Annotated in this window: 43 protein-coding genes; 30 read left to right on the top strand and 13 right to left on the bottom strand. The window is 65.3% G+C overall.

The genetic code is table 11. The features are described 5' to 3' along the window. Positions 1 to 329: 329 nt before the first annotated feature. The 3 genes from ACERNI_RS13740 (at position 330) to ACERNI_RS13730 (ending at position 3,513) form a co-directional block, all read left to right on the top strand. Positions 330 to 1,610, top strand: coding sequence for an ABC transporter substrate-binding protein (locus tag ACERNI_RS13740; protein ID WP_448833852.1), 1,281 nt, complete (start codon positions 330 to 332; stop codon positions 1,608 to 1,610). 341 nt (positions 1,611 to 1,951) lie between these two features. After that, the gene (locus ACERNI_RS13735) at positions 1,952 to 2,710 is read left to right on the top strand and encodes a TetR/AcrR family transcriptional regulator (protein WP_448833851.1); all 759 of its coding nucleotides are present in this window, start codon (positions 1,952 to 1,954) and stop codon (positions 2,708 to 2,710) included. Positions 2,711 to 2,739: 29 nt separating this feature from the next. Beyond that, a complete protein-coding gene (locus ACERNI_RS13730) occupies positions 2,740 to 3,513 on the top strand; it encodes an enoyl-CoA hydratase/isomerase family protein (protein ID WP_448833850.1) in 774 nt (257 codons plus the stop codon). A 133-nt stretch (positions 3,514 to 3,646) separates the two neighbouring features. Here ACERNI_RS13730 and ACERNI_RS13725 read toward each other — a convergent pair whose 3' ends face one another. From ACERNI_RS13725 to ACERNI_RS13715, 3 genes are all read right to left on the bottom strand, one after another. Beyond that, the gene (locus ACERNI_RS13725; RefSeq protein ID WP_448833849.1) at positions 3,647 to 5,170 is read right to left on the bottom strand and encodes a class I adenylate-forming enzyme family protein; all 1,524 of its coding nucleotides are present in this window, start codon (positions 5,168 to 5,170) and stop codon (positions 3,647 to 3,649) included. Positions 5,171 to 5,432: 262 nt separating this feature from the next. Continuing rightward, entirely contained in the window at positions 5,433 to 6,974 is a 1,542-nt protein-coding gene (locus tag ACERNI_RS13720; protein ID WP_448833848.1) for a long-chain-fatty-acid--CoA ligase, read from the bottom strand. Between the two features lie 63 nt (positions 6,975 to 7,037). Then, positions 7,038 to 7,688, bottom strand: a complete 651-nt coding sequence (locus ACERNI_RS13715; RefSeq protein ID WP_448833847.1) for a TetR/AcrR family transcriptional regulator — start codon at positions 7,686 to 7,688, stop codon at positions 7,038 to 7,040. Positions 7,689 to 7,995: 307 nt separating this feature from the next. Between ACERNI_RS13715 and ACERNI_RS13710 the strand changes: the two genes are divergently transcribed. From ACERNI_RS13710 to ACERNI_RS13685, 6 genes are all read left to right on the top strand, one after another. Beyond that, complete coding sequence (locus ACERNI_RS13710; RefSeq protein WP_448833846.1) at positions 7,996 to 9,180, top strand: lipid-transfer protein; 1,185 nt, start codon at positions 7,996 to 7,998, stop codon at positions 9,178 to 9,180. A 2-nt stretch (positions 9,181 to 9,182) separates the two neighbouring features. Next, positions 9,183 to 9,671: a MaoC family dehydratase N-terminal domain-containing protein gene (locus ACERNI_RS13705; protein ID WP_448833845.1), complete on the top strand. Its 489-nt coding sequence runs from the start codon at positions 9,183 to 9,185 to the stop codon at positions 9,669 to 9,671. After that, complete coding sequence (locus tag ACERNI_RS13700; RefSeq protein ID WP_448833844.1) at positions 9,671 to 10,087, top strand: MaoC/PaaZ C-terminal domain-containing protein; 417 nt, start codon at positions 9,671 to 9,673, stop codon at positions 10,085 to 10,087. The genes ACERNI_RS13705 and ACERNI_RS13700 overlap by 1 nt, the downstream gene beginning before the upstream one ends. Before the next feature lie 328 nt (positions 10,088 to 10,415). Beyond that, positions 10,416 to 11,273: an SDR family NAD(P)-dependent oxidoreductase gene (locus tag ACERNI_RS13695; RefSeq protein ID WP_448833843.1), complete on the top strand. Its 858-nt coding sequence runs from the start codon at positions 10,416 to 10,418 to the stop codon at positions 11,271 to 11,273. 240 nt (positions 11,274 to 11,513) lie between these two features. After that, entirely contained in the window at positions 11,514 to 12,290 is a 777-nt protein-coding gene (locus ACERNI_RS13690) for an enoyl-CoA hydratase-related protein (protein WP_448833842.1), read from the top strand. A gap of 236 nt (positions 12,291 to 12,526) precedes the next feature. Further along, positions 12,527 to 13,732, top strand: coding sequence for an ABC transporter substrate-binding protein (locus ACERNI_RS13685; protein WP_448833841.1), 1,206 nt, complete (start codon positions 12,527 to 12,529; stop codon positions 13,730 to 13,732). Between the two features lie 210 nt (positions 13,733 to 13,942). Here ACERNI_RS13685 and ACERNI_RS13680 read toward each other — a convergent pair whose 3' ends face one another. The 5 genes from ACERNI_RS13680 to ACERNI_RS13660 all read right to left on the bottom strand — a co-directional run bounded on the left by ACERNI_RS13680 (position 13,943) and on the right by ACERNI_RS13660 (position 17,965). Next, complete coding sequence (locus tag ACERNI_RS13680) at positions 13,943 to 14,725, bottom strand: enoyl-CoA hydratase/isomerase family protein (protein ID WP_448833840.1); 783 nt, start codon at positions 14,723 to 14,725, stop codon at positions 13,943 to 13,945. A gap of 119 nt (positions 14,726 to 14,844) precedes the next feature. Then, entirely contained in the window at positions 14,845 to 15,354 is a 510-nt protein-coding gene (locus ACERNI_RS13675) for a hypothetical protein (protein ID WP_448833839.1), read from the bottom strand. Positions 15,355 to 15,591: 237 nt separating this feature from the next. After that, the gene (locus tag ACERNI_RS13670; protein ID WP_448833838.1) at positions 15,592 to 17,154 is read right to left on the bottom strand and encodes a class I adenylate-forming enzyme family protein; all 1,563 of its coding nucleotides are present in this window, start codon (positions 17,152 to 17,154) and stop codon (positions 15,592 to 15,594) included. Positions 17,155 to 17,256: 102 nt separating this feature from the next. Further along, positions 17,257 to 17,736 (bottom strand): YbaK/EbsC family protein, encoded by a 480-nt coding sequence (locus tag ACERNI_RS13665; RefSeq protein WP_448833837.1) that lies wholly within the window; start codon positions 17,734 to 17,736, stop codon positions 17,257 to 17,259. A 91-nt stretch (positions 17,737 to 17,827) separates the two neighbouring features. Next, positions 17,828 to 17,965 (bottom strand): hypothetical protein, encoded by a 138-nt coding sequence (locus ACERNI_RS13660; protein ID WP_448833836.1) that lies wholly within the window; start codon positions 17,963 to 17,965, stop codon positions 17,828 to 17,830. On the opposite strand from ACERNI_RS13660, the gene ACERNI_RS13655 reads away from it, so the two are divergent. Continuing rightward, entirely contained in the window at positions 17,964 to 18,899 is a 936-nt protein-coding gene (locus ACERNI_RS13655; RefSeq protein ID WP_448833835.1) for a pirin family protein, read from the top strand. The genes ACERNI_RS13660 and ACERNI_RS13655 overlap by 2 nt on opposite strands. Positions 18,900 to 19,033: 134 nt before the next feature. Beyond that, complete coding sequence (locus ACERNI_RS13650) at positions 19,034 to 19,321, top strand: GNAT family N-acetyltransferase (RefSeq protein WP_448833834.1); 288 nt, start codon at positions 19,034 to 19,036, stop codon at positions 19,319 to 19,321. Between the two features lie 9 nt (positions 19,322 to 19,330). Here the strand turns inward: ACERNI_RS13650 and ACERNI_RS13645 are convergent, their stop codons facing one another. Continuing rightward, the gene (locus tag ACERNI_RS13645) at positions 19,331 to 20,224 is read right to left on the bottom strand and encodes an MBL fold metallo-hydrolase (RefSeq protein ID WP_448833833.1); all 894 of its coding nucleotides are present in this window, start codon (positions 20,222 to 20,224) and stop codon (positions 19,331 to 19,333) included. 390 nt (positions 20,225 to 20,614) lie between these two features. Between ACERNI_RS13645 and pdxR the strand changes: the two genes are divergently transcribed. The 3 genes from pdxR to ACERNI_RS13630 all read left to right on the top strand — a co-directional run bounded on the left by pdxR (position 20,615) and on the right by ACERNI_RS13630 (position 24,112). Continuing rightward, a complete protein-coding gene (gene pdxR / locus ACERNI_RS13640) occupies positions 20,615 to 22,141 on the top strand; it encodes a MocR-like pyridoxine biosynthesis transcription factor PdxR (RefSeq protein WP_448833832.1) in 1,527 nt (508 codons plus the stop codon). A 334-nt stretch (positions 22,142 to 22,475) separates the two neighbouring features. Next, complete coding sequence (locus ACERNI_RS13635) at positions 22,476 to 23,195, top strand: glutamine amidotransferase (RefSeq protein WP_448833831.1); 720 nt, start codon at positions 22,476 to 22,478, stop codon at positions 23,193 to 23,195. Between the two features lie 122 nt (positions 23,196 to 23,317). Beyond that, positions 23,318 to 24,112 (top strand): YggS family pyridoxal phosphate-dependent enzyme, encoded by a 795-nt coding sequence (locus ACERNI_RS13630; protein WP_448833830.1) that lies wholly within the window; start codon positions 23,318 to 23,320, stop codon positions 24,110 to 24,112. On the opposite strand, the gene ACERNI_RS13625 is transcribed toward ACERNI_RS13630, so the two are convergent. After that, the gene (locus ACERNI_RS13625) at positions 24,091 to 25,146 is read right to left on the bottom strand and encodes an AraC family transcriptional regulator (protein WP_448833829.1); all 1,056 of its coding nucleotides are present in this window, start codon (positions 25,144 to 25,146) and stop codon (positions 24,091 to 24,093) included. The genes ACERNI_RS13630 and ACERNI_RS13625 overlap by 22 nt on opposite strands. Positions 25,147 to 25,271: 125 nt before the next feature. On the opposite strand from ACERNI_RS13625, the gene ACERNI_RS13620 reads away from it, so the two are divergent. From ACERNI_RS13620 to ACERNI_RS13610, 3 genes are all read left to right on the top strand, one after another. Next, entirely contained in the window at positions 25,272 to 26,774 is a 1,503-nt protein-coding gene (locus tag ACERNI_RS13620; RefSeq protein WP_448833828.1) for a flavin-containing monooxygenase, read from the top strand. A gap of 129 nt (positions 26,775 to 26,903) precedes the next feature. Beyond that, on the top strand, positions 26,904 to 27,845 hold the full coding sequence (locus ACERNI_RS13615) for an alpha/beta hydrolase (protein ID WP_448833827.1): 942 nt from the start codon (positions 26,904 to 26,906) through the stop codon (positions 27,843 to 27,845). Between the two features lie 991 nt (positions 27,846 to 28,836). Next, entirely contained in the window at positions 28,837 to 38,550 is a 9,714-nt protein-coding gene (locus tag ACERNI_RS13610; protein ID WP_448833826.1) for a hypothetical protein, read from the top strand. 321 nt (positions 38,551 to 38,871) lie between these two features. On the opposite strand, the gene ACERNI_RS13605 is transcribed toward ACERNI_RS13610, so the two are convergent. The 3 genes from ACERNI_RS13605 to ACERNI_RS13595 all read right to left on the bottom strand — a co-directional run bounded on the left by ACERNI_RS13605 (position 38,872) and on the right by ACERNI_RS13595 (position 43,730). Next, a complete protein-coding gene (locus ACERNI_RS13605; protein ID WP_448833900.1) occupies positions 38,872 to 40,743 on the bottom strand; it encodes a DEAD/DEAH box helicase in 1,872 nt (623 codons plus the stop codon). A 398-nt stretch (positions 40,744 to 41,141) separates the two neighbouring features. Then, complete coding sequence (gene phaZ / locus ACERNI_RS13600; protein ID WP_448833825.1) at positions 41,142 to 41,993, bottom strand: poly(3-hydroxyalkanoate) depolymerase; 852 nt, start codon at positions 41,991 to 41,993, stop codon at positions 41,142 to 41,144. Positions 41,994 to 42,020: 27 nt separating this feature from the next. Next, positions 42,021 to 43,730 (bottom strand): alpha/beta fold hydrolase, encoded by a 1,710-nt coding sequence (locus tag ACERNI_RS13595; protein WP_448833824.1) that lies wholly within the window; start codon positions 43,728 to 43,730, stop codon positions 42,021 to 42,023. Positions 43,731 to 43,942: 212 nt separating this feature from the next. On the opposite strand from ACERNI_RS13595, the gene ACERNI_RS13590 reads away from it, so the two are divergent. The 13 genes from ACERNI_RS13590 (at position 43,943) to ACERNI_RS13530 (ending at position 57,627) form a co-directional block, all read left to right on the top strand. Further along, complete coding sequence (locus tag ACERNI_RS13590) at positions 43,943 to 44,158, top strand: hypothetical protein (RefSeq protein ID WP_448833823.1); 216 nt, start codon at positions 43,943 to 43,945, stop codon at positions 44,156 to 44,158. Between the two features lie 158 nt (positions 44,159 to 44,316). After that, positions 44,317 to 44,766: a DUF805 domain-containing protein gene (locus ACERNI_RS13585; protein WP_448833822.1), complete on the top strand. Its 450-nt coding sequence runs from the start codon at positions 44,317 to 44,319 to the stop codon at positions 44,764 to 44,766. A gap of 614 nt (positions 44,767 to 45,380) precedes the next feature. Continuing rightward, positions 45,381 to 45,830, top strand: a complete 450-nt coding sequence (locus tag ACERNI_RS13580; protein WP_448833821.1) for a DUF805 domain-containing protein — start codon at positions 45,381 to 45,383, stop codon at positions 45,828 to 45,830. A 3-nt stretch (positions 45,831 to 45,833) separates the two neighbouring features. Next, the gene (locus tag ACERNI_RS13575; RefSeq protein ID WP_448833820.1) at positions 45,834 to 46,556 is read left to right on the top strand and encodes a hypothetical protein; all 723 of its coding nucleotides are present in this window, start codon (positions 45,834 to 45,836) and stop codon (positions 46,554 to 46,556) included. After that, entirely contained in the window at positions 46,549 to 47,841 is a 1,293-nt protein-coding gene (locus ACERNI_RS13570) for a hypothetical protein (RefSeq protein ID WP_448833819.1), read from the top strand. The genes ACERNI_RS13575 and ACERNI_RS13570 overlap by 8 nt, the downstream gene beginning before the upstream one ends. Beyond that, positions 47,831 to 48,787 (top strand): AAA family ATPase, encoded by a 957-nt coding sequence (locus ACERNI_RS13565; protein WP_448833818.1) that lies wholly within the window; start codon positions 47,831 to 47,833, stop codon positions 48,785 to 48,787. Before ACERNI_RS13570 ends, ACERNI_RS13565 begins: the two co-directional genes overlap by 11 nt. Beyond that, the gene (locus ACERNI_RS13560; protein ID WP_448833817.1) at positions 48,788 to 50,107 is read left to right on the top strand and encodes a DUF58 domain-containing protein; all 1,320 of its coding nucleotides are present in this window, start codon (positions 48,788 to 48,790) and stop codon (positions 50,105 to 50,107) included. After that, complete coding sequence (locus tag ACERNI_RS13555) at positions 50,104 to 51,192, top strand: stage II sporulation protein M (RefSeq protein ID WP_448833816.1); 1,089 nt, start codon at positions 50,104 to 50,106, stop codon at positions 51,190 to 51,192. Before ACERNI_RS13560 ends, ACERNI_RS13555 begins: the two co-directional genes overlap by 4 nt. Further along, on the top strand, positions 51,189 to 52,109 hold the full coding sequence (locus ACERNI_RS13550; protein ID WP_448833815.1) for an RDD family protein: 921 nt from the start codon (positions 51,189 to 51,191) through the stop codon (positions 52,107 to 52,109). Before ACERNI_RS13555 ends, ACERNI_RS13550 begins: the two co-directional genes overlap by 4 nt. A gap of 94 nt (positions 52,110 to 52,203) precedes the next feature. Next, positions 52,204 to 53,703: a helicase HerA domain-containing protein gene (locus ACERNI_RS13545; RefSeq protein WP_448833814.1), complete on the top strand. Its 1,500-nt coding sequence runs from the start codon at positions 52,204 to 52,206 to the stop codon at positions 53,701 to 53,703. Positions 53,704 to 54,245: 542 nt separating this feature from the next. Beyond that, complete coding sequence (locus tag ACERNI_RS13540; RefSeq protein ID WP_448833813.1) at positions 54,246 to 55,463, top strand: CaiB/BaiF CoA transferase family protein; 1,218 nt, start codon at positions 54,246 to 54,248, stop codon at positions 55,461 to 55,463. 264 nt (positions 55,464 to 55,727) lie between these two features. Further along, the gene (locus ACERNI_RS13535) at positions 55,728 to 56,402 is read left to right on the top strand and encodes a L,D-transpeptidase (protein ID WP_448833899.1); all 675 of its coding nucleotides are present in this window, start codon (positions 55,728 to 55,730) and stop codon (positions 56,400 to 56,402) included. A gap of 571 nt (positions 56,403 to 56,973) precedes the next feature. Beyond that, complete coding sequence (locus ACERNI_RS13530; RefSeq protein ID WP_448833812.1) at positions 56,974 to 57,627, top strand: DUF433 domain-containing protein; 654 nt, start codon at positions 56,974 to 56,976, stop codon at positions 57,625 to 57,627. The last annotated feature ends 44 nt before the right edge of the window (positions 57,628 to 57,671 follow it).

The raw sequence follows: 57,671 nt of genomic DNA, 5'->3' as shown, positions 1-57,671 counted from the left end.
GGCGCCGGGACGGCGGCCTGCCAAGTGAAATTTTGATTTTCGATTCGCTAGTCGATTTTAATTGACATGTCCATCAGGGCATTGAAAAAATCCCGCATACGGGCAGGATCTGACCCGTTGCGGGACCGGAAGCCGATTCCACCCGGAACAAGCAGAGAAGACGTCCGCCAATCTGGCGGCGGCGCGCAACGGATGTGGGTTGCCGCCGGAAACGTCCGGTCATTGGGACATGTCGTGGTCCGGGGCGGCGGCAAGCGTCGCGCGGAGGCGGCCAGAACAGAGCCTGACGCAAAGTGGCGCCGGGAAAGGCGCAACGGGGGGAAAAGAACATGCAGATCCTGCGCGATTTACAACGCATCTGGGCGGGGCGCGCGCTGCGTCGCCTGACGCTGGCGACGGTCGCCACCGCCGCCATCGCCGCCGCGCCCGCCATGGCGCAAGACGGCAAGCAGGCGAACGGCAAGCCGGCGGACATGCCGCCGCTGAAAATCGGCGTGCTCACCGACATGTCCGGCGTGCTGTCGTCCGGCCTCGGCGCCGGTTCGGTGGACGGCGCCCGCATGGCCATCGAGGATTTCGGCGGCAAAATGTTCGGCAAGCCGATCGAGCTGGTTTTCGCCGACCACCAGAGCAAGCCGGACATTGGCGCCGGCGTGGCGCGGCGCTGGTTTGAGCAGGACAATGTCAGCATGATTGCCGACATCGGCGCTTCCGCCGTGGCGCTCGCCGTGAAGGAACTGGTTGAGAGCCACAAGAAGATCGCCATCAACGTCGGCGCCTCCAGCTCTGACCTCACCGGCAAGGCCTGCTCGCCCAACACGGCGCAGTGGAGCCAGGACAGCTACATGTGGTCCAACTCCCTGCCCAAGCGCCTGGTCGCGGAAGGCAAGAAGAAATGGTTCCTGATCGTTCAGGACTGGGCCTTTGGCCACGCCATGCAGCGCGACCTCACGAAGGTTGTCGAAACCGGCGGCGGAACCATCGTCGGCGCCGTGCGGCATCCGCCAGGTCTCCAGGATTACTCGTCCATCCTGCTGCAGGCCCAGAATTCTGGCGCTGACGCCGTGGCGTTCCTTAACGCGGTCAGCGACCTGACCAATTCCGTCAAGCAGGCGAAAGAGTTCGGGCTGGGCGCCGACGGCAGCCAGCAGCTGGTTGCCCTCGCCTTCCTGCTCACCGACGCCCATGGCCTCGGCCCGGCCATGGCCCAGGGCATCCAGTTTTCGTCGGTCTGGTATTGGGACATGAACCCGGAGGCCCGCAAATTCTCGGAGCGCTTCATGGCCCGCAACAAGGGCATGCCGCACGAGGCCCACGCCGGCACCTACAGCGCCGTGACCCATTACCTGAAAGCGGTGCAGGCAACCGGCGGGACTGACCCTGCGAAAGTCATGGCCGAAATGCGCAAGAACCCGGTCAAGGACTTCTACATGGACGACGCCCGCCTGCGCGAGGACGGCCGCCTGCTGCGCAAGGTCTATCTGGCCAGGATGAAGACGCCCGCCGCTTCGAAGGGACCATGGGATTACTATGAGATCACCGGCGAAATCCCTGGCGAGCAGGCGTTCCGCCCGCTGTCGGACCATGCCTGCCCGCTGATCAAGCCGTAATCCGGCTGGCGCTGGCCAGCGGGAACCCGGGACATCCCCCAAGGGAAGCGTCCCGGCCGCCCTGATGGCCTGGCCCACCGCTTCGCCGCATTCTGATGCGGCGCGGCCACGTTTTGACCCATCCCGGGTTTTTACGTTAGAGCGCTTTTCGGCCAGACTGAATCGTCTGCCCGATTGGAAATCGCTCCAGAAGACAGGCAGCGGAAACGGCGGCGGCCATCCAGCCCTGAGGGGACGGGGCCGCCGGCATCGTACGAACAGCCGTTTCCGCAGCCTGCGCCATCGGGAGCGGCGCTGAACCGGCGTTCGCTCCGCACCATACAGGAAACGGACCACGCTTTATGGCGCGCTCAAAAATCCGGCTGGCTGATCCTGAAGCCGATCACGCCGCTGGCGACGCTGCCTCGCCGCAGCCGCGCAAGACCCGCAAGCCACGTCTCAGCCGTCAGGAGAAATCGGAGCGCACCCGCGCGGCCATTTGCCAGGCGGCGGCCGAAATAATTGGCGAATACGGCTACGCCAACGCGTCCATCGCCCGCATCATGGAGCGCGCCGGCCTCGGACACGGCACCTTCTACGCCTATTTTGACAGCCGGCAGGACCTGTTCGACGCGCTGTTGCCCATGAAGGGCGAGGAAGTGCTGGGTTTCGTGCAGGAGCGGGTGCGCGGCGCGCCTGACTTCATCGATATGGAGTACCGGGGGTTCCTTGGCTTCTTCGAGTATGTCCAGAAGCATCCATGGTTCTTCCGCCTGCTGCACGAAGCACAGGTGGCGGCGCCGGAGGGACATCACCGCCACATCAACAATATTCTGACCCGCTACCGCAAGGCGCTGAAGCGCGCCCACGACGCCGGCGAAATGCCTGGCTACGATGCGAGCGAGCTGGATACGCTGGCGTTCCTGCTGATGTCAGCCCGCGACTATGTCTATTCGCAGCACGTGGCCCGCAGCGACAATGCCGCGGCGACGATCCAGCAGGCCGTGAAGACCTATGCGAAATTCGTCGCCCATGGCCTGCGCGGCGCGGCGCAGCAAACAACGGCGCCCGTTCCGGAAGATGACCCGCCGGCCAAACCGCGCGGCCGGAAAAGCGCCTGAAAGTCCATAAAACAGGGGAGAGAAACAGCATGACAGGGGTGATCCGCGAACAGATCGATGGCGTTCTGCGCGTGCAGCTCAACGAGCCGGAGACCATGAACGCCCTTAGCGACGGCATTTCCGGCGGCCTGGCGGAAGCGGCGCGGTCGTTCACCACCAACCCCGAGCTGCGCTGCCTGCTCATCACCGGCTCGGGCCGGGCGTTCTGCGCCGGCGGCGACATCTCCGGCATGGGCGTGCGCCCGGCGGCCGAAATGCTGGCCCGCATGGAGGAGTTCCATCTGTGGGTGCGGCTGTTGCTGGCGGCGCAAAAACCCATCGTCATGGCGGTGAATGGCGCCGCGGTCGGCGCCGGCTTCGCATTGGCCATGATGGGCGACGTGGTGCTCGCCAGCCCGGAGGCCGTATTCCGCTGCGCCTTCGTCGGCATCGGCGCCGCGCCGGATCTGGGCCTTGCCCGCACCCTGCCGCGCGCCGTTGGCTACCAGCGCGCCAGCGATATCCTGCTGACCAACCGGGTGGTGCGCGCCGAAGAGGCGCAGCAGATCGGCATGATCTCGCGCATCGTCGCGGCGGAGGCGCTGCAGGAGGAGGCCCTGAACACGGCGCGGCAGCTCGCCGCTGGCCCGACCCGGGCGCTCAGCCTCGCCAAAACCATGATGCGCGCCGGCCAGGAAGGTTCGCTCGACTCATTCCTCGCCCATGAGGCCCAGGCCCAGGCAATTGCCTTCACCACCAGCGATTTCGTCGAAGGCGTCGCGGCGTTCCGCGAGCGTCGCGCGCCGGCGTTCAGGGGGTTCTGAGCGTTTTTCTTGCAAGACGCTGGCGGAGGGGGACACGCCGCCCCACCGCCAGCCAGCGCATTTCCGGGAAAATGCGCCAGATAAAACTGGCTCAGCGCAATCCCGTTAACGGGTAACGGGATTGCGCGTCTGCTCAGGCGAACCGCTCGACCAGCAGGAACTTCTGCACCTTGCCAGTCGGGGTGCGCGGCAGCGGCTCCGCCTGGCGGAAGATGACGCGCGGAATCTTGAACCCGGCCAGCCGCTCACGGCACCAGGCTTCCAGCTCCGCATCGCTGGCCTCGCCGCCCGCCTCGGGCACGATCAGGGCCGCAACCTTTTCCCCCCACATGTCATCCGGCAGGGCAAACACGGCGGCGTCCGCCACCCGCGGATGCGCCAGCAGGATTTCCTCGACCTCGGCCGAATGGACGTTCTGGCCGCCGGTGACGATCATCTCCTTCTTGCGGCCGCTGATGGTCAGGAAGCCCTCCGCGTCGATGAAGCCAATGTCGCCGGTATGCACCCAGCCATTGCGGAAGGTCTCGGCGGTTTTCTCCGGGTTGCCGAAATAGGCGGTGACGGCGTTCGGCGAACGGCCGATGATCTCGCCGTGGCTGCCAGCCGGCAATTGCGCGCCGCTGTCATCGACGATGCGCAGCTCCGAGAACAGCGTCTGCTTGCCCTGCGAAGCGGGATTGCGCTTGCGGTCTTCGGGCGTGCTGACAACCAGGGCGCCGGTTTCCTGCATGCCGTAGTATTCATACAGGTCCTCGCACAAATGCGCCTGGGTCTGCTCGCGCACCGGCTGCGGCAGGCTGGCGCCCGCGAAGACGATGGCGCGCAGGGCGCGGGGCTTGGCCCGGTCAGCGGTCCGCGCCTGAATCAGCATGGCGGCCATCGTCGGCACCAGGTTCAGAATGGTGACGCCTTCGCTGTCCATCAGCTCCAGCACCCGGTCCGGGGCGAAATTGGTCAGGACGTTGGGCACGCCGTACATGATGGAGCCAAGGATCCACGCCAGGCCAACGCGGCCGAACGCCGGAAACACGGTCATCGCCACATCATGGCGCGTCATGTCGAAGGCATTGAACATCGGCCCGATGGCGCTGTTGTTGAACTGGGTCAACACATAGGACTTGGGCAGGCCAGTGGTGCCGGAGGTGAGGTTGAAGTAATACGGGTCTTCTTCGCGAATGTCCCGGTCGAGCTTGCCGGTGGAGGCGGCCGCCGTCAGCGCCTCGTAGTCATGCTCGCCGGCGTCGCCGCCCGCGCCAATCCGGATGACCGTCGGCAGGATGGCCGCCGTTGGGGCCGCCAGCGCGGCGAAACGGTCCTCATAGATGATGCCTTTGGCGCCCATGGACTCGGCAAGGCTTTTGATCTCCGGCGCCGCCAGACGATAGTTCAGCGGGATGCCAACAACGCCGGTGCGCGCCAGAGCGAAGTAAATATCGACGATCTCGGCGCGATTGCTGACCAGGAACGCCAGCACGTCGCCCTTGCGGAACCCCAGGCCTTCGATGGCGTTGGCGAGCCGGTTGGCCCGCTCCTCCATCTGGGAGAAGGTGAAACGGCGTCCCGTATCGGCGCAGACAATCGCCAGCGCCTCCGGGAAGCGGGTCGCCGCTGTTTCGAGATATGAGCCAACAACCATGCGGCCAAGCGCGCGTTGCATCTGGTTTCCCCTCTTTTCTTTCACATTATATTGCGATTTTGCTGGAGCGTTTGCGGCGCCGCCCGGCGCGTCGAGGCGTCCCGTCGCGTTAACAGGCGTATTCCCGATCGGGGAACGGGTTCCCACGTTTCCCGAAAGTGTGCGGGATGGCCGCCTCCGGCCCGAGGTATGGGACCCGGCATCGTTCTGCGGCGGATGCGGCCATCCGGTTGTTGACGCCAGACGCCGTCACGCGCCATGGCGGAATGGCGTGAGGGCCGCCTCAGGCGGCGTCGAGATAACGCTGACGCAGGGTGCGCTTGAGGATCTTGCCAGCGCCCGACAGCGGCAATGGCTCCGCTGAAAGGTCAATGCTGCGCGGACATTTGTAGCCGGCGATGCGATCGCGGCAGAAGCCGATGAGCTCCTCCGGCGCGGCGTCCACCCCCGGGCGCAGCACCACCACCGCATGCACCTGCTCGCCCCAGCGTTCGCTGGGAATGCCGATGACGGCGCACTGGGCGACGGCGGGATGCTGGGCGAGCACGTTCTCCACCTCGATGGAGTAAACATTCTCGCCGCCGGAGATGATCATGTCCTTGATGCGGTCGACGATGTAGACGTAGCCGTCCGCGTCCATGTAGCCGCCGTCGCCGGTGTGCATCCAGCCATCAACGATGGCGGCGGCGGTCTCGGCCGGCCGCTCCCAATACCCCATCATCACCGTGTCGCCGCGCACGATGATCTCGCCAACCTCGCCGCGCGGCAGCGGATTGTTGTTTTCGTCGACGATGCGCAGCTCGCAGGTGGCGATGGTGCGGCCGGCGCTGCGGTGGCGGCCTCTGGCCCGGTTCTCCCCGAGGTGATCCTCCGGCCGCAGCAGGGTGGCCATGGGCGACAGCTCGGTCATGCCATAGGCCTGGACGAATTTGACGCCGGGCAGACGTTGCATGGCGCGGTCCAGCAGCGCCTCGCTGATCGGCGAGGCGCCATAGATGATCTGCTCAAGCGACGAGAGATCATGGCCATTGATGTCGGGCGAATCCACCAGCATCTGGATCATGGTGGGCACCAGCATCATGTGCGTCACCCGGTAGCGGTCGATGGCGGCGGCGACGGCCCCCGGCGTGAACGCCGGCAGCATCACATTGGAGCCGCCGAGCAGCATGTTGGCGTACATGACGCCGCCATTGCCCAGGTGGAACATCGGCGCCACATGCATGTAACGCGAGCCCTGCCCCATCAAATTGGCGCTGAGCGAATTGACGGCATTCAGCATCAGATTGTGATGGCTGAGCATCACGCCCTTGGAGCGGCCGGTGGTGCCGCCGGTGTAGAAAATGCCGGCGAGATCTGGCCCCTGACGCATGGCGTCGTCCACGGGCGCGGCGCCGGCGATCAGTTGCTCATAATCGACGAAACCAGCTGGCGCTGACTGTTCGCCCATGTAGACCAGCGGCAGATTGCCGATCGCGGCGGAAAGCGCCTGCGCCATGACGGCAAAGGCGTCGTCAGCCAGCAGCAGGCTGGCGCGGCAGTCGCGCAGGGCGTCCTCGTTCTCCGCCTGGCTCCAGCGCACGTTGAGCGGCACGATGACGGCGCCGGCCCAGGCCACCGCCAGATAGATCTCGAAATATTTGTCGTTATTCAGCGACATCACCGCGACCCGGTCGTCGGGCCTGACGCCCAGCCCATGCAGGGCCCCGGCGAAGCGCTGCACCCGGTCGCCAATCTCGGCCCAGGTGCGCTGGCGATCGCCGAACATGGTGGCGATGCCATCGGGATTGTCGTCAAGAAACTTCCGCAGCCCAAGCGTCGTGTTCATCGTGATCCTCCCATTGGCAAAACATCGGTCTCGCGCTTGTTGCGCTTGTGTGGACCGACGCCGCTATTCTGATACGACTGGCGCACTCCCTTCCAGCCCCGCCGTCAGCCGGAGCGCAAAGTCTTCACCGATGTCTTCCGGCGTCATCGGACCGTCGGCGCGATGCCAGTGGCCAATCCAGTTCAGGGCGCCGGCGATAGCAAACGCCGTCATGCGCGGGTCCGTCGGCCGGATGGAGCCATCCGCGATCCCCTCGGCGATCAGCGCCCGGAACACGCCGTCCAGATCCCGCTTGCGCGCCAGGATCGTGCGCCGGTTCATGTCGTCCATATCCCGCTCGTCCAGCAGCACCAGACTTTTGCCGTAGGTTGTGGTCATGGTTTCAGCATAGATGCGGACCAGCCGGCGCAGGCGGGAAAGGCCGGTTCCACCCGCGCCCAGCTCCGCGTCGATGCGCTGCTGCAACCGCTCGTGCCCGGACATCCAGCAGGAATACAGAATGTCTTCCTTGCTTCTGAAGTAAGTATAGAGCGCCGGCTTGGTGACATTCAGCCGCTCGGCCACCGCGTTCATGGTGACATGGTGGTAGCCCTGTTCGATGAACAGGGTGAGCGCCATGTCCTGAACCGCTTCCATTTTCTGGTCGCGCGCCTTCTCCCGGTCTTCGGCCGGCAGCCACGGGGAGGCATTTTCGTTGGCGGCGGAGCGGGTCAAAAAAACGTCCCTCCCAAAATGTCGTGTCCCAAAATGTTGCGTCCAAAGTTCCGATGCAGAATCGACCCTGGGCCAAGCTGAAAACAGGCGCGAGGCTGAAAACCGCCGCCTGAACGGGAGCGGCCCGCCCATCATGGGCCAATCCCATGAAACGGCAACACCCGCTCCTCGGCTCCCGCCGGCATTGCGGCCGTCAGAAGGATGGCGCATTGACAGGCGTCTAATCACTGGTATGGGTATTACCCATGGGTAATCAAAAGTCCAGCGGGATTGTGCATGGCTGACGCCGCTGGCCAAGGAGGAAACCATGACCCGTCCGGTTCATGTCGCTGGCGTTGGAATGATCCCGTTTTCGAAGCCGGGAGCCAGCGAGCCGTATCATGTGATGGGCGCTGAAGCGGCGCGTCTGGCGCTGGCTGACGCCGGCGTCGATTTCTCGCAGGTGCAGCAGGCCTATGTCGGCTACGTCTATGGCGATTCCACCTGCGGCCAGCGGGCGCTCTACCAGGTCGGCATGTCCGGCATCCCGGTGGTGAACGTCAACAACAACTGCTCCACCGGCTCGTCGGCGCTGTTTCTTGCCCGCCAGGCCATTGAGGCTGGCATCGCCGACTGTGTGATCGCCCTTGGCTTCGAGCAGATGAAGCCAGGCGCCCTCGGCTCCGTGTTCACTGACCGCCCCGGCCCGATGGAACTGTTCGACGGCCTCGCCGACGATCTGATCGACGCGCGCGGCATCCCCGCCGCCCTGCGCCTGTTCGGCGGCGCCGGCCTCAGCCACATGAAGAAGCACGGCACGCCGCTGGCCTCCTTCGCCAAGATCCGCGCCAAGGCCAGCCGCCACGCCGCGAAGAACCCGCTGGCGATCTTCCGCAAGGAAGTCACGGCCGACGACGTGCTGAACGACACGCCGATCTGGCCGGGCGTGATGACCCGCCTGATGGCCTGCCCGCCCACCTGCGGCGGAGCCGCCGCCATCCTGGTTTCGGAAGAGTTCGCCCGCCGCCACGGCCTGCGCACCGACGTGCGCATCGCCGCCCAGGCCATGACCACCGACACGCCCTCGACCTTCGAGGCGCGCGACATGATGCAGCTCGTCGGCTACGACATGAGCAAGGCCGCCGCCGACCAGGTCTACGCGAAGGCCGGCGTGTCGCCGAAGGACATCAACGTGGTCGAGCTGCATGACTGCTTCGCCCACAACGAGCTGATCACCTATGAGGCGCTCGGCCTGTGCCCGGAGGGCGGCGCCGAGAAGTTCATCGACGATGGCGACAACACCTATGGCGGCCGCGTCGTCACCAACCCGTCAGGCGGCCTGCTGTCCAAGGGGCACCCGCTTGGCGCCACCGGCCTCGCCCAGTGCTATGAGCTGACCCGCCAGTTGCGCGGAACCGCCGCCTCGACCCAGGTCGACGGCGCCCGTCTGGCGCTGCAGCACAATCTGGGCCTCGGCGGCGCCTGCGTCGTCACCCTCTACGAAAAGGTGTGACCATGGGAGCGCCCAAATTCGCGGTTGATCCGCAGACCCTCGTTGGCATGGAGCTGCCCCAGCAACGCGCCTTCGTGGAGCCGCGCCGGCTGAAATACTTCCTCGACACCATCGGCGAAAAGGATCCGGTTTATCTGGATCCCACCGCCGCCCGGGCCGCCGGCTTTCGCGACATCCCGATCCCGCCGACCTACATGTTCTGCCTGCAGTCGCTCGACAATCCGGGCCCCAACCGGATCCTGGACCTGCTGGGCGTCGACATCGGCCGCATCCTCCATGGCGAGCAGAAGTTCGTCTATCACAAGGCGGCATGCGTCGGCGACGAACTGGTCTTCCAGTCCCGCATTGGCGCGATCGTCGACAAGAAAGGCGGGGCGCTGACCATGGTCGCCCAGGACATCCGGGTGGAGAACGGTCAGGGCGAGCACATCGCCGACATTACCAACACCCTCGTGATCCGTAATCCGCAGGACGAAAAGGGAGCCGCCTGATGAGCACGACCAATGCGGCCCTGAAAGTCGGCGATACGCCCGTCAGCCGCAGCTACGGCCCGATCACCCGGCATGAGCTGGCGTTGTATTGCGGCGCCTCGGGCGACCACAACCCGATCCACGTCGACAGCGACTTCGCCAAAGCCTCCGGCTTCCCGGACGTGTTCACCCACGGCATGTTCGTGATGGCGCGGCTCGGCATGGCGTTGAACGCCGTATTCCCCACCGCCGCCATTCGCGAATATGGCGTGCGCTTCGCCTCCATCACCCAGGTCGGCGCCGAGATCACCTGCGAGGGCAAGGTTATTGCCATCGAGGAGGTTGGCGGCGAGCGCCGGGCCCGTCTCGAACTGACGGCGCGCGACCAGAAGAATGATGTGAAGCTGAAGGGCGAAGCCGTGGTGGCGCTGGCCTGAAGCATTCCCGGGAAAGGTAATTTGACTTTCCCGGGAACTTTTAAGCCAGGTCACAAGATCTGGCGCCGCTGCGCCCTGGCTGTCACCGGGGATGTGCTGGCGAAATGAAGCCGACATCTATATCTGGCCGCGCCTGACTCTGGCGGAAGCCTCGCAGGCAGCAACTGCGTCGGCGCCGTTGCGGCGCCTGGCGTCATGAACGCATCCGGCGGCAGACTGCTTGCGGAACAACGCACGGCTGCTTTCCCGAACCAGATACGCGTCAATTCGACATATTCGGGCAGAAGTCCGCCGGACAGGAACGGTCTCTGCCCCAGGGAGACAAGGTATGAGTGAACCCGCGCTGAAGATCTACGCCGAGGGCCGCGTGGCCGGCAAGGTCGCGCTTGTCACCGGCTCCGGCCGGGGCATCGGCCGCGCCATCGCCCACAAGCTCGCGGCGGAAGGCGCGAAAGTCGTGGTCAACGATCTTGATCCGCCAACCGGCGACGCCGTCGCGGCCGAGATCGTCGCCGCCGGCGGCCAGGCCATCGCCGTCAATGGCAGCGTGACGGAAGCCGGGTTCGCGGAGCGGTTCGTGCAGGCCGCCATGGACCAGTTCGGCGGCATCGACATCATCGTCAACAACGCCGGCTACACCTGGGACGCCACGATCAGCAACATGACTGACGAGATGTTCCAGGCGATGATGGACGTGCATCTGGTCGCGCCGTTCCGCATCCTGCGGGCCGCTTCGGAGCCGATCCGCATCATGGCCAAGAAGGAGGCCCAGGAGGGGCGCGAGGTGTTCCGCAAGGTCGTGAACATTTCCTCGATCGCCGGCCTGTTCGGCAATGCTGGCCAGGCCAGCTACTCCTCCGCCAAGGCGTCGCTGCTCGGCCTGACGCGGACGATGTGCAAGGAGTGGGGCCGCTACAAGGTCAATGTCAATTGCGTTGCCTTTGGCCTGATTGAAACCCGCCTGACCCAGGCCATCGAAACCGACCAGAAGACCGTCGACATCGAAGGCAAGAAGATCAAGGTCGGCGTGCAGCCAGCCCTGCTCGACACCATGGCGAAGATGATTCCGCTCGGCCGCGCCGGCAAGCCCGAAGAGGCCGCCAACGCCGTCTACATGTTCTGCTCGCCCGAGTCTGATTATGTCAGCGGACAGATGCTGGTCTGCGGCGGCGGCATCCTGATGTGACGGGCTTTGCGCGCGGCATGGTTCGCGCGCAGAGGTTCGCGCCGCGCGCGCCCCCCATTTCCGCGCGCTGGCGCGGGCATTCCCCTGCCCGGCCGGACAGATGTCCGGCCGGGCGCTCCGGCCCCGGTGATCGCCCACGCTTCGCCGGAGGCGGAGGCGCACACCGCGTTCTGACCCTTGCGGGTCAGGGCGCCCTGCGACCGGCCTGAAGGCTGGCGCAATTACATGGGAGGAAACCACATGCCCGCAGCGCTGCTGGAGCGTCGCGACGGCGTCGCCGTCATCACGCTCAACAACCCCGAGCAGTACAACGCGCTTTCGTTCGAAGTCATGCGCGATCTGGATCAGGCGACGGCGGAGGCCTTTGCCGACGACAGCATCCGCGCCGTTCTGCTGACCGGCTCCGGCAAGGGATTTTGCGCGGGCGCCCAGTTCGGCGGCGACGTCTTTGAAACCGGCGCGGCCATCGGCGCGCGCATGCGCCAGCACCTGCATCCCATCATCGAGCGACTGCGCGGCGGGCGGCTGCCGGTTATCGTCGCGGTCAATGGTCCGGCCGCCGGCGCCGGCGTCGGTCTGGCGCTGGCTGGCGATATCGTGCTGGCCGCCCGGTCCGCCCGCTTCATCCTGAGCTTCGCCCGCCTTGGCGCCGCGCTCGACGCGGGGACGTCGCTATTCCTGCAGCGCTCCATTGGCGTGGCCCGCGCCCGGGCGCTTGCCCTCATGGCCGAGCCGCTGCCGGCTGAAACCGCGGCCGAATGGGGCCTGATCTGGCGCTGTGTCGACGATGGCGCACTGGCCGATGAAGCCTGGCGGCTGGCCCGTCATTTCGCAGAAGGACCGGCCATCAGCATCGGCCTGATCAAGGCCCAGCTTGAAGCGGCCTGGAGCGCGCCGCTGCCCGCGACGCTGGACCATGAAGCCGACATGCAGACCCTGGCTTTCGTTTCTGAGGATCTGAAAGAGGGCGCGCGCGCGTTCGTGGAAAAACGTGCGCCTGTCTTCAAGGGACGGTAACATTTACAAATAGAGCCGGCTGCATTCTTCCGCATGACCATGTTTTGTTGTCTGCGCGCCGCATCAAACGAGACCGATGGTGAAGCAACGGGATCATAATAACAGAACATGGAGCCTGCTTTTGGGCCTGGCCTGAAAGCGTTTCTCCACCCGCATCTCACCTTCGATAGCAGCGTGGACCATGCGGCTCCACGCTGAATAGCATTCCGGTTGCCGGAATAACGGGAGGGGTGTCAATGAAACGGTTACTTAACGGCGCCGCGGCTTTCGCCGTCGCGGGGGCGACATTCGCTGCATTTTCCGCCGTGGCGGCGGACAAGCCGGCCTACAGTCCGGGCGCATCCGAAAAGGAAATCCGCCTTGGCAGCACCACGGCCTACAGCGGCCCGGTTTCCGCATTTGGCGTCGGCGGGCGCACGTCCAAGGCGTTCTGGGAGATGATCAACGCCAAAGGCGGCATTAACGGCCGCAAGGTCACCTACATCAGCCTCGACGACGCCTACAGCCCGCCCAAGGCGCTGGAGCAGACACGCAAGCTGGTGGAAAGCGACAACGTGCTGCTGATTTATGGCGTCTCCGGCACGCCCACCAACACCGCGACGCAGAAATACCTGAACAGCAAACAGGTGCCGCAGGTGCTGATCGCCACCGGCGCCGGCAAATTCAACGATCCAAAGACCAATCCCTGGACCATGCCGTTCTGGCCGTCCTACGCCATTGAGCAAAAGACCTACGTCGATTACATCCTGAAGCACAAGCCGGACGCGAAGATCGGCGTGCTCTACGCCAACGACGACTATGGCAAGGATCACCTGCACGGCGTCCGCACGGCGCTTGAGGCGCACGGCAAGTCAAATATGCTGGTCAGCGCCCAGGCCTATGAGACATCCGACCCGGTCGTCGATTCGCAGATGCTAAACCTGAAGAACTCCGGCGCCAACGTGTTCATCAGCGCCACCACGCCGAAATTCGCCGCTCAGGCAATGCGCAAGGCGCACGAGATCGGCTGGAAGCCCCTGCAATTCGTCGCCAATGCCTCTGCCTCCGTCAGCCACGTGCTGGTCCCGGCGGGCGTCGAGGCGTCCACCGGGGTCATCACCGCGAACTATGCCAAGGCGCCCGATGATCCGGACCTGGCCAACGACCCCGAGGTCAAGGATTACGTTGCGTTCATGACGAAATGGAACGCGCAGGAAAATCCAAACGACTTCTACGCCCTGTCGTCCTACATCATCAGCAACATGATGAAGACCATTCTCGAGCGCGCCGGCGATAACCTGACCCGCGAGAACATCATGAAGCTGGTGGGCAGCATCAACAATGAACGCATGCCCATGCAGCAGAAGAAGATCGTGCTGCGCACCACGCCGGACAATTTCTCCGCTTACCAGTCGCTGCAATTGCAGAAGTTCGACGGCAAGAAGTGGGTGAACATGGACTGAGATCAGGATTGCGCAAGCGAAGGCCGGCTGGATCACATCCAGCCGGCCTTTTGTATGTGAAACGCCTGCCGACTGGTTTACCCGGCGCGCCTGATCTGGAGCTGTTTTCGATCAATCTGGATCGCAAACAGCTCCAGCTCCCCCTGTTTTGAGCGAATTCTGATCGATCAGCCCATGTCGGCTGACCGGAACGCGCTTCAATGGCCAGATTTACCTGCCAAGAAAATTCGCCGGCCGCCGTTCCGCCGTCGAGCGGACGCCTTCGGCAAAATCAGCGGTCTGGCGCAGGCGCTGCTGCTCGGCCAGCTCATGCCGGGTCGCGGCGTGCACCCTGTCGGCCAGGTCGCCGCGCAGGGTCGCCCGGGTCGACAGCAGTCCCAGCGGCGAACATTCAGCAATCTCGGCGGCCAGCGCATGGGCGGCTTCGCGCAGCTTTTCCCGCGTGGTCAGCACATTGGCGAGGCCCATGCGATAGGCCTCCTCTCCGGTGACGCGGCGGCTGGTATAGAACATCAGTTCGGCGTTGTTCTTGCCGATGACCTCCGGCAACGTCGCGGTCAGGCCGAAACCGGGGTGGAAGCCGAGCCGGGTGAAGTTGGCCGCGAACCGCGCTTCCGGGCAGGCGACGCGAAAATCGGCGGCGAGGGCAAGGCCAAGCCCGCCGCCGATGGCCGCGCCCTGCACCGCGGCGACAATCGGCTTCTTGCAACGGAAAATCCGCACCGCCTCCAGATAGAGATGGTCCGTGGTGTCGAGCAGGTCGGTTTCAGCGGGCGTGGCGTTGTCCGGCGACGAGAAGTCGGCGCCAGCGCAGAACGCCTTGCCTTCGGCGCACAGCACCACGGCGCGGATCTCTGGCTCCGCGTCGAACCCCTCAAGCGCGCTGGCAATGGCGCGGATCAGCGTCAGATCGAAAAAATTGAGCGGCGGGCGGCGAATTTCGATGGTCGCGACGTTGCCGTTGCGGCTCACCGCAATGTCTTGTGCCGTCATGGGCGTTCTGCTCCCGTGTGCAATTGTTGATATTGTTGCGCTGGACTGCGCGCCCGCCAGGCCAGACTATCCTGGCGGCATGAAATTGACAGGCGCGATCACCGGCCTGAGCCCGCCAGTCATTCCAGCCGGCACAGGGCGCGGAAACGGTCGACGCGGGGACGTTCGGCGGCCAGGCCGAACCGGACCCCCTTGCCGGCGCCATCGTCCAGATTGATCACCTCGCTGCGCAGCGCCCTGGCAAACAGGCGCACGGCCCGCTCGCCGCCGAGGATGAGAAATCTGTCGGTGGAAGCCAGACGCTCGTTCAGTTGACCATCCGGATTTTCCAGCCGGAGCGTCACGGCGCGTCCTTCAATCGGCGGCGCCGCGCCGCCCAGATCGAGGGCGGCGCCAAACACCGCCGGATCGCTCACCCCGCACGACAGGGCCAGCATGACCTCCCTGCCATCCGGCGCGCGCACCGTCAGCGCCAGCCGGTGACGGTTGGCGCCGGCCCGGCCGGGAACATCAACCTGCAGGATCACCGTCGTCCGCTCGCGGGGCGTCGCATCGGCAACCGTCGCCGCGGCGAGCGTCAAAATGGCCGCGCCGCCAGCAACACAGGCCAATCGCCGCACCAGATTCATGGCCCCCTCCCGTAACAGCGCGCGCCGCAGCAAAACCCGGGCAAGGCCTGCGCGCATGCCAGACATGAGCGGGAGAGTCGACGTTTCGCGCGCGGGCGCCAAATCATTTATGAGCGACCGGCCGTCGCCCGGCCGGGATGCGTCTGAACAAAACCGCATCGCCGCCCGCATGCCCTGGCTTCGCATGTTTTTTCGCGGACAAGCGGCATCCACCTGCCCGCATCACGTTCCAGGCGTTTATCCAGCGGCTTCGGCGCGCAAGACATCTTCCAGTTCGTGGCGTTTGATCTTGCCGGTCGTGCTGCGCGGCAGTTCGGCGTCAGAAACAAAGCGCACCCGCTTGGGCAGCTTGTAGCCGGCGATCTTGCCCCGGCACATGGCGATGACCTCCTCGCCGGTAAGGGACTGGTCGTTGGCGACGACGAAGGCCACGGGAACCTCGCCCCAGCGCGCATCGGCCTGGCGCACCACCACCGCCTCGGCGATGCGCGGCGAGGCCAGCAACACCCGCTCGATTTCCGCCGGATAGATGTTCTCGCCGCCGGACTTGATCAGATATTTGCGGCGGTCGACGAATTCGAGGCCGCCGTCCGGGTTGCGCACGAAGACGTCGCCCATGTGAAACCAGCCGCCATGGAAGTCCTTCTCCTCCGGCACGCGCCAGTAGCCGCTGAACAGCGTCGGGCCGCGGAAGGCCAGTTCGCCCGGCTCGCCGTCGGCAACATCCTGGTCGTCCGGGTCGACCAGACGGATGCGGCAGAGTGAATTCTGCAGTTTGGGCAGGCGGGCGGGCGCATGGCCCGGCGGCAGCAGGTTGCGGCTGGCCGGCGGGCTGCCCGTTTCAGTGGAGCCGAAACTGTTGATGTAAGGCGCCTGCAACAGGTCGGTGAGCTCGGCGATCTGCTGGCGCGGCACCAGATCGGCCATGCAGCCGACGCTGCCAAGCCGCGCCGGGCGCAAGCCCGTGGTTTTCAGCTCGGAGAGCATCTGCTCCACCGTCCCCGGCATCACCTGGAGCCAGCCGATGTTCTCGCCCGCCGCAGCGGCGACGATGGCGTCCGGCTGGAAGCCGTCGATCACCACCACCTTGCCGCCGGTCATCAGCGTCGCCAGCATGTTGTCGGTGGACACCATGTGGAACATGGGCGCCCAGGCAATGAACGTGGCGCCGGGAATGAAGGTGCTGTCGATCTGGCCGATGAGCGAACGGGCGATCATGGCCCTCTGGCTGATGACGGCGCCCTTCGGCAGGCCGGTTGTGCCGCTGGTGTAGAGGATCACCAGGCCGTCTTCCGGCGCGGCCACGTCGGCGGGCGGTTCATGATCCAGATGGGCGTCCAGCAGCCGCTCATAGGCTTCGCCAAAAACCAGAACCTTGCCGGGATCGCAGTTGAGCCCCTGCAACATGGCGGCGTGCCGTTCCGACACGAAGGTGAGGCGCGGCGCGACCAGCGACAGGCAATGCTCCAGCTCTTCCTGGGCCAGGCGCCAGTTCTGGCAGGCGACGATCAGCCCCAGCTTGGCCGCCGCCAGTTGCAACTCCACATATTCAGGGCGATTTTCGGCGAAGATGGCGACGCGGTCGCCGCGCACGCAATCATGGGCCGCGAGCGCCGCCGCCAGCCGGTTGACCCGCGCATTGAGGGCCCCATAGCTCAGAATGCGGCCTTCATGCTGCAGGGCCGGCCGCTCCGGTCCCCGCCCCGCTTCGGCGGCGAACAGGCCGCCGACCGTCAGGCCCGACGCCGCCAGCGCCAAAACTCCGCCATAAGCCGGCGCGGCTCCACTGTGCGCGTTCATTGTTTCCTCCTTGCCGGCCGCGACGGCAGGAGCGCCGCGCGCCTTTTTTGTATTTGTTATTTCGGTAGCAAAGGCGGCGCGGCCTGTCACCCGCCTGCCCCCTCAGGCGGCGGCTTCCTGAATCTCCTGGCAGACGTCCACCCAGGCGGCGCCGGTCAGATCGGCCAGCCGCCCGGGGCTGAGGCGCACGGCGCTGTCGATGGAGCCGGCGGCGGGGGCCACCTCGTCAAAATCCTTCAGCGAGACGTCGCAATACACCATGAGGGGTTGCGCCAGCCCGAAGGGGCAGACGCCGCCGACAGGGTGGCCGGTCAGCGCTTCGACCTCGGCCAGGTCCAGCATCCGCACCTTGCCGCCAAAGGCCTCGCGGGCCTTGCGATTGTCGAGGCGCGCGTCGCCGCGCACGACCACCAGAAACACGGCGTCGCCCTTGCGCAGGGACAGCGTCTTGGCGATGCGCGCCGGCGGCAGGCCAAGCACGGCGGCGGCCTCCGCCACAGTGGCGGTGCGTTGTCCGGTCTCGATGACGGCCAGATCGGGAGCCCGCTCGGCCAGAAATGCCTTGACGCTCTCCAGACTCATGATGGACTCCTTGCAATCAGGAAAAGCTCCGGTTCGGGGGACCGGTCCGGCGCCATGAGCCGCGCCTTGCGGCGGCCTGTCAACTACAGGATCACCGGCGCAGAAACACCCGCACAGGGAGCGCCCGCCACCCGGACGCCCGCCGCGCGGCAATGTTGACCTGCCGGAGGCGCAGCGCCCGCTTCCAGCCGGCATCGATCCGGACGGAACTGTTCAGGGAGATCATCATGAGCTGGAATCCGGGCCTGACGCCAGGCTGCCCCGACGCCGTTGGCGTCGACAGCATCGAAACGCTGATTATCCCCCGCGCCCGCGATCTGGGCGGTTTTGAAGTGCGGCGCGCCTTGCCGGCGCCGCGCCGGCAGATGGTCGGCCCATTCATTTTCTTCGACCAGATGGGCCCGGCGGAATTCCTCACCGGCGGGGGCATCGACGTTCGCCCGCATCCGCACATCGGTCTTGGCACGGTCACCTATCTGTATCGCGGCCAGTTCCACCACCGCGACAGCCTGGGCAGCGAGCAACCGATCAAACCTGGCGAAGTCAACTGGATGGTGGCCGGCAAGGGCGTCACCCATTCCGAGCGCACCGACGCGGAAACCCGCGCTAACCCGCACGCGCTGTTCGGCGTGCAGACCTGGGTGGCGCTGCCGGATGAAGCCGAGGACGTGGCGCCGGCGTTCGAGCATTTTGGCAAGGACCGGCTGCCGGTGTTCGAGGATGGCGGCGTGAAGGCGCGGCTGGTGCTGGGCTCGGCCTATGGCGCCGCGGCGCCGGCGACGCTGTATTCCGAGACGTTCTATCTCGATGTCGCGCTGGCGCCCAACGCGCTGTTCCCCCTGCCCGATGAGCACGAGGACCGGGGCCTCTATATCATGGAGGGTTCAGTGACCATCGCCGGGCAGGATTTCGAAGCCGGCCGGATGATGGTGTTCCGCCCCGGCGACTTCATCACCGTGGCGGCTGGCCCGCAAGGCGCGCGCCTGATGGCGCTGGGCGGGGCGACGCTGCGCGGCCCGCGCTATGTGTGGTGGAATTTTGTCGCCTCGAGCCAGGAGCGGATCGAGCGCGCCAAGGCGGAATGGCGCGCCGGCAAATGGGGCCAGGGACAGTTCGACCTGCCGCCCAGCGACCGCGCCGAATACATTCCGCTGCCGGACTGACGCCAAACCCCGGTGGATGCGCATCAGCGGAATTTGGCAAAACCCGTGCGGCGGCGCACAGCCGCCGCGGCGCCAGTCGGCATGATGGCGGGATGGCCGCACATACATCGGCCCGCTTCAGAAAGGACCCAGCCATGAGCCAGCCGCGCTCCGACATCCGCGACAACGCCGCGACCGGCAGGTTTGAAATGCAAACCGGCGCGGGGCTGGCCTTCATCAGCTATCGCCAGGCCGGTGATTTGGTCAGCCTTGATCACGCAGAAGTTCCGCCGGCCCTGCGCGGCTCCGGCGTCGCCAGCCAGCTGGTGCTTGGCGTTTTCGACATGCTCCGCGCCAGCGGCCGCCGCATGGTTCCACGCTGCGGCTATGTGCGCGCCGTCGCCAGCCGCCACCCGGAATATGACGATCTGCGCGCTGGCTGATCGACGCGCTCAGGCCAGCCGGTAGCGTCCGTCGGCATCGCGGGCGACGCGACCCTTGCCCATCAGTTCATCCAGATGCATGGCGATGGAGCGCGCCTCGACGCCGTCGACCCATGATTCATTGAAATGCGCCGGGTACAGCAGGCGTCGCCGCGCCAGTTGCTCCAGGGTTTGCGGCTCCGGCCGCAGCATCTCGGCAAGGCGCGCGTCGCGCTCGTCAAAGCGCGCCTCATAGGCGGAAAGATCATCCAGAAAACGCTGGCGATCGGTGTAGACGCCCTTGTGATGGAAGGTGACCCACACCTTCGCCGGCAAATCCCGCACCTTGCGCAAGGTTTCGCGGAAATCGTGCATGCTGGAATTGGCGTCGCCGTAATAGGGGCCGAAGGTGCTCAGATCGATATCGCCGATAAAGGCGAGGCCGTATGGCTCCACCAGCAGGGCGCAATGGCCGGGGGTGTGGCCAGGCATGTGCACGGCGCGCACGGTGACGCCGCCGAGGTCCCATGTGGCGCCGTCCTTGTAAGCGATGGCGTCGGGCGTCTCGTCGTAGTGAAAATCCTGCGCGAAGCGGGCGCGGGCGGCAGCCCGCTCCTCCACGCCCTCATAACCGAACACATCGGCCAGCGCCTCCCAGGAGCGCGCCGCGGCGACGTCGGCCTCGTGGGCGTAAACCGGCTTGCCCTTCAGCAGGTGCAACCCGGCCATGTGATCTTCGTGAACGTGGCCGAGGATGCACAGGTCGGCGTTGGTGAAATCGGGACCGATGGCATTTGCGCTGATGGGCGAATCGAACACCGCGACGGAATCCGAACCCCGGACGATCACCTGGTTGCCATCAGGATATTTGCCGTTCCTGTCGCCGAAACAGACCGTGACCGGGCCGAATTCCGCCCGCGTCATTCCGTGCTGCTCCCGCGCTGTCGTCGCGCCGCCCATCTGATCCTCCACGCCATGCGCAACCGCTCGGAACAAGGCGGCGGCTGCTTCATGCAGGCTCATTCCATGACCGATGCTGGCAGGGGATGCAACCCGACGCGGCAAAAACCACCCCACGGCCGCGGATCGGCCCCCCGGGCGCGACGTTCGGCGGCCGCTTCCGCAATGGCGGAAGCCCCCAGGCGGAGGGGCCGCAAAAAGGGGCAGCAAAAAGGGGCGGGCAAAGGAAAGGGAAACATCGTCGCTGCAGGCGCCAGAATCGCTGCCCGATCGTCCAGCCTGAAGAATGGCTTGACATGGCGACGCCGATTGGTCCGATGATGCAAGCCATTTCCCGTTACAGGACCAGACCAGTTGTTCAGAAGCGCGCAACTGGAATCCGTCAAGGCCTGGATCGCCCATCCCGCCCACGCGGCCATGCCGCTGCATGCGCGCATCCAGCGGGCGATCCGGCAGCTCATCCTTGACGGCGCGCTTGGCCCCGGCAAGCCCCTGCCCGCTTCGCGCGCGCTGGCAAGCTCATTGGGCGTATCGCGCGACACCATTGAAACCGCCTACGCCCAGCTCCACGCCGAGGGCTTTATCGACCGGCGCGTGGGCAGCGGCAGCTTCGTGGCGGACATGGCGGGCCTCTGGCCAGGTCGGGGACGCGGCGCCCAGGGACAAGGTGCTCCAGAACGGGAGGTCGCCGGACGCGGCGGCGATCGTTCTCCGAGGGCGCCCAATCTCAGCAGGCGCGGCGACGCCATGTTTCGCGGCGGCGGCGTGCAAGCTGCGCTTGCTCCCCGGCCCTTTGTTCATGGCGTCCCCGAGACGCGGAGTTTCCCTGTGGCGCTGTGGGAGCGCCTGGAGCGACAGGTCCTGAAGGAGGCCGGCCCGCGCGCGCTGCTGCATGGCGACCCGCAAGGCGTTGCGCCGCTGCGCCGCGCGATCGCTGACCATGTGAATCTCGAGCGCGGCGCGCGCGCCACGGCCGACCGGGTGCTCGTCCTGACCAGTTCCCAGCAGGCGCTGACTTTATGCGCCCACATGCTGCTCGACCCCGGCGATCGCATCTTTGTCGAGGACCCCGCCTACCATGGCGCGCGCAAGGCGTTCGGAGCGGCCGGGCTTGACTGCGTCCCGGTCCGCGTCGACAGGCAGGGCGTCATGGCCGGCGAGATCATCGATGACCCCCGTCCGGCCAGAGCGGTTTTTCTCACCCCATCGCACCAGTTCCCGACGGGAGCCACATTGACGCTCGACCGGCGGCTGGCGCTGATCGAATGGGCGGCGCGACGCGACGCCTGGATCATCGAAGACGATTACGACAGCGAGTTTCATTACGCCGGCAAGCCGACAGCCTGCGTGCAGGGGCTCGATCCCCATGACCGGACCATCTACATCGGCACCTTCACCAAGTCGTTGTTTCCCAGTCTGCGCATTGGCTATGTCGTGCTGCCGCCGCAACTGGTGCAGCCCATGACGACCGCGCGCACGCTGCTTGACGGCCACACTGCCTCCATCGCCCAGCTCACCCTGGCCAGGTTCATGGAAGGCGGACATTTTGGCGCCCATGTGCGCGCCATGCGCGGCGTCTATGCGGAGCGGCTTGACGTGCTGACCCGCCAGCTGGCGACGCACCTGCCCGGCCTGGTCGCGGCCCGCCCGCCTGCTGGCGGCCTGCAGATGCCATGCGCGTTAACCTGCGACCTGCCGGAGCAAACGGCCATTGACGCGGCGCAACGCGCTGGCATCCAGCTTCTGGGCCTGTCGGAACTGCACGCGGACGGGAACGGCGAAGCAGGCTTCCTGATGGGCTTCGCGGCCTATACGCCCGCCGAGATTGCCACAGCCGTCCGCCAGCTGGCGCGGGCGCTCCAGGACGCAGCGCGGTCCTGAAACGCCTTTCCGGCCAGACGGCGTCGTCTGTTCGATCCGCGTTCGCTCAAGACGCGGGAAGCTGGAGCAACTTTGGCTCCATGGCGATCGGGAATCGCCCGGCGCGGGCTCTGGAGAAGCTGGAAATTGGTCTGGTCAGTTGCCTGAAAATGGCAGGGTCAGGCGATCCGCTTCCCTGCTATGAACAGGCGATCCTGTCGGGGGCCGATGCGCTTCCGGCGGGGATAGCGTCTGCAAGGGCGTGCTCTGGCAAGACAGACACGGAAGCGCCCGGGAGCCCGGCCTGGCGGAGCCCTTTTTTGCCTGGCGGGGCCTGCACAGCGGAGATCAGGTCATGGGAAAAACAGCGGTGGCGATCCGGCACGTCCATTTCGAGGATCTGGGCGTGTTCGCGTCCGTGCTGGCGGACGCCGGCTTCTCCGTCCGCTATCACGACCTCGACGCGGCGCCCTTTGCAACGCTTGATGCGCTGGAGCCGGACCTGCTGGTCGTGCTCGGCGGCCCGGTCAGCGTCTATGAAACCGACGCCTATCCCTACCTTGCCGACGAGCAGGCGATCCTTGCCACGCGACTGGCCGCCCGCCGCCCGACCCTTGGCCTCTGCCTCGGCGCGCAGCTCATGGCCAGGGCGCTTGGCGCCCAGGTGGCCCCCATGGGTCACAAGGAGATTGGCTTTGGTCCCCTTTCACTGACAGACGCCGGGCGGGTTGGGCCGCTGCGGCGTCTGGCGGGCATCCCCGTGCTGCACTGGCACGGGGATGCTTTCCAGACCCCGGAAGGCGCGGAAAGCCTGGCCTCAACGCCGCTCTGCCCGACACAGGGTTTTTCCATGGGCCCCCATATACTGGCGCTGCAGTTTCACCCCGAGGTCGATGTGGCCGCCGGGATCGAACGCTGGCTGACGGGACACGCCGCTGAGCTGGCCAGCGCGGGCATCGACCCGCGCGCCATGCGCGCTGAGGCCGCCCGGACCGGCCCTGAACTGGCGAACGCCGCCCGCGACATGCTTGCCGAATGGCTGGCGGGGCTGGATCTGACAACGCGAGGCGCATGAACGCGCGGGCATATGAACGCGCGGGCACATGAGATCGCCGGAGCCATGCGGCTTTGGCGCCAGGAGGAGCGCAACGCGCAGCGCCATCAGGGCGCCGCCCTTGCCGGACAGGAGCGCAGCAGATGACAGCGCCTGCACCCACTACGTCGGCGCCCGTCACGCTTGCGCCGGAAGACATCGCCCGTTTTGGCGCTGATCCGGCCCAGGCGTTCGCGGCCAATCTCGAGGCCGTTCAGGCGCGGATCGCCGCCGCTTGCCAGCGCAGCGGCCGCAGCCCGGACGACGTGCGGCTGCTGCCCGTCACCAAGACCGTCCCCGCCCACATCCTGCGCCTTGCCTTCGCCGCCGGCATCCACGATTTCGGCGAGAACAAGCTCCAGGAGGCGCGCGACAAGCAGGCATTGCTGGCTGATCTGCCCATTTGCTGGAGCATTATCGGCCACCTCCAGACCAACAAGGTGAAATATCTGGTCCGGCTGGCGTCGGAGTTCCACGCCCTGGACAGTTTGCGGCTGGCCGGGGAACTGAACCGCCGCCTTGAGGCCGTGGAGCGGGACCTTGACGTATTCGTCCAGGTCAACGCCTCCGGCGAGGACAGCAAATATGGCCTGCAGCCCGATGCGCTCATGCCGTTTGTCGAGCGCCTGGCGGAATTTCCCCGGCTGAAACCGCGCGGCCTGATGACCCTGGCGATCTTCAGCGCCGACGTGGCGCAGGTGCGCGACTGCTTCCGCCTGCTGCGCGCCCTGCGGGACCGCGCCGTCACGGTTCATCCTGGGCTCACCGGGCTGTCCATGGGCATGTCCGGCGACTACGAAAGCGCCATCGAGGAGGGCGCAACCGTCGTGCGCGTCGGCCAGGCCATCTTCGGCGCGCGCCCCACCAGCAACGCCTCCTACTGGCCGGGATTTGCCTGAAACCCGGGGCTGAGGGCGACGTCCCGGCGCAATTGCCGGGGCGTGGCGCCAAACCAGCGCTGGCAGGCGCGGGTGAGCACCGACTGGTCGGCGAAGCCCAGCAGATGGGCGATATGGAGCAGGCTCAGCTCGCGCTGGTCGAGCAACTGGCGCGCCCAGTTCTTTCGCGCCGCGTCGCGCAGTTCCTCGAACACCACGCCTTCCGCATGCAATCGCCGCTGCAATGTTCTTGGGTGGCGCCCGAGAATCCGGGATACCGTACCCAGATCGGCCATTTTCAGCGGCGCCAGATTGGCCAGCGCATGACGCACCTGATCCGCCGCCGGCTGCTCGCGCTCCGAGGGCAAGCCCGCCAGAAAGCCGCCGACAAAGCGCTCCAGAAACTGGTTGTGCCGCAATGAACGCTGGCGCATCGCCAGGGCGTCCATCGAAATCCCGTCGAAGGCGGCGTTGAAGCGTGGCGTCTGCCCCAGATGCTGGCGATATTGCGCCTCGCTACCCAGCGGCGCATGGCGGAAATGGATGGCCGCCGGCTGCAACGCGCCGCCGGACAACAGTTCGATTATGCGCCGCATATAAGAGACGCAAATCTCCGTGATCTGGCGCATGTCGTCATTTGGCTCCAGACGCTGGAAAACCGCCAGATGCTCCAGCCCCCTGTCCGCGTCCATGAAAGTCCGGTATCCCAGCGCCGGATTGTGCAGGCGGACGTGCCGCGCGCCCAGCATCAGGCCCTCGCGCACGCTGGGGGCCGACTGCATGACCAGGGCCAGCAGGCCAAGGGCGTTGATGTCCTGCCGGGCGCACAGGCGCAGCCCAAAATCCGGCGCGCCAAGCATGCGCGAGGCCATCTCGACCGCCTGCACGACGTTGCGGTAAGGAATGGCGCGCTCGGAATCGGTCAGCACCGCCGGCGTGAGGCCGCAGGATCGCAGGATGGCGGAAGCGTCGCCGCCAAGATCGCGCACCAGATCGCCAAAGCCGGCCAGGGCCGCGGCGCGGACGCTGTTCAGATGCGATGGATCGCCTGACATCCGGTCCTCCAGCATGTCGTGCAAGATCAAAATCCTGTCGCATGAAAGCAAGAACCGCCGCTGGTTTGAACCTATCCTTTCTGATGGGCCAACGCTCGCCCCAATATCAGGAGGAGACAGTTCTCATGAATACGGCAACCAGCCGCAAGGCCGCGCCAGACGCGGGCGTGGAGCATTTTGACTTTCTCATCGTCGGCGCTGGCATTTCTGGCATCGGCGCCGCCTGCCACCTGCGCAAGCGCTTTCCGCAAGGCAGTTTCGTCATTCTGGACGCGATGGCCGGCTTTGGCGGCACCTGGTGGACGCACCGCTATCCCGGCGCCCGTTCGGACAGCGACCTGTACACCTATGGCTACAGCTTCAAGCCCTGGCGCGGCAGCTCCATCGCCACCGCCGACGAAATCCGCGCCTATCTCAGCGAAGTGATCGCCGAGAACGATCTGGCGCCGCGCATCCGCTACGGCCACAAGGTGACGTCGGCCGACTGGTCATCGCAGGACCAGCGCTGGACATTGACGGTGAGCCGCGCCGACACTGGCGAAACCCTGACGTTCACCACAGGCTTTCTCTGGATGTGCGCCGGTTACTACGACCATAACAGGGGCTATACGCCGGAATGGCCCGGCATGGCGGACTTCAAGGGCCAGATCGTACATCCGCAGCACTGGCCGGAGGATCTGGACTGCGCCGGCAAGCGCGTGGTCGTCATTGGCTCGGGCGCCACGGCGGCGACGCTGATCCCGGCCCTTGCCGACAAGGTGGCGCACGTCACCATGCTGCAACGCTCCCCAACCTTCTTCGCGGCGGACCCGCGCGCCCATCCGCTGGAGGCGCCGCTGCGGGCGCTTGACCTGCCGGATGACTGGATTCACGAGATCATGCGCCGGGCCCACATCGCCAAGGCTGGCGAGGTTGTCCGCATGTCGTTCGAACAGCCGGATGACCTGCGCGCGTTCTTCCTCGACCAGGCCCGCGCCCATCTGCCCGAGGGCTTCGACGTCGACCGGCACTTCAACCCGGCCTATCGCCCCTGGCAGCAGCGCATCGCCGTGGTGCCGGACGGCGACCTGTTCGCCGCCATTCGCAGTGGCAAGGCCTCGGTGGTCACGGACGCCATTGAGCGCTTTGACGCCAGCGGCGTGCAACTGGCCAGCGGCGAGCATCTCGACGCCGACATCATCGTCACCGCCACCGGCTTCAACATGCAGTTCTTCGGCGGCGCCCCGTTCAGCGTCGATGGCGAGCCGGTAGACTTCACCCAACGGGTGACCTGGCGCGGCATGATGATCGAGGGCGTGCCCAACATGGCCTATGTTCTGGGCTATTTCCGCGCCAGCTGGACGCTGCGTTCGGACCTCATCAGCGATCTGGTGTGCCGGGTGATTGAGCACATGCAGCGCGAGGGCCGCGCCGTGGTTGAACCCACCGTCACGGCCGGCGACGCCGACATGCCGCGCCTGCCGTGGATGGACCCGAAAAACTTCAACGCCGGCTATGTCATGCGCGCCCAGGATCACCTGTTCCGCCAGGGCGACCGCGCGCCATGGCAGCATCAGCTGGAGTATGGCGACGAGGTTTCAGCCCTGCCGGCCGTGCGGGCTGACGAAGCAGCCCTGGCCTATCGCTAGGGCAGCTTTCCCACGAAAAGCAGGCTCCACTTTTCGCGAAGACGCTCCAGGGCGCACTCCAATCCGCTTCACGTCTCCAGTCGGCGCCCGCCGGCTGGCCGCACAGACATATAAAGGGAGAAACCACCCATGGCGCTTGACGCTCACCTTGCCCAGGTTCTGCAGATGATGGCTAACCCGGCCGCCAAACCCATGTACGAGGGTTCGCCGGAAGAAGGCCGCGCCGCTTATCTGGCGCTGACCCATGGCACGCGCACGCCGGAGCAGACCGTCCCGGTCGCCAGCGTGGCGGACGCCACGCTCGACGGCGCGACCGGCCCGCTGAAGGCCCGCATTTACCGGCCGGAAGGTCCGGGCCCCTTCCCGACCGTGGCCTACTTCCATGGCGGCGGTTATGTCATCGGCAATCTGGACACCCACGACAACATGTGCCGCGATGTCTGTCGCGGCGCCCAGGCGGTGGTTGTGGCGGTGGACTATCGTCTCGCGCCCGAGCATCCCTTCCCCGCCGGCATCGAGGACGCCATCGCCGCCGCCAGATGGGTCGTGGCCCATGCCCGGGAGCTTGGCGGCAGCGATATTGTCGGCGTGGCCGGCGACAGCGCCGGCGGCAATTTCTCGGCGGTTGTCTCGCAGCAACTGCGTGACGCGGGCATCAGGCTGGCGGCGCAGTTTCTCATCTACCCCGCCGTGGACCACGCCGAAGCCGAGTATCCGAGCGCTGAACAGAACGGCAAGGGGTACTTCCTCGAAGCCGAGACCATGACCTGGTTCTACAATCACTACGCCAGCGGCGTCAGCAATACGCTGGACCCGCGCCTGGCGCCCATCCAGGCCGAAAGCCTGGCCGGCCTGCCGCCAGCGCTGGTGGTGACGGCGGAGTTCGACCCGCTGCGCGACCAGGGCGCCGCCTACGCTGAATCCCTGCGCGCGGCGGGCGGCAACGCCGAACTGATCCCCGGCCCCGGAATGATCCATGGCTTCTTCGACATGGGCCGCTGGTCGCCGGTGGCGCAGGACATCATCCAGCGCAGCACCCGCCGCTTCGGCGAGATGTTGCGAGGCCAGTAGTCCGCACCCGGAAAACGGCTTCACATCGCAAACGGATATCGCGCCCGTTCATGCAACGGGCGCGATGCGTTGATTGACGTCGGGACAGAGCCCTCCATGGCGGCAGGCCGGCCAGAGGCCCGCATCGCCCCAGACATCGAGCAAACCGCGTCCGCCCGCATGCGGCGCCAGCCGGCGCCGGGTGAGTCGCGCCCAGATAGAGCCTGCCGTCCGGAAAAGCGCCTCGCCCGCCGCCATATGCCGCGCGCGCTGCTTTCGGCGGCCCGGACTGATCAGAATTTCCGCGTCCGCCTCGCTGTCAACCCATGGTGCGAAAACGTTACTTCCTCGTGAATTCCTCCCCTCCCGTGCGAGAAATGCCACTGGAACTCGGTATTATTTAAAATTCGTGACAGTTTATTATTTTTGATAAACTGTATCTTAAATGTATCATAAAAAATATTTGCCGTACATGCGAATTCATACGCAACGTCAGCCGATCAAAATGACGCACAATTTCGCGATCAATATAAATACAATTGCGATCATGCAATTTTCAATAATCATAAATTGTCTCAAAATTAATTGCAAAATTCTATACGCTTTTGCAGCGATTTAACCCCCTTTTTTTGACAATTCCCTAATGCTACCACGCATAATTAGGTAGATTTTGCGCAAAAGAACGCAATTCGTTCTATGCGGCGTATGTCGTTAGGGGTTGGGGGAAGCTATGGGTATTTCCGGCGCGAAGATCGGCGGCGCAACAGGCGCACGTGGCGGCATGACGCTGATGGACGCCTGGCGTCTGGAGAACCGCGTGGAGGACGCAATTCGCCCGGTTTCCCGTCAGGCGTTGCTAACCGGTACGGCCCTAGGCGCGGCGGTTTTCGCCGGCGTGGCGCTGTCACCAACTGGGGCGAGTGCGGCTTGCAACTTCAGTGCGAATACCAGCACAAGCGGCTCCAGCCGAATCTGCATTGGAAGTTCATCAACTATTAATCAAGCCGTCGACGTGACAGGCAGAGGAATCGACGTTACCGGCACTCTCGACACAATTGTTACAAATAATGGCTCGGTTTCTAGCGACAACGGTAGCGGCAACAATGCCATTGAAATCCGTGGCAGATCAATTGCATACACCGGCTACGGCAATCTGAACGGTGCCAAATCGGGCCTGGTGCTTAGCGGTACCAGTGTAACGGTAAGTGGTACAGCTCCCGTTTCCGGTTCAACTATAACCGGACGAGATGGTGATGGTATCCGCGGAACGGCTGTTGGAGGCGCTAGTCTAAATCTGACAGGCTTTAATATCTCTGGTTCGCAGGATGGCATTGATCTTTCCGGAAACACCGGCGTCGACGCGACGCTCGCCAATGGCCGCGTAACCGGCGGCGCGACGGGCGATGGCTTCAAGGGTAGCTCTACACTTGGCCAAACCAAGCTGACGGCAACGAATACGGTATTCCAGGGCGGCCAGAACGGCGTCAACCTGAACAGCGACGTGATCGGCGGCGTCAATGCCAGCTTCACTGGTGGCAGCGCGACGGGCACAAACGGCGATGGCATCAAAACCAGCAGCCTGATTGGCGCAACGACCCTGACCACGCATGGAACGAGTTTCTCCGGTGGGCAGAACGGCGCCAATCTTGGCGGAAACGCCGGCGTTACAGCCGATCTGACCAATGGATCCTTCACTGGCGGTGCCGGCGATGGCCTTGTCGCGCAGACCGTCGGCAAGGCGAAGCTGACCTCAACCGGGACCACCTTCAGCGGTGCGAACGGCGTTAATCTTACGGGCGGCCTGCTCGGCGTGGAAGCCAAGCTGACCGGCGGCAGCGCCACCGGAACCAACGGCGATGGTCTGACGGCCTTCAGTGCGACTGGCCCGGTTTCCTTAACGTCCAACGGCACAATCTTCGGGGGAACCGATAACGGCGCTACCCTGACGACCGGCGCTGGCAATGTCACCGCCACTGTCACGGGCGGCAGCTTCACGGGCGGCGGCGGCGATGGTCTCGCTGTCCTGTCCGGCAACAAGGCGACGCTGACCTCAACCGGGACCACCTTTAGTGGCGGTCAGAATGGCGTCAATCTCACGGGCGGTATCCAAGGCGTCACCGCAATCCTGACAGGCGGCAGCGCCACAGGCACGGATGGCGATGGCCTGACGGCGCTGAGCCTGACCGGCAATGTTTCGGTTACGGGCAATAACACCGACTTTAGCGGCCAGAACGGCGTCAATCTGACCGGTCCCAACGCCACCGCCACGCTGAACGGCGGAACGGCGACGGGAACCAGCGGCAATGGCGTCAACGTCGTGGCTGGCGGCGTGAATATTCCGGGCATTGGCGCAATCGGCGGCCATGCGACCGTCAACATCAATGACGCCACGGTCGCCGGCGCCCAAAATGGCGTGTCCGCCACATCCGCCGGCATCGCCGGGGCCAATGCCGCCACCACGATCAATATCGCCGGCGGCATGGTGACCGGAACCTCCGGCGCCGGCATATTCGGCTTGTCGGCGGGCGTCGCTTCCGATGCGACCACTGTCATCAACATCAACAACGGCGTTGGCCCGGCCACGATCAGCGGCGGCGGCAACGGCGTCACCGCCATCTCCACCGCGCTTGGCGTTGGCGGCGGCAAGACCGCATCCACCGAGGTGAGGGGCGACGCTGCCGTGACCGGCGGCGATGTGGGCATTTTCGCCGCCGCCGCCAGCCTCAACGGCCCCGCCAACGTCACTATCGACACGACGGGCGGCTCCGCTACTGGCAACAGTGGCGTTGTCGCCATTGCCGGCAGCGTTGGTGATCTGTCCGGCTTTGATCTCAATGATCCGCTAACCTGGGTCGCTGGTTCCGGCCCGGCCAATGTGAATGTCACAACCGGCGACGTTACCGCCGCCAATGGCGTTGGCGTTCTGGCTGGCGCCATTGGTCAGGGCGGGACGGTCAACGTCACGACTGCTGGCGACGTCCAGAGCAACCTGATCGGCGTGCTGGGCTTCAACACCGATGGCCATGTCAACGTTACCAACGGCGCCGGCAGCACGGTCCACATCGACCAGGGCGGCCTCCTCGGCATCGGCGCCGTAGGCCTCGGCGGCGGCGACGTCACCGTCACCAACAATGGCGTCATCGACCCGCCGCTCATCGGCATGGGCGCGCTCAAGATCGGAAGCGGCGCGGCGACCGTCAACAATACCACCGGCGCCTCCGTTGACGCCGACCTGATCGGCGCCATCGCTGTCAACGTCGGCAACGGCAAGGCTGAGGCGCTCAATTCGGGCACGATTAATACTTCGGCCGGGACCGGCCTCGTTGGACTGGCGGCCGTCAAGGTTGGCGACCACGGGGTTGGCAATGACGTCGTTGTCACCAACACGAACACGATTCAGGGCTATCTCGTTGGCGCCGCCGGCGTCGCGGTTGGCGATGGCAATAGTGTTCAGGTCACGAACAATTCCAGCGCCAGCGGGGGCTTTATCGACGCAGGCCTCGCCGGTCTTGTCGGCGTGGGCGTGGGTGATGGAAACACCGTCAGCGTGCACAACCATTCGGGCCTGGTTCACGGCGACATGGTTGGTCTGGCCAGTGTCGGCGTCGGCGCCAACAATGTGGTGATCGCCGGCAACACAGGCAATGTGACCGCAGGCGTCGCTGGCGTTGTCGGTGTTGTCGCGGATGGCAACGGCAATAAACTGGACGTCAGCAACAGCTCTGGCGGCGACATTCAGGCCAACGTGGTTGGTCTGGCCGGCGTCAGCATTGGCAACGGCAATACGGTCGGCGTTGGCAATAGCGGATCCATCTCCAACGGCCTGATCGGCGCCGCAGCCTATGTGGAAGGCGACAACAACGTCTCCATCAAGGTGCTGAACCAGGGTAGTGGCACGATCGACGCCAGCGCCATCGGCATGGCCGCTTATGTCAAGGGCAACAACAACGGTGATATCGTCGTCGCCAACAATGGCAGCGTGACCACCACGCTGGGCATTGGCATGGCCGCCTATGTCGACGGCAGCGGCAACAACGCTGTCGTCGCCAACAACAAGACCATCGACGCTGGCGTGCTCGGCGCTGGCGGCTTCATGAATGGCAATGCCAACCAGTTGCTGGTCGACAATGACGGAACCATCACGGCGGCCGCTGTTGGCATGGCTGGCGGCATCAATGGCGACGACAACCGTCTGCGCGTTCGCAACGAGAACGCCATTACGGCGACCGGCATTGGCGCGGCTGCCTATGTGGACGGCAACGGCAATAGCGCGCGGATCAGCAACAGCGGCGGTCACATCAACGCCGGCCTGATTGGCATGGCCGCTTATGTGAACGGCGACAGCAACCGCCTCAGCGCGACCAATGACGGCACGATCAACGCCCAGCCGCTCGGCGTCGGCATGGCCGCTTATGTGGACGGGACGCAAAACCGCGCCTTCGTCGGCAACGACGGCACGATCAATGCGGGCGTGCTCGGCGCCGGCGGCTTCATGGAAGGCAACGTCAATCGCCTGACCGTCGACAACGACGGCATCATCAACGCGGTCGGCGTCGGCATGGCCGGCGGCGTCAATGGCGATAACAACCGTCTGCGCGTTCGCAATGAGGATGAAATCAACGCAGGCGTGCTCGGCGCCGGCGCCTATGTCGACGGCCAGGACAACCGCACGCTGGTCAGCAACAGCGGAACCATCAACTCCGATATCGCTGGCGCGGTCGCTTATGTCGACGGCAACAGCAACGAAACCGCGCTGCTCAACCTCGGCTCCATCGACGCCAATGTTCTCGGCCTTGGCGCTTACGTGAAGGGCGACAGCAACGACACCGCCCTGCTTAATGGCTCCAACGGCGTCATCAACGCCCAGCCCCTCGGCGTCGGCATGGCCGCCTATGTGGACGGGACGCAGAACAACACCGCCGTGCTGAACGGCGGAACGGTCGATGCGGGTCTGGCGGGGCTCGTCGCTTATGTGGACGGCAATGCCAACAACACCGCCGTCGGCAACAATGGCGCGGTCAACGCGCTCGGCCTGGGCGCCGGCGCCTATGTGAACGGCGACAGCAACAATCTGTTCGTCGGCAACGGCCCATCTGGCGTCATCACCGCGGGCCTGATCGGCATGGGCGCCTATGTCGATGGCGACAGCAACCGCGTTGCCATGATCAACGCCCAGGGCGGGGTCATCAACGCCGATCCACTTGGCGTCGGCATGGCTACTTACGTTAGCGGCGACCAGAACCGCGCTTTCGTCGGCAATGACGGCGAGATCAATGCGGGCGTGCTCGGCGCCGGCGGCTTCGCGGAAGGCAACCGCAACCGCCTGACCGTCAGCAATGGTCCGGACGGCAGCATTGAGGCGCTCGGCATTGGCCTGGCCGGCGGCGTCAACGGCAATCGCAATCGCTTGGTCGTCAACAATGAAGGCGGGATCGACGTCATCGGCGTCGGCGCTGTGGCTTATGTTGACGGCAACCGCAACCGCGCCGAGATCAGCAACAGCGGCCAGATCGACGCGGATCTGGTGGGCGTCGCCGCTTATGTGAACGGCGACCGCAACCGGCTGACCGCCACCAATGAAGTTGACGGCAAGATCGACACGGCCGGCGCAGGTATGGCCGCCTACATCAGCGGCCACAACAACCGCGCCTCGGTCAGCAACGCCGGCGAGATCGATGCCGGCGTGCTCGGCGCCGCCGGCTTCGCCGAAGGCAACCAGAACCGCCTGACCGTCGACAACGACGGAATCATCAACGCGGTCGGCGTCGGCATGGCCGGCGGCGTCAATGGCGATGACAACCGTCTGCGCGTTCGCAATGAGGATGAAATCAACGCAGGCGTGCTCGGCGCCGGCGCCTATGTCGACGGCCAGGACAACCGCACGCTGGTCAGCAACAGCGGAACCATCAACTCCGATATCGCTGGCGCGGTCGCTTATGTCGACGGCAACAGCAACGAAACCGCGCTGCTCAACCTCGGCTCCATCGACGCCAATGTTCTCGGCCTTGGCGCTTATGTGAAGGGCAACAGCAACGACACCGCTTTGCTCAATGGCTCCGGCGCGTCCATCACCACTTCCGCCCTCGGCGTCGGCATGGCCGCCTATGTGGACGGGACGCAGAACAACACCGCCGTGCTGAATGGCGGAAGGGTTGATGCGGGTCTGGCGGGGCTCGTCGCTTATGTGGACGGCAATGCCAACAACACCGCTGTCGGCAACAATGGCGCGGTCAACGCGCTCGGCCTGGGCGCCGGCGCCTATGTGAACGGCGACAGCAACAATCTGTTCGTCGGCAACGGCCCATCTGGCGTCATCACCGCGGGCCTGATCGGCATGGGCGCCTATGTCGATGGCGACAGCAACCGCTTTGCCATGATCAACGCTGCGGGCGGCGTCATCAACGCCGATCCGCTTGGCGTTGGCATGGCTACGTATGCCAGCGGCGACCAGAACCGCGCTTTCGTCGGCAATGACGGCGAGATCAACGCGGGCGTCCTCGGCGCCGGCGGCTTCATGGAAGGCAACCGCAACCGCCTGACCGTCGACAATGATGGCTCGATCGAGGCGATCGGAATCGGCCTCGCTGGCGGCGTCAACGGCAATCGCAATCGCCTGCTGGTCAACAACGAGGCCAACATTGACGCCATCGGCGTCGGCGCGGCGGCCTATGTGGACGGCAATCGCAACCGCACGGAGATCAACAACAGCGGCCACATCGACGCTGGCCTGATCGGCATGGCCGCTTATGTGAACGGCGATCGCAACCGGCTGGAAGCCACAAATGAAGTTACGGGCGAGATCCATACGGTTGGCGCCGGCATCGCCGCCTACATTGATGGCAACCGCAATCGCGCTTCGGTCAGCAACGCCGGGGAAATCGAAGCTGGCGCGCTCGGCGCCGGCGGCTTCGCCGAAGGCGCCCAGAACCGCCTGACTGTCGTCAATACCGGAACCATTGACGCGGTTGGCGTTGGTCTTGCCGGTGGCGTCGATGGCGACGACAACCGCCTGCGCGTTCGCAATGACAACGCCATCGAGGCTGCTGGCATCGGCGCCGCGGCCTATGTCGACGGCAACGGCAACAACGCCCGCATCGACAACAACGGGCACATCGACGCCGGCTTGATCGGGGTCGCCGCTTATGTGAACGGCGACAACAACCGCCTCGCCGCCACCAATGACGGCGCGATCAACGCCCTCCTCGGCGCCGGCATGGCCGTCTATGTCAACGGCGACCAGAACCGCGCCTTCGTCGGCAATGACCTGACGATCAACGCAGGCGTCCTGGGCCTCGGCGGCTTCGCTGAAGGCAACCAGAACCGGGTGATCGTTGACAATGACGGGACGGTGAACGTCGTTGGCGTCGGCCTCGCTGGCGGCGTCAATGGCGGCGACAATGTGCTGGACGTTCGCAACTCCGGCCATGTCATCGCTGGCGCGCTCGGCGCGGGCGCGTATGTGGACGGCGCCAACAATGACACCCTTGTGCTGAATGAGGGCGCGATCACCACATCGCCGCTCGGCATTGGCATGGCTGCTTACGTCGACGGAACGCAGAACCTCACCGCCATGATCAACGATGGCAGCGTGAATGCGGGCCTTGCCGGCCTGGTCGGCTACGTCAATGGCGACAGCAACGCCACCGCCGTCGTCAACTATGGCAACGTCTCGTCGCTCGCCCTGGGCGCCGGCGCTTATGTGGACGGAGACAGCAACAGCCTGTTCGTCGGCAACAGCCCGACCGGCTATATCGGAACCGGCCTGGTCGGTCTCGGCGCCTATGTGGACGGAAACGGCAACCAGACCGAAATCCGTAACGCCGGCCACATTGATGCTGGCGTCGCTGGCGCGACGGCTTACGTCACGGGTGACGGCAACTGGCTCAACGCGGTCAACGAAGCTGGCGGCCAGATCCATACGATCGGCGCCGGCATGGCGGCCTTTGTGGACGGTGCAGGCAACCGCTCGGCCATCATCAACGAAGGCGACGTGGTGGCCGGCCTCGCAGGCGTTGCGACCTATGTGAACGGCGACCAGAACCGCGCCTTCGTCGGCAATGATGGGACCATCGACGCTGGCGGTGTCGGCGCCGCCGGCTTCGCCGAGGGCAATCAGAACCGTCTGACCATCGACAACGATGGCGCGATCAACGCCGTGGTCGCGGGCCTCGCTGGCGGCGTCAATGGTGACGGCAACCGTCTGCGCATCCGCAACGAAAGCACCGTCACGGCTGGCGGCGTGGGTGCGGCCGCCTATGTGGACGGAACGGGCAACAACGCGAAAATCAGCAACAGCGGCCAGACGGACGCTCTTGTTGGCGCGGCGGCCTACGTGAACGGTAACGGCAACCAGGTCGCGATGGAGAACACCGGCGTGGTCAACGCCAGCGTCTTCGGCCTGACCACCGTGGCCAGCGGCGCCGGCAATGCGCTGAGCTTCGACAACAGCGGCCGGATCGTCGCCGACGGCGTGGGCATCGGCGCCTTCGCCAATGGTGCGTCCAACCAGATTGCGGTCAACACCTCCGGGGCAATCACCACGACTGGCGCGGGCGTGCTCGCCGCCACCACGGGCGACAACGCCGTCACCGGCGTCACCGCCACCGGCGCCATCAACGCCCGCTATCTCGGCGTCGGCGCCTTCATCGCCGGCGACAACGGCGCGATCAGCGTCACCGGCAATGGCCAGATCACCGCGTCGGACGGCGTGGGCGTCGCGGCCGCCACCAACGGCGCCGGCGGCAACGTCAACGTTGCCATCGGGGGGCAAGTCACCGCTGCGGACACGGGCGTTTTCGCCGCCAGCAGCGGCGGCGTGGTCGCCGCCTCCACCGGCGCCGGCAGCACCGTCATGTCGCTCACCGCTTCGGGCATGGAAGTCCGCGCCGGCAAGACAGCCGGCGTGCAGATTGGCGGCGCCCTGCGCGGCGCCGGCGGCGCCAACACCCCTGTCATGAACGTCGACAGCGGCGCGGGCGCTGCGATCACAGTGGCCGCTGGCGGCTCGGTGGCCTCCAACCGCATGGCGTCAGACTTCATCGGCGCCACTGGTGACCTGGCCATCAACATCACCGGCGCCAGCGCCAATCTGGGCAACGACGGCGTGATCGTCGGCCGGGTGAACATGCCTGGCGGCGCCAGCGTCTTCAACAACCGCAGCTCGAACAGCTGGTACGTCACCGGCGATAACAACTTCGGCGGCGGCTCCTCGACGCTGAACAACACGGGCCGCATCGTCTCCGCCTTCCAGGGCGGCGTCGCGGAAACCACCCGGTTCCAGCAACTCGCCACGTTCAACAATGGCGATCCGGCTGGCGCTGGCGCCGGTCTGGTCACCATGCAGGACGAGCGCCCCGGCGCTTCGCTCGGCGCCCGCGCCCAGCGCGATACGCTGCAGACCAGCGGCAACTACGCTGGCGTCGGCAATGGTCGCCTCGCGGTTGACGCCTGGCTTGGCGGCCCCGGCACGACCTCCGACACGCTGGTGGTCGGCGGCGTGGTCAGCGGCGTGACCCGCCTGGTGGTCAACGACGTCAACCCTGGCCCGGCCGGGTTCAACCCACAGGGCGTGACGGTTGTCGTCGCCCAGGGCGGCGCGACGTCGGCGGAAGCTGTGGTTCTGGATCCGACCAGCGCCAACGCCAATCGCGCCGGCCGGAACGTCATCGACAAGGGCCTGTTCTTCTACGACGTAGCTTTGAAGGCCGGCGCCCAGGGCGGACAGGAGTTCGTGCTGGTCGGCGCGCCGGACAGCGAAGCCTACGAGTTGCCGGCCCTCGTTTCCGCCGCGCAGAGCATCTGGCACGACACCACCGGCGTGTGGCTGGACCGCCAGGCAGACCTGCGCAACTTCCTGGCCAATCCGGGCAAGCCCGGCAATGTCACGCCTGGCGTCTGGGCGAAGGCGGTCGGTTCGTGGGAGAACCGCGACAGCAGCGCCTCCATGGCCCTGCAAAACCGGCTCTACACCTACAACACCAGCTACAACCGCAACACGTTCGGTCTGCTGGGCGGCGTCGACTTCGGACAGGAGAACGTGGCGCGGCCAGGCGATGCGCTGGTGTTCGGCCTGATGGGCGGCTACATCTCGTCGAACCTCGACTTCAAGACCTCGCCGACCAGCGCCAATTACCAGGGCGGTACGGCAGGCATCTACGCCACCTATCTGAACAGCGGGTTCTTCGTGGACGCCCTGGCCAAGGTGGACCTGCTCAACATGGACTATCGGGCTCCCTCGCTCGCGACCATCCAGGGGCTGAACGCGACGACGCTCGGGTTCACGGTCGACACCGGTTACCGCTTCAATCTGGGCGCCAACGCCTTCATTGAGCCGGTGGCCACGCTCTCCTATGCCCGCACCACGATGGATCGTCTGCTGGCGCTGCCCGGCGCCATGGCGAAGTTCGGCTCCAACGACAGCCTGCGCGGCAGCCTCGGCGCCCGCGTCGGCGGCAATATGCTCCTGAATGACGCCTATCGTCTGGAGGCCTCGCTGACCGGACGCATCTGGAACGAGTTCCGCGGCGTCAACAAGGCGCTGATCCTGAGCGAAGGCGTTCCGCTTGGCGTCGAGGACAATTTCCGCGGCGCCTTCGGCGAGATTGCCGGCACCGTCAACGTCTACGGCGCCAGCACCGGCTGGTCGGGCTTTGTCAGCGCGAGCTACAAGTTCAACCGCGACCTGTCGAACAGCTCCATCAAGGGCGGCGTCCGCTACCAGTGGTAAGCCTCATCAACGGATGACTGCGGCATTTCCGGTGAACCCGGTTTCACCGGAACTGCTCCAACATCCGACGAGGTTCCTTTACCTCTGGAGGCGGAGCCGCTCTCCGGGGGCGACACTGAAACAACAAAAAAGGGCCGCCATTCTGGCGGCCCTTTTTTGTTGTGATGAAACGCGCCTGCGCGCGGCTACCGGATGCGGACCAGTGGCGGCGCCCCGCCACTCCAGAAGGCCATGATCTTTGGCCTGATCTGCAGCCTGATCTGTATCTCCAGCTGCAGGTCCCGCACCGGATGGCTGCCGCACTTTCCCAACAACAGAATGTCAGGAGCTGCGGGGCCGTTTTCCCTTCGGCCTGTCCCCGGCGCCGGCAGGACGCGGGCCTCTGGGCGGCCGGCTGCCTTTGTCCTGCCCTGACGGTCCGGCCTCGCGCGCTTTCCAGGGCGTGGCCTTGCCGTGATCGGCTTTCCCGTCCGCCGCGCGCTCCCGCGGCGGCTCATCGCGGAACTTCTTGCCCTTGAACGGCTTTTCGTGGGGCGGCCGGTCCTGGCGCGGCTTGCCGCGCGGCGCGCCGCGACCAGGGCGCGCCGGGCCACCCGCCGGAGGACCAGCCGGCAACGGCTCGATCATCACGTCCTCGCCATCCATCTTCCGGGAAATCTTGGCAAAACGGGCGGCGACGGTGGGGCTGACCTCAAACGCCGTTTCCTCATCGAAAATGCGGATGACGCCAATATCCTTGCGCGTCGCGTTTCCGCGCCGGCAGATCAGCGGCAGCAGCCATTTCGGATCGGCATTCTGGCGCCGGCCGACATTAAGCCGGAACCAGACCCCACCACCTGAAGCGCCGCCAAAATCCCTGTCCGCAGAGCGGTCGCGCGCCGCCCGTGACTCGCCCGGGTCGGACACCTCCTCCGGGGCCGGCAGGCCCGAGCGGTAAAGGCGCGCCAGGGCGCCGGCCAGATGCTCTGCAGAATAGGCCGAGAGCAGCGCGAGGCCGGCGCTGGCGTCTTCCTCCCCCGGCTCTTCGGTAATCAGCGCGTCGCGCAACATGCGCTCGTGGTCGAGCTTTCGGATGTCCTCGGCGGTTGGCGCACCAGACCAGGTCGGCGTAACGCCAAGGCTGCGCATCAGGTCATCGGTGCGGCGGCGACGGAACGGCGGAACCAGCAGCACGCTCACACCCTTGCGGCCGGCGCGGCCAGTGCGGCCGCTGCGATGCTGCAAGGTCTCGGCGTCGGACGGCAGGTCGGCGTGAATGACCAGACCAAGGTTTGGCAGGTCGATGCCGCGCGCCGCCACGTCGGTGGCGACGCAGACCCGCGCCCGCCCGTCCCGCAGCGCCTGCAGGGCGTGGTTGCGCTCCTTCTGGGTCAGCTCGCCGGACAGGGCCACAGCGGAGAACTGCCGTTCCTGCAGCATGGCGTGCAGGCGACGCACCACCTCGCGCGTATTGCAGAACACGATGGCAGTCGGCGTATCGTAGTAACGCAACACGTTGACCACCGCATGCTCGACCTCGGTCGGCGCGATGCGCATGGTGCGGTACTCGATGTCGGCGTGGCCGCCTTCCGCGCCAGCTACCTCGATGCGCAGGGCGTCGCGCTGGTAGCGTTTGGCCAGCGCAGCGATGCCGCGCGGCATGGTGGCGGAGAACAGCAGGCTGCGCCGCTCCGGCGGCGTCGCGTCGAGAATGAACTCGAGATCCTCACGAAACCCAAGGTCGAGCATCTCGTCGGCTTCGTCGAGCACGGCGACGCGCAACGCCGAGAGATCGAGACGGCCGCGCTCCAGGTGATCGCGCAGACGTCCTGGGGTGCCGACAACGATATGGGCGCCCTGGTCGAGCTGGCGCTGCTCCTGACGCGGGTCCATGCCGCCAACGCAGGAAACGATGCGGGCGCCGGTGGCGGCGTAGAGCCACATGAATTCCCGTTGCACCTGCAGCGCCAGTTCGCGGGTGGGGGCGACCACCAGCGCCTGCGGCGCCGTGGCGAAGCCAAAGCGCGCTTCGGCGCCCAGCAGGGTTTCGGCCATGGCGAGACCATAGGCGACGGTCTTGCCGGATCCGGTCTGGGCGGACACCAACAGATCACGCCCCGACGCCTCAGGCGCCAGCACTGCAAGTTGCACCGGCGTTGGATTGTTGTACTCCCGCTCCGCCAGGGCCTGGGCAAGAGCCGGGTTTGTCGTCATGAAAGGCACGGCTGGTTCCGCCTGTCTCGCGTTGTCGTCCGGCGTCAAAGGGGAGCCATCGGAAAATTTCTGGAACGCCTTATTAGTCGGATGAACGCGGCGACGCCACAGCCATGGGGCGCGTTTTTACAGCGCATATCGACGCTTCCGCGATCGGCTGGCAAAACATCCGCGCCCCACGACAATGTGGACCTGCTCCAGACGCGCCAGGTCGCGCCTCCCCGCTGGCGAATGCGCAGGCGCGCGCGAGAAGCGCCCGTATGGTCAGGCGGCCAAACTGATGGGGGCATGGCGCCGTGTTCGGCTTGCGACGTCCGCCGAGAGTCAACGCCGGACGTTGACCGCAATGGCGGGCCGAAGCCCTGCCACCCGAACTTTGCCTGAGCCCGGTTTTGGCCTCAGTCCCCCGCCTCCAGAAAGGCCTCGATGTCAGCAGCGCATCTTGCCGCCTGGGAGAACAGGAACAGATGGCCGTCCTCAAGCACTGTCAGTTTGCAGTCCGGAATCAGGCGCGCCATCATGCGCGCGTTGATCACGGGCACGATCGGGTCATCGTCCCCCGCCAGGATCAGCGTCGGCGCGCGGATCAGCGGCAGGAATGGCAGACTGTTCCACCCCGTCAGGGCTAGTTGCTGGAACAGGTAGCCGCGACGCCCCGGCGCCCGCGACAACGCATTGAACTCCTCAAACAGTTCCGGCGAGGTTCGCGCCAGCCCGCCATACAGCGCGCCAAAGTTTTCTTTCAGATATGACGGGTCATTGAACCGTCGCGGCGTCGCCATTTTGAGCAGAACGCGCGGATCGCCAGGGATCATCAGCGCCCCAGGCGTTGTCGCCGCCAGAATGACCCGGCGACAACGGCAGGCCATCTGCACGGCAAACTGCTGCGCCAGCGCGCCGCCCCAGGAAATGCCCATGACGTCAACCCGGTCATGCCCCAGCCTGTCGAGCAGGCGTCCGGTCATGCGCGCCAGCATCCACAACCGGTAGGGCCAGCGGGGCGCGGGTGAATCTCCCGCGCCCGGGATATCGAAAATGATGACCTCGCGCGCCGGATCAAGGCAGTCAACAAACGGGGTCAACAGCTCAAGCCGCGAGCCGATGCCGTTGAAAACCAGCAGTGGGGTCCCGCCTTCGCGGCCTGGCCAGATGGCCACGCGCAACGTCTGGCCATCAATGACGTGGCGACTGATTATGGGCTGGCGCCCGGCGGGAGCAGCTGCGCCAGCCTGGTCTGTGCGTGTATTCAAGGCGGCTCTCATGATGTCTCCATCCGCTCACGACGCCTTTTCGTAGACATAGGCTCCCGGCGCGGCGCCCAGCGGCGGATGGGTGCTGTCGCCCGGTTTTGCCGGCGCATCGACCAGCGCGCCGGAGCGTTCGTGGTACCAGGCGATGTAATGGGTCCACCAGGTGTCCTGCACCTTTTTGGCGCCCTCGAACCATTCCTGCGCGTCTTTCGACATGTCGGGATTGGTAAAATAGAAGGCCTTTGGACTGCCCGGCGGCGAGACGATGGTCTGGATATGGCCGCTGCCGCCAAGCACAAACTGGCAGCGCTCGCCCAGCATCTGCGCCGAACGGTAGACGGTTGGCCAGGGGCAGATGTGATCCGTTCGGGCGCCAACGACGTAGCTGTCGAAGTCGAATTTGGAAATATCGGCGATGGGCGTGTCGCGAAACGTCTGGGCGCGGGGCGTAACCAGCGGATTGCGGGCAATGAAGGCGTTGAAGTCGCGATTGAACTGCGCCGTCATGCCGGTCGCGTCCGCATTCCACGCCAGCACGTCGAACGCCGGCGGCCCCTCGCCCATCAGATAGTTGTTGACCCAATAGTTCCAGATCAGGTCATTGGGGCGCAACATGGCGAACAGCAGCGTGAATTCGTCGGCGCTGATGCGGTCGCTTTTCTTCACGAACCCCTTGCTCATCCGGGTGGCCTTGGCGTCCATGAAGTCGCCAATCGTTGGCGCGTCGCCAAGGGCCTTCATGTCCAGCGGGCCAACGAACAACGCCAGCGTGCCAATATTGCGCTCTTCTCTGGCGGTGTAGTAGCCGGCCAGCGAGACGACCAGCGGACAGGCGCCGCACACGCCAAACAGGTGCGGGTCCTGAACGCCGGTGATGTCCTGCACCGCCCGCACCGCCTGATCCATGGCCTCAATATAGGCGTCCATGCCCCAGCTATCATGCTCCGGCTTCGGATTGCGCCAGACAATGGTGAACACAGTCATCTGGTTCTTGATGAGGTGCTCGATCAGGCTGCGTCCCGGCGCCAGATCGAACGCATAATATTTATTGATGATCGACGGGATAACGAGGACCGGGCGCTCGTATACTTTTTCAGTTTGCGGCGCATACTGCAGCAACTCGAACAACCCGGTGCGCAAGACCACGGTTCCGGCCGTAGCGGCGAGGTTCTCGCCAACCTTGAAGGGGCGGGTATCGACCTGGGAGGGCACCGGCCGCCGGGCCGTGAGGTCGCTTACCCAGTTCTGGTAGCCCTCGATCAGACTCCTGCCGCCGCTTTCGATCGCGCGCTTCAGCGCCGCCGGGTTGCCAAACAGGAAATTCGTCGGCGCGAACGCCTCGCTCACCTGCATCAGCAGAAATTTGGCGCGCCGGGTTTCCCTGTCGTCAAAACCGGCCCGGTCCGCATAATTCTGGAGGGATTGCGACCACGCCTTGTGGGCTTCAAGCAGGCGCGTGTAGAAGCCGCTCTGGCGCCACGATGGATCGGTGAAACGCTTGTCCCCGTTCGTCAGGTCCGCATCTGAGCGCCCGCGCAGCATGATCCCCGCCAGTTGCGCATAGAGTTTGAAGCCTTCATCGGCTACGAGCGCCGGCTGCTTCAGCGCCTGGAGCCAGAGCCTGATGCCAGCGTCCTGCAACTCGCTGAGACGCATGTCGCCAAGAAGATTCTGTCCGCCAACCGCATCCATCGAGTCATCGGCGTCAGCGCTGCCCTTGTCATGCTTTTTGTTCATGTCGCCCCCCGCAGCGTGGTCTGCTGTCAAATGCGCCTTCCCCGGCAAACACCTCTGTGCGCCTGTCAGGGCAGAAACACGGATATCGGTCTGTCTCCGCGCCCGCTCCCTGATGTGACGACGCCTGCCCCGAACACGCGCCGTCCCGCCGGCGGCCGCGCCATAACGATCAAACCGGAGGTCAGGGACTTTGGACATCGTCGGAACCGACGATGCGCGCCACGAAAATGCGACTCGCGCGCCCAGAATGCGCCCAGAAGGCAGCCAGACCCACAGACATGGTGACTTCACAAGAAAATGATGCAGCAAAGGAACGTCGCGATGCAGGCGCGGGTCAAAATATGACGCCTCGCCGGGAGCCGGCGCAGGAACCAGAAACACTGCCTGTTCCATTACTCAAGCTGTCACACTTTAATAACTTAAAATGATGCAACAATAGTCAAGAACATCGCTTGTTCAGGAGATTGACATAGGGCGATCTACTGTTGCATACGCGAAAATCATTTCCTATGAACGACTGATTATTAAAATTTGCGATTGCCACTCTGCATTCAATTCACAATTCAACCGGAAAAGGCGTTCCGTTATGGGATTTGGCGATGCAATAAGGACGGTTCTGAAGGAAAAATACGCCACCTTCTCGGGAAGGGCGTCGCGTTCTGAGTATTGGTGGTTCCAGTTGTTTTACGGGCTGGCGTTCACTGCCATCGCGACCGTGTTCGGCGGATTGGGCGCCGTGCTGTCCGGCGGCGACGGCAACGCCACCTTACTCTATGTCGTCATTGGCGTCCCTGTCGGGCTTCTGGCTCTCGCCACGGTCGTGCCGGTCATCGCGCTGCAGGTGCGGCGTTTTCATGATTACAACCTGTCGGGCTCATGGTACCTGCAGCTGATCTTGATGAGCGCCTTTCCCAATGTGGGCGTTATCTTCAGCATCGCCGTCCTGGTCACCTCCAGCCTGAAGGGCACCGACGGTCCCAACAAGTTCGGCCCCGATCCGCTCCGGCCTGAAGCCACCGCCGATGTCTTTGCCTGACGCATGACGATCATGCTTTTTATTCATATCCCCTCCCCGCAGCGTGGTCTGCTGTCAAATGCGCCTTCCCGGGAAAATGCTTCTGCGCGCCTGTCAGGCGGAAGCACAGGCATCCGCCTGTTTCCGCGCCAGCTCCCTGATGTGACGGCGCCTCCCCCGAACACACGCCGTCCCGCCGGTGGCCGCGCAACAACGATCAAACCCGAGGTCAGGGACTTTGGACATCGCCGGAACCGACGATGCGCGCCATGAAATTGCAGCTTGCGCACGAAAAACGCCGCCAGGATGCATCCAGGTTCACGGACAGGCCGACTTCACAAGAAAATGATTCAGCCGAAGAACGTCGCGACGCAGCTCCGGGGTCAAAATATAACGCCCCTCCGGGAGTCGATGGCGAAGCCAGAAACACTGCCCGTTCCATTACTTAAGCTGTCACACTGGAATAGCTGAAAACGGCGCCCCAATAGTCAAGAACACGTTTCGCTCAGGAGATCGACATGGGGCGACCATACTGTTGCATACGCGAAGACCATTTCCTATGAACGATTGATTATTGAAACCTGCGATTGCCACTCTGCATTCGATTTACAATCCAACCGGGAAGGCGTTTGGTTATGGGCTTTGGAGACGCAATACGGACGGTATTGAAGGAAAAATACGCCACTTTCTCGGGAAGGGCATCGCGCTCTGAGTATTGGTGGTTCCAGTTGTTTTACTGGCTGGCGTTCACCGCTATCGCGATCGTGTTCGGCGGATTGGGCGCCGTGCTGTCCGGCGGCGACGGCAACGCCACCTCGCTCTATGTCGCCATTGGCGTCCCTGTCGGGCTTCTGGCTCTCGCCACGGTCGTGCCGCTCATCGCGCTGCAGGTGCGGCGTTTTCATGATCGCAACCTGTCGGGCTGGTGGTACCTGCTGCTGATCGTGCTGGGCGTCATTCCCTATCTGGGCGTTATCTTCAGCATCGCCATCCTGGTTATCTCCATCCTGAAGGGCACGGACGGTCCCAACAAGTTCGGCCCCGATCCGCTCCGGCCTGAAGCCACCGCCGACGTCTTCGCCTGACGCATGACGATCCGGATTGCTGCCCTGCTGCTATCAGGTCTGCTCGTCAGCCTGGCGCCGGTTTTGGCGCCGGCGCGGGCGCAGGACAGCAAGACGCGCCTGGAGCCTGGCAGCCCGGCGGCCAGCGACACAAGCCGCGAATATGTGGAGCTTTGCCGGCAGCGCGGCATCCGCTGCAAGCTCGCATACCCGGAGAAGGTCGTGGATCGCCCGGCGATTGCCTCGCCCCGCGCGCCGGCCCTTCTCAGCGGCCCGGCGGCGCCGCTTCTGGCGCTGGCGGCGCTTGCCGTGCTTGTGGGCTTGTGGCTGCGGTTCGGCGCCGGCGGCGTATTGCTGTCCCCGGCCCCGCGCGACATGAAACGGCAGCGAACGGACGCGCCCGGGAACTGGAGCGCCAGCGACCTTCAGGCCGATGAGCCTCCCGAACAGTTTCTTCAGCGGATCGCGGCCATGGAAGACCGCAAGCTGGCGCTTGTCCAGTTGTTGCGGCGCTGCCTGCTGCACGCCGCCGACGCGACAGGAACGCGCCTGTTTCGCTCAGACACCGAGCGCGTTGTGCTGCGACGCCTCCCCACTGACATGACCGGCCGTGACCGTCTGGAAACCCTGCTGGCCGGAACCGAACTGGCGCACTATGGCGGGCGCACCCCGGCGGACGCCCAGTTCGCCGCTCTCCTGGACGCCGCGCGCGGCCTGCTGACGGGCGGTGGCCGCGCCCATGCGTAAGGCCGTCCCACTGCTTGTGCTGGTCCTGCTGCTCGCAGGCGCCGCCGCGCTGGCGCTGATCGCGCGCGACAACGGACATGACGACCGCACGGTGATCGGCAACAAGGGCCTGGAGCTATGGCTTCAGGCCCACGATATCCCTGTTGTCGGTCCGGCGACGGCCGCCAGGTTGCCAGCCTCCGGGCTGTCCCTGCGCATCCTGCCAATGCGCGCCCCGCCGGAAGAAGCGCCGGCGACCCGGTCCCGCAAGACTGAGCCCCCCTCTGACCCTGCATCCGCAAATCTCGCTGGAAAGCTCCTCGAGTTGCCGACGCTCGTTATCCTGCCGAAGTGGAGCGCCGCCATCCTCAGGAACGGGTTGGCGCAAGGCGCGTCCCTCGCCCCTCCCGCCGCCATTTATGGCCAGCTCGGCAAACTCGATCTGTCGCGGCTGCGCCTGCGCCGTCTCGGCCCCGGGTTCACGGAGGCGCAGTTTTCCGCTGCCTCCGGTGGCGCCGCCGTTGACAGCCAGAGCCGCGCGACGCTTTACCGGGCGCAACTGTTCGACCGGGCCACCCTGCCGGCCCATTGCGATGAGCTTGCCGGCGCGGCGGCGGGCGCCCTGCTGCTGCGTTGCGAGGACGAAGCCAGCTTCTACCTGCTGTCCGATCCCGATGCGCTGAACAACCATGGCCTGAGTCAGGGGGACAACGCGGCGTTCGCGCTGGCGCTGGTCAGGCGCTTGCGGGACCGCGATGAAGCCCGTCCGGTCTATCTCGACACCGGCGGCCCGCTGCTGGACGGAGATAGCGACGGGACGGCGGACGAAGGGCGCAGCTATGAGCGCTCCGCCGCCGAGTTTGGACGTCTGCTGTCGTGGCCGCTCTCCATGATCTGGAGCGCGATCCTGCTGGTAGCCGCCTTGTGTCTCTGGCGCGGCGCTTACCGGTTTGGCCCGCCCCTGCGAAGCGGGGACGCCGCCATGGAGATCTCGAAAACCACCGCCGTGGAAGCCACCGCACGACTGTTGCGCCTGTCGGGCAACGACGGCCGCATGGCGGCGCAGTTCGTGCACAACCTGCTGGCGGACCGGGCGGCCGCCAGGTTCGGCCCCGGCGCGGCGACCGACGCCGGCATCGACAGGCTGTTCGGGCAATTCGCCCGCCGTGACGCCGCCGCCGCCCAGGCCCTGCGCGCCGTGGCGTCGGCGCTGACCGAACGCGGCCCGACGATGAGCCGTCAGGATTTGCACAACAACCTCAACAGGTTCAGAACTTTACTGGGGAGCATGGACTTTGGACCTTGATGAATTTCGCACGCTGGTCGCTGCGGTCCGTGAGGAAATCGGCAGGGCCGTGCAGGGGCAGGACCCTCTGATCGACCTGGTTCTGATCTCGGTTTTCGCCCGTGGCCACTGCCTGGTAGAAGGTCCGCCTGGCGCGGCCAAAACCCTGCTGGCCCGCTCGGTGGCGGCGGTGATGGATCTGACCTGCCGGCGCATCCAGTTTACGCCGGACCTGATGCCGGGCGACGTTTTGGGCGTCAATCTGTTCAACTTCCAGACCAACCAGTTCCACCTGACCCGTGGGCCCGTGTTCACGGACATCCTGCTGGCCGACGAAATCAACCGCGCGCCCCCCAAAACCCAGTCGGCGCTGCTTCAGGCCATGAACGAGCGGATGGTGACGATCGACGGAACCGATTATCCGCTCGGCCCGGACTTCTTTGTTCTGGCGACACAGAACCCGATCGAGCAGCAGGGCACCTATCCGCTGCCGGAAGCGCAGCTCGACCGGTTCCTGTTCAAGCTCATGGTGGATTTTCCCGACCGGGACACCGAAATCGCCATCCTGGACAAGCATGCGGGCCAATCCCTGCAGACGGACGCCCGCGAGCACGGCCTGCGGCGCCTTGTCTCCAGCGAAACCCTGGCCGCCGGGCGGGCGCTGGTCGACCGGATCCATATTGACAGGGCCATTCTCGCTTATGTGGTCGACCTGATCCGCGCCACCCGGTCTGATCCGGACATTCTTCACGGCGCCTCGACCCGCGCCGCGGACGCGCTCGCCGCCGCCGTGCGCGTGCGCGCCGCCTTTGAGGGCCGCGACTATGGCTTGCCGGATGACGTCCAGGCGCTGTTCAGCCCGGCATTGCGTCACCGCATCATTCTCTCGCCGTCAGCGGAAATTGACGGGCGCACCACGGAAACCGTTCTGGCCAATATCCGGAACCGCATTGACGCCCCCAGATAAATGCGCCCCTCCCCATACCTTGTCGCTCTCGTTCTGGCCCTGACCGCGGCGACCGTGATCATGAGCCTGTGGCTGGCGGACCCCGGCCAGGCGCTGGCCTGGATGTGGGGGGCGCTGGTCGCCCTGGTGCTGGCCGATCTGCTGATCTCCGCTCCCACGCGCCGGCTGGCCGTGGCGGTCGACCTGCCGGCCCAGGGTTTTGTGGGCCATGCGGCCGCCATGCAGGTCAGCATTCAGCCGGCGCGCGGTTTTCTGCCAGGCAAGCTCGCGGCGCGGCCCGATCTTGATGCGGAACTGGCGCCAGCCGGCGACGGCCAGGTTGTCCTGACGCCAGGCGCCCGTTGCGCGCGAACCCAGGTCCGGCTGGATCTGCCGCTGCGGCGGCGCGGCCGCTACGCCGTGCGGGCGCTCTGGCTGCAATGGCCGACACGGCTGCGCCTGCTGGAGATTATCGCGTCGAGGCCGGTCAATCGCGACATCCTGGTGTTGCCCGACGTGTCGCCGGTGCTGTCCGGCGCGATTCACACCCAGATCCTGCCCCTGCAGAATGGGCAAAAGGACATGCGCCTGCACGGCGAAGGGTCAGAATTCCATCAGTTGCGTGAGTTCGCGCCCGGCATGGACCCACGCAGCATCGACTGGAAGCGCTCGGCGCGGGTGCGCGATCTGGTCGTCCGCGAAACCCGGGCGGAGCGCAATCACCAGATCATCCTGTGCGTTGACTGCGGGCGGCTGATGGCCGAGCAACTGGCCGGACTGCCAAAACTCGACCGGGCCATCAATGCGGCGCTCGCCATGTGCTGGGCGGGCGGGCTCGCGGGCGATCTGGTGGGTTTCTACAGCTTTGACAGCCGGCCGCGCCTGTTCGCGCCCGCCCTTCCCGGCCGGGCCGCCTTTCCCAGATTGCAGGCCCATTGCGCGCAGTTGCGCTATGAGAGCCTTGAGACCAACCACACCCTTGGGCTCACCCATCTCTCCGGGCAACTCCGGCGGCGCTCACTGGTGGTGATCTTCTCGGACTTTGTAGACAGCATCACCGCCGAACTGATGGTCGAGAACATGGGCATTCTCGCCCGGCGCCATTTCATCGTCTACGTGACGCTGCGCGATCCGGCCCTGACCAGGCTGGTGGAGCCGGACGACATCACGCCCGACAGCATCGCCCGCTCCGTCGCCGCCCGCCAGATCATGCAGGAACGGCGCGCCGTCATGGAAAAGCTGGCCCGCCTTGGCGTTCTTTGCCTGGACAGCACGCCGGAAACGCTGACGACGGATCTGGTGGCGCATTACATCGATATCAAATCCCGCGAGCTGATATGAGCACTGCCGCCGCCACCAGCCCCGACACGCCGCGGACGGGAACAGACGCCGCCATTCAGAACGACCTGCTGCGTTCGGCGCGCTTCCGCATGGAGCGCGAGCAGCACTGGCGCCGTCTTGAGGCGCTGGTGGCGCGCGCGGAGAAGCAGGGCGCGGCTTCCCTGAGCTACGAGGAAGCCCGCGACCTCGCCGCCGAATACCGCCAGGCCATGAATTCCCTGAGCGTGGCGCGCGACATCTCTCTGGACCGGGCGCTGCTCGCCTATCTGGAGAGTCTCTGCGCCCGGGCCTACCTGGTTGTCTATGCCCCGCAGGAAAGCCTGGCCGGCCTCACCCGCCGCCTGTTTCTGCAGGGCATTCCACAAGCTGTCCGGCGCTCCGCATTGCCGCTGTTCATCGGTTTCCTTGCCCTGGTTCTGGGCGCCGTCGCCGGCTACAAGCTGTTCATGGATGATCCCGGCTGGTTCTACACCTTCGTGCCGCCGGATCTTGCCGACCAGAGAACGCCGGACGCATCCGCCGCCTGGCTGCGCTCAACGATTTATGGCGATGAACGCCACGAGGTCGACGGGCTGACGACGTTTGCCTCGTTCCTGTTCTCCCACAACACGCGCATCGCCATCCTGATCTTCGCGTTGGGCGTATTCCTGGCGGTTCCCGCCTTCGCGCTGACCTTTTACAACGGGCTGGTCCTGGGCGCTTTTTTTGCCATGTTCGCCCGGCGCGGCCTGGCCTTTGATCTGTTCGCGTGGCTGTCCATCCATGGCGTCACCGAGCTTGCCGCCATCGCCATCGCCTGTGCGGGCGGCGCCAGGCTTGGCCTCGCGGTTCTGCTTCCCGGCTTGCGCACCCGGCGCGAAGCCCTGCGCCATCAGGCCCATGACGCGGTCAAGCTGGTGATCCTGGCCGGACTGATGCTGGTCGTCGCGGCGTTTATTGAAGGCTTTCTGCGGCAATTGGTGCAGGCGCCGGGGTGGCGGCTGGCCATCGGCTGGGGCGCCGGCGCGCTGTGGGCGGCATGGCTGCTGCTCGCTGGTCGCCCGGCCAAAGCCCCCGCCAGGGCGCCAGGGAGGCCAGCCCGGTGAAACAACCCGCCCAGGTTCAGCGCGAGCGCATCGAGCAGTTCACGCCGCCTGAAGGCGTGCCGGTGAATTTCGTCATCACCTCGCCGGGCGCGCGCCTTGGCGCACAATGCCTTGACCTGCTGCTGACCGGCCTGGCCGTAACCATCTTCGCCGCGCTGCTGGCGTGGAGCAACGTCCTGCCTTCCGGGTCGGGGAAGATGGTGATCGTGCTGCTCGCCTTCCTCCTGCGGGTTCCCTACTACGTCCTGTCGGAGCTGGTCTGGAACGGGCGCACCCCCGGCAAACGCATCGTCGGCGTCCGGGTGATCAACATGAACGGACGACGGCTAACCCCACACCAGGTCACCGCCCGGAACCTGATGAAAGAGGTTGAGTTCTTCACGCCCCTGACGATGGTGGTCGCGGCGCCGTTCATGTCAGGCTGGGGCATCGGGCTGACCCTCGTCTGGGTGCTGACAATCATGATCATTCCGTTTGCCAACCAGCGGCGGCAGCGGCTGGGCGACATGATCGCGGGCACGCTGGTGGTGGACAATCCGCGCACGACCCTGCTCCCCGATCTGGCCGCATCGCTCCCGCGCGCGGAGGCCGCGACGGTCGCCAGATTCGATTTCCACCCCGATCATCTCAACGTCTATGGCCGCTACGAACTGCAAACCCTCGAGGACGTGCTGCGAAACCTCGCCGGTGGGGCCAACGCGGCGGAGACAGCGCGGATCGCCCGCACCATCATCCGGAAGACAGGTTACAACGGGCCCGCGCCGGCGGGTCAGGAGCGTGCTTTCCTGATCGCCTTCTACCGGGCGCAGCGCGAGCACCTGGAGACGCTGCGCCTGTTCGGAACCAGCCGGGAGGACAAACACCACCTCACCGCGCCCGGTCCAGCATCAGGCTCCCCCGGCGCCGGCAAGGCCTGACGCCCGCTCCTGGACGTCATGCTGTGGGAATCCCGGCGCGATGTTTCGCGTTACTGGTCGCCGGTGCTAAGGAGGACGCCTGAGAGGGCGCTGGATGAAGGTCAACATCGACATGGGCGCCGCGGCCGGCCGCGCCGTGGCGGAGCTGGATCTGGAAGAACTGCTGGCGACCCGCCTGCTGGTGCAGGGAAATTCCGGGTCCGGCAAGTCGCATCTGCTGCGCCGCCTGCTGGAACAGAGCGCGCCATGGGTGCAGCAGTGCATTCTCGATCCCGAGGGTGACTTCGTCACCCTGGCGGACAGGTTCGGCCACCAGGTCATCGACGCCGCCCGCACGGAAGCTGAGCTCACGCGCATCGCCGCCCGCGTCCGCCAGCACCGGGTCTCCGTCGTGGTCAATCTCGAAGGCCTCGACGTCGAGCAGCAGATGCGCGCCGCCGCCGCATTTCTCGGCGGCATGTTCGACGCCGAACGCGACCACTGGTATCCGGTGCTCGTCGTGGTCGACGAGGCGCAGCTGTTCGCGCCGGCCGTGGGCGGCGAGGTTTCCGACGAGGCCCGCAAGCTCTCGCTGGGCGCCATGACCAATCTGATGTGCCGGGGCCGCAAGCGTGGCCTTGCCGGCGTTATCGCCACCCAGCGCCTGGCCAAGCTGGCCAAGAACGTCGCGGCGGAAGCCTCCAACTTCCTGATGGGCCGCACCTTTCTCGACATCGACATGGCGCGCGCCGCCGATCTGCTGGGCATGGATCGCCGCCAGGCCGAGATGTTCCGCGATCTCGGGCGCGGAAATTTCGTCGCGTTGGGGCCAGCCCTGTCGCGGCGGCCGCTCAAGATTACCATTGGACCCGTCGAAACCTCCGCCCGCTCGGCCAGCCCGAAGCTGATGCCGCTACCGGAAGCTTCAGAGGATGCCCGCGATCTTATCTTCACGCCGGGGCCGGAAGAGCCCACCCTGGCCTTGCGCCGGCCGCCGCCGCCGCGCCCCGTGCCGACGGCAGATATCCTGGCCCAGCTGTCCCAGCCAAAGCCGGCGCCGGAGCCGCCCGCCCAGCCGGTGTTCGCCCTGATCGACGAGACAGAGCGCGAAACCGGCATCGACACAGTGCTGCGCGAGATCCTGGAAGATCCGGACGCGGCCTTCCGCTCTGACGCGGTGCTTTACCAGGACTTTCTCGTGCGTTGCCGCATCCGGCGGGTGCCGGGCGACCCCCTGGCGCTTCCGGCCTTCCGCCGGCGTCTGGCGGTCGCCCGCGCTGGCGTTGACCAGAATACGGGCGGCGAAGCCTGGGCCATGGCCCTGTCGCTGTCTGAAACCCTGCCCGACGATCTGCAGGGCATGTTCCTGCTCGTCGCCCGCGCCGCGATCAACAAGGATCCGTGTCCATCCGACGCCACCCTGGCGCGGGCCTATGGCAGCCATTCACCCCGGCGCGCCCAGCGACTGCTTGCCTATTTCGAGGAACGCGGCCTCCTGGTCGCCCGCACGGATTTCCATGGCAGGCGGGTGCTCGCCTTCCCGGATCTTGGCTGCGAAACCGGCCCTGGACACCCTGACGCGCCGGACACCCCACAGCGGGACGCCGCCGAGTAGCCCAGATACCGGGGAACGGCGGCCTGACAGTTCGCCGCCCGCGCGCGACCCCGTCAGGGCGCAATCATGCGCCCGACAGGGGCCGGGCGCGCCCGGCCATTTGGCGCGCGCCGACAGGAAGACATCTTCCGCGAGCGCTCGTCATTTCACAATCAACCCGTGACAGCCCCCGCGCGCCCGGCAAACCCATTCCCATGACCGGCCGGCGCTTCAACCCGTGATCGCACGCGCGGCGGCGCGGCTGTTGGGCATGCCTGAAGATGATTTGCATGGCCTCAATGCGACGGGAGGCCTTTCCATTTTCCGCAGACCGGGAAACAAATATTCAATGCGCGCTGCGCGGCATTGTGAATCATCTGGCCGCCAATCCGGCGGATATTGGATTGGCGCGCTTTCCACCCAGACGGAGCCGTCTGGCCGGTCAGAATTCACCCGAGCGGGGGCCCGGTCCATCGAGCCAACGCATGGGCGCTGCGGACTTGTCGACCGCGCTATGGGCGACAGAAAAATCGATAAATAATACAGTATGATGGGAGGATCTTATGGAGAGAAAGCCGCCATTGGCCGGGATCCGGATCACGGACATGTCGACGGTTGTATTCGGCCCATACTGTACGCAATTGCTGGCCGATCTTGGAGCCGATGTCATCAAGGTTGAGCCCGGGGAAGGGGACAGCGCCCGCAATATCGGCGCATCGCGCGCGACCCCGTCCATGGGGCCGGTTCACTTGCGACTCAACCGCGGCAAGCGCTCGGTCACCTGGGACATGAAAACCGAAGAGGGACGCCAGGCCATCCGCAGCCTGCTCGAAACCAGCGATGTTTTCATTCACAATATCCGCAAGGACGCGATCGACCGGCTGGGCCTTGGCTATGACGAGGTGCGGAAGCTTCGGCCTGACATTGTCTATGTCCACTGCACGGGCTTTGGCCTTGAAGGACCCTACGCCGGACTGCAGGCCTATGACGACGTGATCCAGGCGGCGTCGGGCGCCGCGTCGCTGCTGCCCCGCGTCGATGGCGACCCCAGACCGCGCTATTTGCCGACGCTGTTCGCCGACAAGGTTTCGGGCCTTCACGCCGCCTACGCCACTCTCGCCGCGCTGATGATGCGCAACCGCGACGGCGCCGGACAATTTGTCGAGGCGCCGATGTTCGAGGCCATCACAAGCTTCAATCTGCTGGAGCACCTGTGCGACGCCACCTTCGTGCCCCCTGCAGGAAAGTGGGGCTATATGCGTCAGCTGGACCCGGCGCGTCAGCCCATGCGCACCAGTGACGGCTACATCTCCATCGCGCCCTATCTCGACGACCGCTGGGTTCGTTTTTTCAAGGCTGCCGGCCACCCGGAAGTACTTGATGAAGAACGATTCATCGATGGCCCCACCCGCCGCATGAACATGACGCAGATGTACCAGGTGGCTGAGACGATCCTGCCCGAGAAGACCACTTCGGAATGGCTGGCAATCCTGAAACAGGCAAATGTGCCGGCCTTTCGCTGCAATGAAATTGATGAAGTGCTTGACGACAGGCATCTGAAAGCTGTCGGCCTGTTCCAGGAGCGCGAACATCCCACTGAAGGCAGCTATATCGAGGTCCGTCCCCCTATCCGGTTCTCGGGCTTCGACTACCCGGAGCCGTCCCCTGCGCCGACAATCGGCCAACACACCCGCGAACTCGAACTCGAACTGAGGACCGCCTCAAAGGGTGTGCGTGGAAAGACGGGCCTCACCACGGCAACCGGAAAGACCTCCGAATGAACCAGGCAGGCGAGGCGGCGCTGCGATCTGCCATGACCGGCCGTCGCGCGGCGCCACCCAGGTGGGCGCCATCGGGAAATCGGCAGCTCTGGCGCATCGCGGTCCGGCGCGATAACGGCCAGATTGCCAATTACGTCATGTGACGGCAATCTTCCACCGTCAGGACGCGCCACGGATGTATGCCGAAGCGGCCTGTTCACTGGCGGGACTTGGGAAAGCTTTAGAATCATGATCACGGACCGTGAAACCAATCATCCCGGCGCGATGGACGCCGACGCGCAGCCGGGGCTCCGGTCGGGGCTTCCCAGTCGCCGGCTGTTCCTGTTTGGCTCCGCCGCCAGCATCGGCGCCCTGGGTCTCGGCGGCTGCGCGGTGTCCGACAACATGGGCCACGCCGAAGCAGCGAAAATGTATGGAGCCGTACCCCAGGAAAAATTCCCGATCCCGGCTGTCGACGTCAGCAAGGTCGATTCCAAGTATTATCGCCGGACCGTGCGCTACGAAACCAAAGAAGCGCCTGGCACCATCATCGTCGATCCTGGCAATTACTATGTCTATCGCGTGGAAGGCGATGGAACCGCCACCCGCTATGGCGCCAACGTCGGTCGCGACGGGTTCCGCTGGAGCGGCAACGCCTATGTCGGCCGGAAAGCCGAATGGGCAACCTGGACGCCGCCAAAAGAAATGATCAAACGTCAGCCCGAAGCAGCCAAATACGCCCGCGGCATGCCAGGCGGCCTTGACAACCCGCTCGGAGCCCGCACGCTCTATCTCTACCAGAACGGCGCCTATACGCTGTACACGATCTATGCCAGCAGCGATCCGGAATCGATCGGCTCGGGCGTCACAAGCGGTTGCGTCGGCCTTCTCAGCCAGGACATGATTGACCTCTATTCGCGCACCCCGGTCAAAACCAAAGTAGTCGTTCTCCCCGCGTGAACTGCAGCGTGGATCGCTCTTCATGCTCTGGAAATTGCTTCAGGTTTGCACGGCTGGTCGGTCTATGGGGCGGTTCTGTATCAGTTGAACCGCGTCCCGCGCGACGCTGATACAGCGCCTGCTGGCCGAGACCCATGCATCGCCGGGCATGCATTTGGGGATGGGTCGATTTACCCGCTCCCATCCCTTCTCCATTGGACTGAGGAGATGTTGCCCGCTTCCCGTGCGCGCAGCTGAGTGCTCCCAAAAGGAAAACCCCCGGACGCGAATGCGTTCGGGGGTTATTGTGTTTTGGTTGCGGGGGCTCGCAACAATCTCAATTTGCGATTCCCTTCAATCTACTGGCCGCTAATCGACCAGCTTGCCCAAGAGGGCCGCAGCGGACTGTTTCGTGCCGCAGTGTAGCATGAGGCCATACCCTCGCTCCGAGGTAGGCCGGTAGTGTTGTTTGGCCGCACGTCGACGTCATCCAGGGCCGACGTCTCGTCTGAGGCTGGCCCAGATCGGATTGAAAATTCGGGCTCTCCGATATATATTCCGATACGTCGGAAGATTTAATGAGGAGACTCTCATGCCCGCAGCCGCGGAATTGCTGAAGGCCAGCGAGGCCGCCTTTTGCGCACGCGTCAGGCTGCGCGACGTCAACCGCGTCATTGACGAGCATATCCTGCCGGACACCTTAATCTCGCTCGACGACGGCCGCTACGTCGTGGCCGGCGCCTGTGCCTTCATCGCCTTCTATTTCGAGGCCGCCGGGCGCCTGACTTCGGAAGAACGCCTGACGGCCATCAGGACTGCAGAGCCCCGGCTCGCCCGCTCGCGCAGCCTGCCTTGGGCTGCCCTGCTGCGTGAAGACTGGACCGTGCGCGACGATTTTCTGACCATTAATCTGCTGCCGTTCATGAAGGGGGTCGGCGAGCGGCTGGACGATCTCGCCGCAGCGCGGGAGATGGTCACGGCCTCGCCCGACATCCTTAGCGGCACGCCCGTCATCCGTGGCGCTCGCGTTCCGGTCTATGATGTGGCCGCGTCCGTCGCCGCCGGCCATTCGACGGAGCGCATCCTCGCAGCTTGGCCCAGCATAGACGCCGAGAAGGTTAGGCTCGCCGCAATCTACGCGGAGGCAAATCCTCTGCGCGGTCGCCCACGCTTTTCCGCCGATCTTCCCGAAGGCTCGGTCATCATCACGGATCGCCGCGTTCCTCGGGTCAGGAAGGCGGGATGAAGTTTCTGATCGATGAGTGCCTCAGTCTGGCCTGCTGCCGGTTT

The organism is Camelimonas sp. ID_303_24 (genome assembly GCF_053543495.1).
This window is presented reverse-complemented; position numbering and strand designations above follow the sequence as displayed.

Coding starts and splice junctions, on each gene's coding strand:
- ACERNI_RS13740 (WP_448833852.1), top strand. CDS start 330: ATGCAGATCCTGCGCGATTTACAACGCATCTGGGCGGGGCGCGCGCTG.
- ACERNI_RS13735 (WP_448833851.1), top strand. CDS start 1,952: ATGGCGCGCTCAAAAATCCGGCTGGCTGATCCTGAAGCCGATCACGCC.
- ACERNI_RS13730 (WP_448833850.1), top strand. CDS start 2,740: ATGACAGGGGTGATCCGCGAACAGATCGATGGCGTTCTGCGCGTGCAG.
- ACERNI_RS13725 (WP_448833849.1), bottom strand. CDS start 5,170: ATGCAACGCGCGCTTGGCCGCATGGTTGTTGGCTCATATCTCGAAACA.
- ACERNI_RS13720 (WP_448833848.1), bottom strand. CDS start 6,974: ATGAACACGACGCTTGGGCTGCGGAAGTTTCTTGACGACAATCCCGAT.
- ACERNI_RS13710 (WP_448833846.1), top strand. CDS start 7,996: ATGACCCGTCCGGTTCATGTCGCTGGCGTTGGAATGATCCCGTTTTCG.
- ACERNI_RS13705 (WP_448833845.1), top strand. CDS start 9,183: ATGGGAGCGCCCAAATTCGCGGTTGATCCGCAGACCCTCGTTGGCATG.
- ACERNI_RS13700 (WP_448833844.1), top strand. CDS start 9,671: ATGAGCACGACCAATGCGGCCCTGAAAGTCGGCGATACGCCCGTCAGC.
- ACERNI_RS13695 (WP_448833843.1), top strand. CDS start 10,416: ATGAGTGAACCCGCGCTGAAGATCTACGCCGAGGGCCGCGTGGCCGGC.
- ACERNI_RS13690 (WP_448833842.1), top strand. CDS start 11,514: ATGCCCGCAGCGCTGCTGGAGCGTCGCGACGGCGTCGCCGTCATCACG.
- ACERNI_RS13685 (WP_448833841.1), top strand. CDS start 12,527: ATGAAACGGTTACTTAACGGCGCCGCGGCTTTCGCCGTCGCGGGGGCG.
- ACERNI_RS13680 (WP_448833840.1), bottom strand. CDS start 14,725: ATGACGGCACAAGACATTGCGGTGAGCCGCAACGGCAACGTCGCGACC.
- ACERNI_RS13675 (WP_448833839.1), bottom strand. CDS start 15,354: ATGAATCTGGTGCGGCGATTGGCCTGTGTTGCTGGCGGCGCGGCCATT.
- ACERNI_RS13670 (WP_448833838.1), bottom strand. CDS start 17,154: ATGAACGCGCACAGTGGAGCCGCGCCGGCTTATGGCGGAGTTTTGGCG.
- ACERNI_RS13665 (WP_448833837.1), bottom strand. CDS start 17,736: ATGAGTCTGGAGAGCGTCAAGGCATTTCTGGCCGAGCGGGCTCCCGAT.
- ACERNI_RS13655 (WP_448833835.1), top strand. CDS start 17,964: ATGAGCTGGAATCCGGGCCTGACGCCAGGCTGCCCCGACGCCGTTGGC.
- ACERNI_RS13660 (WP_448833836.1), bottom strand. CDS start 17,965: ATGATGATCTCCCTGAACAGTTCCGTCCGGATCGATGCCGGCTGGAAG.
- ACERNI_RS13650 (WP_448833834.1), top strand. CDS start 19,034: ATGAGCCAGCCGCGCTCCGACATCCGCGACAACGCCGCGACCGGCAGG.
- ACERNI_RS13645 (WP_448833833.1), bottom strand. CDS start 20,224: ATGACGCGGGCGGAATTCGGCCCGGTCACGGTCTGTTTCGGCGACAGG.
- ACERNI_RS13635 (WP_448833831.1), top strand. CDS start 22,476: ATGGGAAAAACAGCGGTGGCGATCCGGCACGTCCATTTCGAGGATCTG.
- ACERNI_RS13630 (WP_448833830.1), top strand. CDS start 23,318: ATGACAGCGCCTGCACCCACTACGTCGGCGCCCGTCACGCTTGCGCCG.
- ACERNI_RS13625 (WP_448833829.1), bottom strand. CDS start 25,146: ATGTCAGGCGATCCATCGCATCTGAACAGCGTCCGCGCCGCGGCCCTG.
- ACERNI_RS13620 (WP_448833828.1), top strand. CDS start 25,272: ATGAATACGGCAACCAGCCGCAAGGCCGCGCCAGACGCGGGCGTGGAG.
- ACERNI_RS13615 (WP_448833827.1), top strand. CDS start 26,904: ATGGCGCTTGACGCTCACCTTGCCCAGGTTCTGCAGATGATGGCTAAC.
- ACERNI_RS13605 (WP_448833900.1), bottom strand. CDS start 40,743: ATGACGACAAACCCGGCTCTTGCCCAGGCCCTGGCGGAGCGGGAGTAC.
- ACERNI_RS13595 (WP_448833824.1), bottom strand. CDS start 43,730: ATGAACAAAAAGCATGACAAGGGCAGCGCTGACGCCGATGACTCGATG.
- ACERNI_RS13590 (WP_448833823.1), top strand. CDS start 43,943: ATGCGCGCCACGAAAATGCGACTCGCGCGCCCAGAATGCGCCCAGAAG.
- ACERNI_RS13585 (WP_448833822.1), top strand. CDS start 44,317: ATGGGATTTGGCGATGCAATAAGGACGGTTCTGAAGGAAAAATACGCC.
- ACERNI_RS13580 (WP_448833821.1), top strand. CDS start 45,381: ATGGGCTTTGGAGACGCAATACGGACGGTATTGAAGGAAAAATACGCC.
- ACERNI_RS13575 (WP_448833820.1), top strand. CDS start 45,834: ATGACGATCCGGATTGCTGCCCTGCTGCTATCAGGTCTGCTCGTCAGC.
- ACERNI_RS13570 (WP_448833819.1), top strand. CDS start 46,549: ATGCGTAAGGCCGTCCCACTGCTTGTGCTGGTCCTGCTGCTCGCAGGC.
- ACERNI_RS13560 (WP_448833817.1), top strand. CDS start 48,788: ATGCGCCCCTCCCCATACCTTGTCGCTCTCGTTCTGGCCCTGACCGCG.
- ACERNI_RS13555 (WP_448833816.1), top strand. CDS start 50,104: ATGAGCACTGCCGCCGCCACCAGCCCCGACACGCCGCGGACGGGAACA.
- ACERNI_RS13545 (WP_448833814.1), top strand. CDS start 52,204: ATGAAGGTCAACATCGACATGGGCGCCGCGGCCGGCCGCGCCGTGGCG.
- ACERNI_RS13540 (WP_448833813.1), top strand. CDS start 54,246: ATGGAGAGAAAGCCGCCATTGGCCGGGATCCGGATCACGGACATGTCG.
- ACERNI_RS13535 (WP_448833899.1), top strand. CDS start 55,728: ATGGACGCCGACGCGCAGCCGGGGCTCCGGTCGGGGCTTCCCAGTCGC.
- ACERNI_RS13530 (WP_448833812.1), top strand. CDS start 56,974: ATGCCCGCAGCCGCGGAATTGCTGAAGGCCAGCGAGGCCGCCTTTTGC.